The sequence below is a fragment of the Vagococcus fessus genome, from assembly GCF_003987565.1.
In the GTDB taxonomy this organism is placed as follows: Bacteria; Bacillota; Bacilli; order Lactobacillales; family Vagococcaceae; genus Vagococcus_D; species Vagococcus_D fessus.
Window position 1 is genome coordinate 54,962 of sequence record NZ_NGJY01000004.1, and the last position, 57,671, is coordinate 112,632.

Below are 57,671 nucleotides of genomic sequence, written 5' to 3' on the forward strand. Positions count from 1 at the left end.
AGGCAGAGTTTGATTGAAAATATATCACCGTGTTATAAATTTCTAACACCAAATAACCAGTATGATAATACAGCAGCTGTTTTAAATTATTATAAAAATTAAAAATAAGAGCCTACAGGCTCTTATTTTTTTTTTGAGAACGTCTATATTCTGAAGGTGTTAGGTGGAAAAAATTTTTAAATAGTTTATTAAAATATGAAGAATTTTCAATGCCAATGATTTTTGAGATAGTGGTAATTTTCATGGTCGAATTAACTAAAAATTCACTAGCTACAATGAGACGATGTTCTGTAATGTAGTTGGAAAGAGTTTTACCAACTTCTTTTTTAAAAAGACTACTCAAATAGTTAGGTGATAAATATACTTTCGCTGCTAGGCTATCTAAATTCAGGTCTTTATGAAAATCTGTTTGAATCAGATTGATTACTGTATTAATTACTTCAGAATAACCATTGTTTTGTTTGACTTGAGCAATTGGTAGGTGCTGAATACAACGAATTAATTCTTCATTTTTAAGTGGTTTAACTAAATAGTAACTAATATGGTATGGAATTAATGATTGTAACTGTTTAAAATTTTGCTCATGACTGACAATAACGATAGGCGTTTTTGAGTTTAGTTGTCTATAAGATTTGATAAATGTTTCACCAGATGACAAAGGAAATGTTAATTCTGTCATGATGATGTCGAAACAGTCTTGCTGAATTAAATTTAGAGCTTCAGTTATTGAAGCAGCCTCAACAAGCGAAATAGTACTATTGATTTTACTTAAGCGTTGGATGAGAGTTTGTCTCTCTGAATAATCATTATCAATTATTAGTAATTTAGTCATATTATCCTCCAGAGTAGAAAACTAGTTATTATTAGTATCATATCGGTTATCCCCATTTATGTAAACGTTTTTAAAGTTATTGAGAAATAAAATTTCGTACATATAGGGTCAATTCATAAAAAAATATAACGAATCGTAAGAAATTATTATATATATCCTTGTGTAAAACGCTTACAATGTATTTGAGCATAAAATAAAAGTCAATGATTTTTATTGTTTTTATGTAACAAAATTTCAAAGGGGTAGTGGAGATGAAAAGTAAGAACAAATTAGTTTTAGGTGCTTTGATTTGTACTGGATTTTTGTTAACGGCTTGTGGTGGAGGAAAAGATGTTTCAAAAGGAAATGAAAGTGAGTATAAACCTTATGGTAAATATGATGATACTGTGACATTTACTATGGGTAAAAATCAACGTGATGTTTCTACTTTACCGAAAGGTCAAACTCAAGAAGACAATTTTGCTTCACAATATCTACTTGAAGAAGGAAACATAAAAATGAAGATTGATTGGGAGGCAGCAAACTTTACGCAAAAAGTCTCACTAGCGACATCAACTGGCGAAATTCCAGATGTTATGATTGTTGGAGAAGATCAGTTTAAGGAATTAGCGGACAACGGGTTACTTCAAGATTTATCTAAGGCTTATGAAAAGGCAGCCTCGGATGATATCAAAGAGCGTATGGATTCTTATGATTTTGATGCTTTAGAATATGGTAAAGTAGATGATCAATTATTAGGGATACCTGCGCCTTATTATTACTATGAACAAACGTTAACTTGGATTAGAAAAGACTGGTTAGATAAAGTTGATGCTAAATTACCGACAAACTTAGATGAGTTATATGATTTAGCTAAGTTGTTTGTAGAAAAAGATTTAGCTGGAAATGGTAAGACAGTAGGAATATTACCTAATGATAAAGTAGCCGGTGTTTTTGGTGAAAGTTATGACTTAGCTCCGATTTTCAATCAATATAATTCTTACCCTCGTCAATGGATTGAAAAAGATGGAAAAGTTGAATATGGGAGTATCCAACCTGAAACTAAGGATGTTTTAGGTAAATTAAGTGAATTATATAAAGATGGTGTTATTGATAAACAATTTGCTGTTAGAACGTTGGAAGAACGTCAAGGATTAGTTGCAGATTCATTAGGTATTCAATTTGCACCATTCTGGACGACTTTAACAGATATGAAAGAAACGATTAAATCAAATCCAGAAGCAGATTGGATTCCTTGTGCGATTCCACTGAAAACTGGGGAGAAAACACAAAGTTTCTATGCGAAACCTATTATCAACTACTTAGTTGTAAGAAAAGATTATGAACATCCAGAAGCTATTATGAGGGCCATGAATCTTTCTTATGATTTTAGATGGTCAAATACTGAAGAAGCACGTAAATTTAGAGATGATAAATTAGGTAAAGGTGTGGACTGGCCTTGGGGCTTTGTACCTGTTGAATTAGATGTTCGTTTTGCAAAAAATAACCAAGATGATAGTAGAGCAGTAGCTAAAGCGTTGGAGACTGGTAAAACAAAAGATTTATCACCAAGAATGATCCCTACGTATGAAGCAGGTAAAAAATATTTAGAAAAAGGGACAGCAGATCCAGATTCATGGGGTACATATAAACAGTATGTTGAAGGATTAGGTATTTCTTCAAATGAAGAAATCAATGAGTATCATCACATGGCTTTTTATGGCAAAACTAAAGGAATGAAAACAAAATGGGCTAACCTTGAAAAAATTGAAGATGAAACATTCTTGAAGATTATTACAGGTGAAAAATCATTAGATGAGTTTGATAAGTTTGTGAAACAATGGAAATCAATCGGTGGAACTGATATCACAGAAGAAGTAAATAAAGAGGTTTCAAAATAATTAAACGCTAAACGTATTGCTAATGGGGAATTTTCTTCATTAGCAATAGTTTTAAAGAGAGGAGTTGTTAATGTGCTGGAGAAACTTGACATTAGTCAAAAAATAGGAGTATTAAGTAGCGTTATCCACGTTTTGTTCATAACAAATCTCTTAACAAGTGTGATGATTAGCCCTTTTTTATTTCATTTATGGTTTGTATCTGTAGAAAGTCAAACAGTTATAACTTATTTTATTAGTTTGCTAACAGTAACACCAGCTCTTACAGCTGCAGTCTACACCATTTGGAAACATATAGTTGGCTCTAATAATTCTGTCTTTAAAAATTATATAAAAGCTTATAAGAATAATTTTAAACAGTCTTTTGTAATTGGTGCTGCGCAGTTAGTTTTAGCTAGTATATTTCTTTATGATTTTTTATACATTCAGTCTAGACCAGAAATTAGCAAATTGTGGTTGATTCCAGTTGTAATATTCCTTTTTTTTATTACATCGAGTTATATCTACCAATTAATTCTGATTGCACGTTTCGATACCAAAAGTGGTCAATTGTTAAAAAATTCATTGGTAGTAAGTATAAAAAATTATAAACAAACATTTATAAATATGTTAATACTGTTAGTTATTTATATTATGCTAAATGCTATTCCAAACTCACTAAAAGTACTGCTTTTAATGAGTGTCACAATTTATATAGTGCTGCTTAATATGAAACCAACTATTCTTGATTTAGAAAAAATTAGTGAGAAAAATCAGATAGGAGAGTGTTAATAGATGAAAAAACTTTTATCGCAGAGTGAAAAATCAACGAAAAAATCTGTAAAAAAACGTAATCGAAAAACAGAAAGTTATTATCACTTAATGTTATTACCAGGGATGATTCTTTTGTTTATTTTTCATATCGTTCCAATGTTTGGAATAGTTATGGCTTTTCAAGATTATATTCCAGCGAAAGGAATATTCGGTTCTGATTGGGTGGGACTAGAACACTTTCGATATATGTTTCAATTGCCAGATAGTAAGCAAATCTTTTTAAATACGATAATAATCGCAGTTGGAAAATTATTATTAGGTATGATTGTTCCTATTTTCTTTGCTTTATTATTAAATGAAGCTAAATTGACTTGGTTTAAGAAAACAGTTCAAACCATTGTTTATTTGCCTAACTTTTTATCATGGGTAGTTCTGGGAACTGTTATTTCTATGATTTTTTCATATGATGGTATGTTTAATAATTTATTGAGTGCATTAGGTTTAGAACGAATTATGTTTTTAGCAAGTAATACCTGGTTCAGACCACTTCTTATTGTGACAGATGTATGGAAAGGGTATGGTTATGGCACAATAATCTACTTAGCTGCACTGACAGCTATTAATCCAGCTTTATACGAGTCGGCTGCTATGGATGGTGCAAACAGGTGGAAACAGATGTTAAATATTACACTACCCGCGATTCTCCCAACCATTGTTTTACTAGCAACACTTAACTTAGGGAATGTTTTAAATGCTGGATTTGACCAAGTTTTTAATTTATATAATCCAATTGTTTATCAAACAGGAGATATTATCGACACATTTGTGTATCGAATGGGATTAGTAGATATGCAATACTCATTTGCCGCTGCGGTAGGATTATTGAAATCAGTTATTAGTTTTGGTTTGATTGTTTTGTCATATAAGATGGCTGATAAATTTGCAGGATATAGAATTTTTTAGGAGGGATTGGCATGGTACAATCAAAAACACTAAGTTCAAGAATTATAACCGGAGTGATTTATGCGTTATTAATTATAGCAGCCTTTTTATCTTTGGCTCCGATTATCCATACAATAGCGATTTCATTTAGTTCAAGTGGAGCAGCAAGTAAAGGGGATGTAACCTTCTTACCTGTGAATTTTACGACGAATTCGTATAACAAAATTATTAATGATAAAAGTTTTTGGACAGCTTTTATGGTTTCTATCAAAAGAGTAATTTTAGGAGGAGGTTTAAATTTATTACTCGTTATTATGATGGCCTTTCCATTATCACGTACGACCAAACAATTTAAGTATCGAAATGTTTACATGTGGATTTTGATGTTTACTATGCTCTTTAGTGGTGGGATTATTCCTACTTATTTTATAGTGTCAAAATTAAAATTAATCAATACTTTATGGGCGCTTATCTTGCCAGGTGCTGTATCGGCTTACAATGTCATTTTGATGATGAACTTCTTTAGAGGAATACCAGATTCATTAGAAGAAGCCGCTATCATTGACGGAGCAAATCCGTTAACTGTCCTGATTAAGATTTTTTTACCAATTTCCTTGCCATCAATTGCAACAATCACTTTGTTTACGATAGTAGGACATTGGAATAATTTCTTTGATGGTTTAATTTACATTAATGATCAAGCTAAAATCCCATTACAAACATATTTACAACAGTTAATTATTAGTCGGACAGGGACAGAACAATTAACTGCAGAAGAAATGGTTGCGATGTCGTCGGTATCTTCATTAACGTTGGATGCAGCGAAAATACTAGTTTCCATGATTCCGATTTTATTAATTTATCCTTTAATGCAACGATTTTTAATTAGTGGTTTAGTTTTAGGTTCAGTTAAAGAATAGTGGTATTGAAAGGAGCGATCTATATGGCTGTGTTAAATGGAATTGACCGACTTGATTATTACGAGGAACTTTTTAAAGGGAAACGATTAGGTGTTATTGCTTCTAGTGCAAGTGTAGATAGTGATTTTAACTCAACAGTTGATTTATTAGCAGAGCGATTTGATGTTAGAGCATTATACGGACCGGAGCATGGGATTCGTGGAGACCAAGGGGCCGGTGAGATGGTAGAAGATTACATCGACATGAAAACTGGAATCCCAGTTTATAGTCTCTACCGTAAAGATTCTAAACGATTCACTCCAGAGTTGTTAGAAGGCGTAGATGCTGTAGTTTACGATATTCAGGATGTTGGTGTCAGATATTATACATTTATTTCGACAATGATTTATGCGTTAGAAGATTGTCAAAAATATGGGAAAGAACTAATAATTTTAGATAGAATTAATCCTTTAGGGGGTGCAATTGTTGAAGGTAACCTATTAGATGAGGAATTCAAAAGTTTTGTAGGAGCCTACTCCTTACCTAACCGCTATGGTTTAACCATAGGGGAACTAGCTAAAATGGTAAATGAAGAACAACAGATCAACTGCAATTTATCAATAGTACCTTGTAAAAATTGGGATAGAAATTCTATTTTTAATGAGACTAGTCGTTTATGGATGATGCCTAGTTTAGGTTTGCCAACTTTTGAAACAGCTTTTAGTTATGTAGGGACATGTTTATTTGAAGGGACAAATATATCTGAAGGACGTGGAACGACATGCCCCTTTATAATGATTGGGGCTCCGTTTATTAAGGCCTCTGAGCTTGTTACAAATTTAAAGGTATTAAAATTAAAAGGAATTTATTTTACGGAAGCATATTTCACGCCTACTTTTTCTAAACATCAAGGGAAATATTGCGAGGGTGTTCATTTACATTTTTCAGATTACCATCAAGTGTCCCCTTTAAAAATAGGACTTATTTTATTAGATATGATTAAAAAGATGTATCCGAATGAGTTTGAATTTGTACCACCGTATAGTCCAACAGGTAAACCTTTTATTGATTACTTATCTGGAAGTTCTCTTTTTACAGATCAAGAAAATACTTACGAAATGATAATTGAAAAGAATCATCAAGATTCTTTGACGTTTAAAAAAAGAAAAGAGGCTTTTCATTTATATTAGTGAGGAGGAATAATCATGACAGATATGCTTGTGAATTTACGTGAAGTGAAGTTGGATATGGTTTTAGAAGAAGAGCTTTTAAAAAGCAATATCAAAGTGATTCGAGCGATTGCTCCAGATAAAAAAAGAATTGTGGAGTGGGTAGAACGTAATTCTTCACAATATGCATCATCAGAATGTGAAGTTTCTTTCTCGAATCATCCAATTTCTTGCTTTATAGCTATTAAGGATAATGATTTGATAGGTTATGCTTGTTATAATGCAACAGCTCTTAATTTTTTTGGTCCAACACGAGTTTTAGACGAGGTGCAAGGCCTAGGTGTTGGAAAACTACTTTTGCAGAAAAGTTTATTGGCGCTGCATCATGAAGGTTATGAATATGGCATTATTGGTGGGATAGGTCCTCAAAAGTTTTATGAAAAAGTAGTTAATGCAAGAGTAATCGAAAATTCATCACAATCAATTTATGATGATTTTCTTAAAAATTAACTGAGGGAGGTGTCGAAATGAAATCTAAAGAGGCATTAAAGAAACGTGTAGGTCAGTTATTTAGCGTAGGGTTTGAAGGTCAAATAGTTACGGATGAGATTAAAACATTAATTCATGATTATCATGTTGGTAGCATCGTATTATTTTCTCAGAATATAACATCCAAATCTCAAGTTATGGGATTAACGGCAGCTTTACAAAATGAAGCAAAGTTAGCAGGTTACGAGAGACCTTTACTTATCAGTATTGATCAAGAAAATGGTGTTGTGAGTCGAATGCCAAATGATGTAAGAGAATTCCCAGGGGCCATGCTTTTAGGAGCAACGAAAGAACCAAATAATGCAGAAACGTCTTATTATTACAGTGCATTAGAGTTAAAAGAAATGGGAATAAATTGGAATTTAGCACCAACATTAGATATCAACAATAACCCTAAAAATCCAGTTATTGGAGTACGTTCATTTGGTGAAACGAAAGAACAAGTGGCATTGTTTGGTTCGGCTGCTATTAAAGGAATCCAAGCTGCTAAGGTTATCGCAACAGCCAAACATTTTCCTGGTCATGGTGATACTTCGGTTGATTCACACTTAGATTTACCTGTTATTAATACAACGCTTGAACAGCTAAGAGAAAGAGAACTATACCCATTTGAAAAGGCGATTGAAGCAGGTGTTGAGACAATTATGACGGCTCATGTTTATTTTCCATCTATTGAAGAGAATAACAGACCTGCTAGTTTGTCAAAGAGAGTGATGCAAGAGTTACTACGTGAAGAATTAGGTTTTAATGGCGTTATTATAACAGATAGCTTGGGTATGAAAGCTATTGCTGATAAATATGGTGTAGCTAAAGGTGCAGTAGAGGCTTTAAAATCGGGTGCTGATATGGCGATGGTTTCTCATGTTTATCAAGACCAGATAGAGGCACTAGATGCTGTGGTAGAAGCAGTAGAGTCAGGAGAACTAGATAATCAATCTATTGAAAAATCAATAAGGCGTCTATCAGAATTGAAAGAAAAATATGCTCTTAAAACTAGTTCAAAAGAAGCTAAAAAATTATCATGTGAAGAATTGGCCAATCTGTTTTCACGGGGAATTACGGTTGTAAAAAAGACAACTGATTTTCCTTTTGACGGTGAAGCTAATCAAAAAGCTTTGTTGGTTTTACCTGAAATATTGAACTTAACAGGAATTGAAGAGGAAAATGAAAAAGAACGATTTATTACTTCTAAATTAAGAGATACAAACTATTGTTGGTCGGAAGAGACTTTAACTGCTGAGAATTTTGAAGGCCTAATAAAAAAATCAAATCAATTCGATTTGGTCGTTATTGGTACGATTAATCTAAAAGATACATCAGAACATGCAGTTCGCTTATGTAAAGAACTAAAGAAGCACCCTAATTTGGTTGTGGTAGCATTAAGAAATCCTTATGATTTAAATTATTTGCCTAAAGAAATTGAAACATATGTGACAACTTATGAATTTTCGACAACGGCAATTCTTTTAGCTCTAGAAGGTATTGTAGGTTTAAGAAATTTGGAAGGAAGCCTCCCTGTAACGGTTGGATAAAAATGAATAGATAGTGGGGATATTATGTATGTGATTGGTTTGATGTCAGGTACAAGTATGGATGGTGTTGATGTTGCACTTGTTAATATCGAAGGTGTAAATGAGACAACAAAGGTTGAATTAATAGAGTTTGTGACATATCCTTTTGCAAGAGATTTAAAATCTAAAATAATGACTCAGTTAACAGATAAAAAAGCAACAGTATCAGGGATTTGTAGCTTAGATTTTGAATTAGGCGCTTATTTTGCTAAGGCTGTTATAAAACTTTGTCAGCTGAGCCATAAAGATGTAACTGAAATTGAATTTATCGCGTCCCACGGGCAGACGTTATATCATCTACCAACCCCTAAGGATTCAAAATATGTCGCTTCGACATTACAACTTGGGAATGCATCTGTTTTGGCAGAAAAAACGGGAATAACAGTTATTTCTGATTTTCGTTCAAGAGATATTGCTGTGGGAGGTCAAGGAGCCCCCATTGTACCTTTGACGGAAGCTTTATTGTATCGAGAGAAAACTAAAACCATGCTTTTTCAAAATATAGGTGGGATAGGTAACGTAAGTATTTTTCTTAAAGACAGCCCTAATGAAAAATGTGTGGCTTTTGATACCGGACCAGGGAATATGATGATTGATGAAGTCGTGCGACGATTTTATGGAAAAGAATATGATAAAGGTGGAGAGATTGCTGCTAAAGGAAAAGTAAATCATGGCATACTTTCAATGCTATTACTACATCCATATTTCAAGGAACTGATACCTAAGACGACAGGTAGAGAAGTATTTGGATCCCAATTTGTTGATGAGATATTATCTAGATATATATTGTGTCCTGAAGATTGGGTAGCCACTCTAACAGCATATACGGCTGAAAGTATTATTTTAGGTGTGGAGGAGTTTTTACAGGGGGATGAAGAAAAAGAGTTAGTGATAGCTGGTGGAGGTAGTCGTAATAAAACATTGTTAAGTTATTTGATAAGGGCTTTACCTAACGTAAACGTTGTCACTTTAGAAGAATTAGGAAATAATTCAGAGGCAAAAGAAGCTGTTGCTATGGCTGTATTAGGAAATCAAACCTATCATAAACAACCGGGTAATCTTCCGTCTGCAACAGGAGCAGGTAAAGCAGTTAGTTTGGGTTCTATTACCTATTATTAAAAGAGAGTGATTGAAGGGGCGAATAAAATGGGCTTAAATATTTTAGGCAGAATAGAAAGTGTTTTAGAGGATTTACCAAAATCTGAAAAAAAAATAGGATTATTTGTTAAAAGTAATCCACAACAAGTAATTGGCATGACGGCTAGTGAGCTTGCAAAAATGTCAGGATCAAGTCCGGCAACAGTCATTCGTTTTTGCAAAAGTATAGATGTCTCGAGTTATACTGAAATGAAAGTCCATTTATCCTCTGAGATTACCTCGCCCAGAATGATTGGATATTCAGATATTACTGAAAATGAATCTATCGAAGAAATTAAACAAAAATTACTTGGTAATGCCTATCAATCAATGATAGACACGGTTGAGCAATTGAATCATCAAAAAGTAGAAGAAGCTGTTGAAACATTAAGTGAGGCTCCAGTGATATACTTATATGGTGTAGGTGCTTCTCAATTGGTGGTCGCTAATATTTTGCAAAAATGGTCAAGGATAGGTAAAGTAGTTATATTTCATGATGATTTTCATACCTTACTCCCTTCTATTTTAACGGCACCTAAAGGATCGGTTTTATGGGTAGTGTCTAATTCTGGAGAAACAGTGGAAGTGTTGAATATGGTTAAAGTGGCTAAAGATAATAATTTAAAAACGATTGGGCTAACACAGTTCGGAACAAATAGTTTAACAGAATGTGTGGATATTCCTGTTCAAACAGTTAAAGTTAAAGAAGCGGTTATTCGTAGTGCCGCAACAAGTTCGTTACATGCTCAGTTTATGATAGTTGATATCATATTTTTTGCCTATGCCTCTCGCCGATTAGAAGAAAATAGTGACTATATAAAAAAATCACGAGATATTATTAATAAGATTAGTAAAAAATCGAAATAGGGAGCGAGCTACTAGTTTGATAGCCTTTAACTATTACTATTTTTACTAGTGACATCATGAAATTATTATTAAGGAGAGTATTGAATGGAATTAGAAAAGTTAATAACTGAAACTAGAAATTCTAATACAATGGATTTAGATCAGCTTAGTATAAAAGATGTTGTAAAAATAATGAATGAAGAAGATAAAAAAGTACCGTTAGCAATTGAATCGGAGATAGATAAAATTACAGAAGTTATTGAAAAAACAATACAGGCCTTTAATAAAGATGGTCGACTTATTTATATTGGAGCAGGAACAAGTGGACGTCTTGGGATTTTAGATGCTGCAGAGTGTGTGCCAACCTTTGGTGTTGAATCTACAATGGTTCAGGGCTTAATTGCAGGTGGTGAAGAAGCTATGACCGTTGCTATAGAAGGTGCAGAGGATTCTTTAATACTTGGAGAAGAGGATCTAAAGCATATTGATTTATCGTCAAATGATATGGTTATTGGTATTGCGGCAAGTGGTCGCACTCCGTATGTAATTGGTGGGTTAGACTATGCTAATGAAATTGGTGCAAGCACAGCTTCTATTTCTTGCAATAAAAACTCGGCTACTTCTGAACATGCTCAAATTGCAATAGAAATTGATGCGGGACCAGAAATTTTGACAGGTTCAACGCGTTTAAAAGCAGGTACAAGTCAAAAACTAGTTCTTAATATGATTTCAACAGGAGCGATGATAGGGATTGGAAAAGTTTATAAAAACTTAATGGTAGATGTTAAACCAACTAATTTAAAATTAATTGAACGCTCAAAGAAAATTATAATGGAAGCGACAGGGTGTAGTCATGATGCAGCAAGTGATTATTTTGAAAGATCAGAACAAGATGTCAAATTAGCTATAGTCATGTTACTAACCAATTCTCCTAAGAGAGAGTCAGAAGAAAAATTAATAAAAAATGCAGGCTTTGTTAGAAAATGTTTGATTTAGTATAAAATAAAGAAAGTGATTAATTAAGCGCTTGCACTAATTATTTTTGTGGAGTATAATGAATTTGTAATCGAGGTTTTTACAAAGTTATAGTAACAAAAACAACTGTTTTTTTCTAATGTAGCTGTAAGAATGTCTTGATACAAAGAAAAGTATAAATGGAGGTTCTATTCAATGGAACAAGGTAAAGTGAAATGGTTTAACAACGAAAAAGGGTTTGGATTTATCGAAATCGACGGACAAGATGATGTATTTGTACATTTCTCAGCTATCCAAGGCGACGGATTCAAATCATTAGAAGAAGGTCAAGAAGTTGAATTTTCAGTAGTTGATGGTGACAGAGGTCCTCAAGCAGCTGACGTTACTAAACTTTAAGATTTAATTCCAATCATAATTAATAAAAGTAACCTACTCTTTAGGGAGAAGGTTGCTTTTTTTTGTGTCTTTACTAGTTTTTTAAAGAAGTTTTTCAGAAAATTTGCTATAATAGAAGAGATTGAAAAAAGACGTTTCTTGGTCGTACTGACTACTGCAAAACGTAACAACTAGTGAAGAGGTGAAGTAGGCATGACAACACGAAATAGTTTGCTAAACGGTATGAATCCTATGCAAAGTCAAGCAGTACTAAAAACAGAAGGACCCTTACTTATTATGGCAGGGGCCGGTAGTGGAAAGACCCGAGTCCTAACTCACCGTATTGCTTATTTAATAACAGAAAAGAATATTAATCCTTGGAATATCCTTGCGATAACCTTTACCAATAAAGCTGCAAAAGAGATGAAAGAGCGTGTCAGTGGCTTACTAGAAGAAGGCGGAGAAGATGTTTGGGTATCAACATTTCACTCAATGTGTGTCCGTATGCTTCGTCGTGATATTGATTTAATTGGGTACAGTAAAAACTTTACGATAGTAGATAGCTCTGAACAGCAAACGTTAATGAAGCGTATCTTGAAAGAGAAAAATCTGGACCCTAAAAATTATAATCCACGTACAATTTTAGGTGCGATTAGTAATGCGAAAAATGAATTACAAACACCGGAGAAATATGCGGCCCTTCAAGGTGGTCACATTGAGAAAATAGTAGCTGACTGTTACGAAATGTATCAGAAAGAATTGCGTCGTAATCAATGTATGGATTTTGATGATTTGATCATGTTAACGATTCGTTTGTTTAATGAATCACCGGAAACATTAGAATATTACCAACGTAAATTTCAATACATTCATGTAGATGAGTATCAAGATACCAACCATGCACAGTATACTTTAGTTAATATGTTGGCTGCTCGTTTTAGAAATTTATGTGTTGTAGGGGATGCTGATCAAAGTATTTACGGTTGGCGTGGGGCTGATATGCAAAATATCTTAGACTTTGAAAAAGATTATGCAGATGCTGAAGTTGTTCTGTTAGAGCAAAATTACCGTTCAACTAAAAATATTCTAACAGCCGCTAACCATGTGATTAAAAATAATAGTCGCAGAAAAGCTAAAAAATTATGGACTGACAACAATGAAGGTCATAAAATCACGTATTATCGTGGTGAAACTGAACGCGACGAAACACAGTATATTGTTTCAATTATTCAAAAAGAAATGACTGAACATAAGCGTAAATTTGGTGATTTTGCTGTTCTTTATCGTACGAATGCCCAGTCTCGTGTTATGGAGGAAATGTTATTAAAAGCAAATATTCCATACAAAATGGTGGGAGGGCACAAATTCTACGACCGTAAAGAAATTAAAGATGTATTAGCTTACTTAAATTTAATTGCGAATCCAAGCGATTCACTGAGCATGGGGCGTATTGTAAATGAACCAAAACGTGGAATTGGGGCGACTTCTCTAGAAAAATTAAGAGGATTTGCAGACTTACACGATTGGTCATTGTTAGAAGCTGCTATCAATGTGGAACTGGCTAATATTGGTGGTAAAGCAGGCAAAGAATTAGCGGCTTTTGGAGCGATGATTCAAGATTTGCAAGATATGATACCATTCTTAACTGTGACGGAATTAGTTGAAGAAGTCCTGAAACGTAGTGGCTACGAACAAGCCTTGAAAGTTGAGAATACGCTTGAATCACAGACTCGTTTAGAAAATATTGAAGAGTTAAAATCTGTGACACAAGCTTTTGATAGAGAGTACGAAGCAACAGTGGAAGAAGATGATGATCCACGTGATAAGTTAACGTCATTTTTAAATGATTTAGCATTAGTTTCTGATTTAGATTCATTAGAAGAAGAAACATCACAAGTCACGTTGATGACACTTCACGCTGCCAAAGGATTAGAGTTTCCTGTCGTATTCTTACTAGGGTTGGAAGAGGGAGTATTCCCACTTTCTAGAGCCTTAATGGAAGAGAATGAATTAGAAGAAGAGCGCCGTTTGGCTTATGTTGGGATTACACGTGCTGAAGAGAAGTTGTTTATTTCGAATGCCCAATCTCGAACACTATATGGTCGCACGCAATATAACCGACCGTCACGATTTATTGAAGAAATTGATGGAGAGTTATTAGAATCAGTAGGTGCGGTTAATACGATGAACCGTCAACAATCAAGTTACTCAACAAGTAGTTCTCAAGCGCCTAGATTTGGTCAAACAGGGACAGCTAAACCAACATACCAACAGCCGGTTCAGAAAAAAGTAAGTGCTAAGGTAGCGTCAGGTGCAGAGTCTTCAGCTTGGAAATCAGGCGATAAAGTCTCTCATAAAAAATGGGGAACAGGAACTGTTGTTAAAGTTAGCGGTTCAGCTAAAGATATCGAGTTAGATATTGCCTTCCCTAGTCAAGGGATTAAACGATTATTAGCGGCGTTTGCTCCAATTGAAAAGATTTAGAAAACAGGAGGACTGGTTACGTGGAAAAAGAACAAGATAAACTCCGAATAAACGAGCTTCAATCTCGTTTATCACAATTGGCAAAAGCTTATTATGAAAAAGACCAACCCTTAGCAGAAGATCATGAGTATGACGCGTTGTATCATGAACTTGTACAATTAGAAGAAAAATATCCAGAATGGGTAACGCCTGACTCTATTACTCAGAGAGTAGGCGGCGAAGTCTCAACTGGGTTTACTAAAATTACACATGATTATCCAATGCTAAGTTTAGGGAATGCGTTTAATTTAGAAGACTTGAAAGCTTTTGAAGAACGTAATAAAAAAATAATTACTGGCCCAATTGAATATATGTGCGAACTTAAAATTGACGGTCTTGCGATATCGGTTAAGTATGATAACGGTAAGTTCGTTCAAGGCGCAACTCGTGGAGATGGTAAAATCGGAGAGGATATTACTGGTAACCTGAAAATGGTACAGTCGCTTCCGAAAGAACTTGCCTCTGATTTAACGATGGAAGTACGAGGCGAATGTTACATGCCTAAATCTTCTTTTATAAAACTCAATGAACAACGTGAACTAGATGGCAAGGAAGTTTTTGCTAATCCACGTAATGCTGCGGCAGGTAGCCTAAGACAATTAGATTCTAAAGTAGTTAAAGAGCGTGAACTAAGTGCTTTCTTATATGCTTCAGCAACACCTAAAGAATTAGGCGTGACGAGTCAATCAGCTGCTCTAGATGCACTGGATGAACTAGGTTTTTCGACAAATCAAGAACGAAAAATTTGTCACAGTATTGATGAGGTTTGGGACTATGTTCAAGAGTTTCAAGAAAAACGTCCATCTTTAGGCTATGAGATTGACGGGATTGTTATTAAAGTGAACAATTTCGAAGACCAAGAGAAAATAGGGTATACAGTCAAAGCGCCAAAATGGGCGATTGCTTACAAGTTCCCGGCAGAAGAAGCTGAGACAGTTGTAAAGGATATTGAATGGACACTTGGTCGAACAGGTGTGGTGACACCTACAGCTGTTATGAATCCGGTTCGTTTGGCGGGTACAACGGTTGCTAGAGCAAGTCTTCATAATATTGACTTGATAAAACAACGTGATATTCGACTAGGCGATCACGTTATGATTCATAAAGCGGGAGATATTATTCCTGAAGTATCTCGTGTGGTTCTATCCAAACGATTAGAAAATAGCGAGCCATATGAGGCGCCAACCCACTGTCCAGTATGTGCAAGTGAACTCGTTCATTTGGATGAAGAAGTAGCCTTACGTTGTATTAATCCAATGTGTCCGGCACAAATTAAAGAAGGCTTAAGTCACTTTGTCTCAAGGCAAGCCATGAATATCGATGGCTTAGGTCCTAGAGTACTGGAACAACTTTATGACAAAGGTTTAGTTAAAGACGTGGCTGATTTGTATAAGTTAACAGAAGAACAATTGTTAACATTGGATAAGGTAAAAGAAAAATCGGCTCAGAAATTACTTAAAGCGATTGAAGCAAGTAAAGAAAATTCATTAGAGAAGCTTCTTTTTGGCTTAGGCATCCGTCATGTTGGGGCAAAAGCTGCTCAAATTTTAGCTGAACATTTTAAAGGTATGATGTATTTGAAAGAAGCTAAAGTTGAAGATATCCAAAAAATCGATTCGCTAGGTACTATTATTGCAAATAGTGTCGTGACATATTTTGACAATGAAGAAGTTCACCTATTATTAGATGAATTAGCAGAACAAGGGTTGAATCTAAGTTATACAGGTATAACAAGTGAGGACTTAACGACTGTTGAATCGCCTTTCAAAGATAAAGTAATCGTATTAACAGGAACGTTGACACACTTTAAACGGACCGAAGCAAAACAAAAGATAGAAGCATTAGGCGGTAAAGTTACAGGAAGTGTTTCTAAAAAAACAGATATAGTAGTTGCTGGTGAAGAAGCTGGAAGTAAATTAGAAAAAGCGTTAGATTTAGGTGTAACAGTCTGGGATGAAAATCAGATGGTAGACGCGATTGAAGGGAGTATTAGTAGTGATGAATAAAAAAATAGTAGTGGGGGCATTGGCAACCGTTTTATTACTAACCGGTTGTGGTAATTTGAATACAACATCTAAAGCACCAGCTCAAAAAGCAGCTGAAAAAAATGCTGTTATGACAACAGGACGCTTAGATGGGGATTATTATCAAGCTATCTTAGAAGATGGGACCTATAAGACTAGTCCTGTAAGAGGTTTGTCACTAAATTTACTTAATAGTCATGAGAATTCTGCTAATCTAGATAAAGGATTATTAGATTTATCTAAAGAAGAATTTGATGTTGATCGGTATTTATTTCAAGAAGGCCAGTTTTTAACCCGTGAAGATATCTTGAATGCAGTTGAACGTAAATCTGAAGAAAATCCTAAAGGTTTAAATTCTAAGGATGATAAAAAACCTTATATTTTTCAACAAGTCATAGAACAAGATTATTTGGATAAGAAGACGAAGAAATTAAAAGGGATCAGCTTAGGGATAGCTTTAAATAAAGTAGATTATAGTGGTGAGGAACCTGTAGAGATTGATGATGAAGATATTGAAAAAGCAGGAAAAGAAGCAGCTGAAAAACTACTTGAAAAAATGCGAGATATTAAAGAAGTGGGCGATGTTCCAATTAAGATAGGTTTGTTTAAACAAGCAACTCAATATAATGTGGCTGGAGGCAGTTATTTTGCATCTGCTGTTAGTGAGAAAGGCGCAGAGCTCTCTGATTGGAAAGAAGTAGACGAAGAGCATGTTGTACTTGGCGTGAGCTCTAAAGATGGTAATGCTGCAACCAAGGATGGTTTTGATGCAAAATTCCAAGAGTTCAAATCAAATCTGGAAGACTTCTTCCCAAATAACAGTGGGGTATCGGGTGTTGCTCATTACCGTGATGGTGTATTGAGTAAAGCAGTAATTAAGATTGAAACAAAATACTTCAATGAAACTGAAATATTAAACTACACACAGTATGTCGCGCAGATGACAGGTTCAGTATTTAATGTACCAGGAACTGTCGAAGTTCAAATTAATTCGATTGAAGGACCACAAGGTTTTGTTAAAAAAGAAGTAGGTTCTAAAGAAGTATTTGCTCATGTGTTCAACTAAATAAGAATAACGAAAGAAAGAAGGGGTAGTATGGCAATTACAAGAGATGAAGTGAAGCACGTTGCTAAGCTTTCAAAATTAGCATTTTCAGATGAAGAATTAGACACATTAACAGATAAATTGGGAGACATTATTGAAATGGTAGAGCGTTTAGGTGACGTTGATACGGAAGGTGTTCCTGTTACAACTAATGTTATTCATGATATTAATGTAATGCGTGAGGATATAGCAGTAGAAGGAACAGATCGTGAGTTATTAATGCGTAATGTTCCAACATCAGGAGACGGTTATATCAAAGTCCCTGCTATGTTAGACAACGGGGAGGCTGGAGCATAATGACAGAGTTACATACAAAGAGTTTAAAAGAGTTGCAAGCGATGTTAGCTGCAAAAGAAATCACAGCAACAGATTTAACAAAAGCAACATTTGAGCGTATTAAAGCAGTTGAACCTAACATCGATGCCTTTATTACATTGAACGAAGAAAAAGCGTTAGCTCAAGCAGCTAAAATTGATGAAGAGGGTATCGAAGCAGGCAGCCTTGCTGGTATTCCAATTGGGATTAAAGATAATATCGTAACTAAAGATTTATTAACAACAGCTGCAAGTAAAATGTTATATAATTTTGACCCAATCTATGATGCAACAGTTATGGAAAAAATTTATGACGCGAACATGGTACCGGTAGGTAAACTTAACATGGATGAGTTCGCCATGGGCGGAAGTACGGAAACATCATACTTCAAGAAAACTAAAAATGCTTGGGACCAAACAAAAGTACCAGGTGGCTCTTCAGGTGGTTCAGCTGCTGCAGTAGCATCTGGTCAAGTTGTAGCTTCTCTAGGTTCAGATACAGGTGGTAGTATTCGTCAACCAGCAGCCTTTAATGGTATTGTTGGAATGAAACCGACTTACGGTCGTATTTCTCGTTATGGTTTAATTGCGTTTTCTTCAAGTTTAGACCAAATTGGGCCAATGACTCGTACAGTTGAAGATAATGCTATCTTACTTGAAGCTATTAGTGGATGGGACAAGAAAGACAGTACAAGTGCTCAATTAGAGGTTCCTAATTTTACTAAAGGAATTAATGATGGTGTTAAAGGGATGCGTATTGCTGTTCCTAAAGAATATATGGGAGAAGGTATTGCTCCTGGTGTACGTCAAGCGATTGATGACGCTATTGCGAAATATAAAGAATTAGGTGCAACAGTTGAAGAAGTAAGCTTACCGCATTCTAAATACGGGGTAGAAGTTTACTACATTATTGCGTCATCTGAAGCATCTTCTAACTTACAACGTTTCGATGGTATTCGTTACGGTTACCGTTCTGAAAATGTTAAAGACTTAGAAGATATTTATGTAAATTCTCGTTCTGAAGGATTTGGTTCAGAAGTGAAACGTCGTATTATGTTAGGAACATTCTCATTAAGCGCAGGATTCTATGATGCATATTTCCGTAAAGCAGGACAAGTTAGAACGTTAATTAAAAATGATTTTGATAAAGTATTTGAAGATTACGATTTAATCATTGCGCCAACAACACCGACAACCGCTTATGGTTTAGGTGAAAATATCACAGACCCAATCACAATGTATATGGGTGATATTTTAACAATACCAGTTAACTTAGCAGGGTTACCAGGTATGTCAATTCCTTGTGGATTCTCAGATGACATGCCAGTTGGGTTGCAAATTATTGGGAAAGCATTTGATGAAAGTACTATGTACCGTGCAGCTCAAGCATTTGAGCAAGCGACAGATCATCACAAAAAATTACCAACCATCTTAGGAGGGAGCAACTAATGAACTTTGAAACAGTCATCGGCTTGGAAGTCCATGTCGAATTAAAAACAGATTCTAAAATCTTTTCACCGACTCCCGCTCATTTTGGTGCGGAGCAAAATACGAATACTAACGTAATTGACTGGAGTTACCCTGGGGTACTACCAGTTGCGAATAAAACAGCGATTGAATACGGTATGAGAGCGGCAATGGCACTTAACTGTAACATTGCCAAAGATTCTCATTTTGACCGTAAAAATTATTTCTATCCAGATAATCCCAAAGCGTATCAAATTTCACAAGATGACCAACCGATTGGTTATGATGGCTGGATTGAAATCGAAGTAGAAGGTAAAAAGAAAAAAATTCGTATCGAACGTGTGCATTTGGAAGAAGATGCAGGTAAAAATATTCACGGTACAGATGGCTACTCTTACGTTGACTTAAACCGTCAAGGGACACCTTTAATTGAGATTGTGTCAGAAGCAGATATGCGCTCACCAGAAGAAGCCTATGCCTATCTAGATGCTATTCGTTCAATCATTCAATTCTCAGGCGTAAGTGATGTGAAATTAGAAGAAGGCTCAATGCGTTGTGATGCTAATATTTCACTACGTCCATACGGCCAAGAAGAGTTTGGCACAAAAGCTGAGCTTAAAAATCTAAACTCATTAAACAACGTTCGTAAAGGGTTAATCTTTGAAGAAAAACGCCAAGCAAAAGTTTTAATGTCAGGTGGCGAAATTCAACAAGAAACACGTCGCTATGATGATGCATCAGGTCAAACTATTTTAATGCGTGTTAAAGAAGGGGCAAGTGATTACCGTTACTTCCCAGAGCCTGATCTACCTGTTTTAGAAATTTCTGATGAGTGGATTGAAGAAGTTCGTGCCTCATTACCAGAGCTTCCAGAAGCTCGTCGTGCACGTTATACTAAAGAATTAGGATTACCTGATTACGATGCAATGGTTCTAACTTTATCTAAAGAGATGTCTGATTTCTTTGAAATTACTCTTGAAGAAGGTGCAGATGCCAAACAAGCCTCTAACTGGTTAATGGGTGAAGTATCAGCTTACTTAAACAGCAAGCATATTGAGCTTCACGATACAAAATTAACACCTAATAATTTAGCAGGCATGATTAACTTAATTGCTGATGGTACAATTAGTTCGAAAATGGCTAAGAAAGTCTTTAAAGAATTAATCGAAAACGGTGGCGATGCGAAAGAAGTAGTTGTCGCTAAAGGTTTAATTCAATTATCAGATCCGGCTCAATTATTACCAGTTATTAATGATATTTTATCAGCGAATGAACAATCTATTGAAGATTTTAAAAATGGTAAAGACCGTGCAGTTGGTTTCTTAGTTGGTCAAATTATGAAAGCAACAAAAGGCCAAGCTAACCCAGGTGTTGTTAATAAATTATTAATGGAAGAATTAGGCAAACGTTAAAGAATGTTGTCAAATGAAGGAGGCGTGAAAGATGAAAGCTAGAGTGATTTATAATCCAACATCAGGAAAAGAAGTCTTGAAAAAGAATTTACCAGATGTTTTAAACATTCTGGAATGTGCTGGTTATGAAGCTAGCGCCTTTGCCACAACTCCCGAACCAGATTCTGCAAAAAATGAAGCGGCTCGTGCTGCTTTGGCAGGGTTTGATTTGATTGTTGCCGCAGGGGGTGACGGTACGATTAATCAAGTGATTAATGGTATCGCCCCATTAGAAAATCGTCCACGTATGGCAATCTTGCCGGGTGGGACAACTAACGATTACGCAAGAGCGTTAAAAGTTCCGAGAGATAATATTTTAGAGGCAGCCCGTGTGATTGCCAAAGGTCAAACGGTTCGTATGGACATTGGTATGGCAAATGAAACTTACTTTATGAATATTGGGGCAGGGGGGTATTTAACAGAATTAACCTATGAAGTCCCATCACGTCTAAAAAGCGTTTTTGGTTACTTAGCTTACCTAGTTAAAGGAGCAGAAATGTTGCCTCGTGTTAAACCGATTAACATGCGATTAGTTTATGACGATGGAGAATACGTTGGACAAGCATCAATGTTTTTCCTTGGTTTAACTAATTCAGTCGGAGGATTTGAAAAAATCGCACCAAATGCTCAGTTGGATGATGGAAAATTCTCGTTGATTATTGTTAAGACAGCGAATCTTGTTGAAATTTTACATTTAGCGGCCTTAATGATTCACGGTGGAAAACATGTAGATGATCCGCGTATTCTATATATCAAGACATCTAAGTTATATGCAGAAACACTTGATGATGGTGTGGAAATGATGATTAACTTGGATGGTGAGTATGGTGGAGATGCACCAATGCAATTTACCAACCTACATCAACATATTGAAATGTTTGCTAATTTAGATGAGATATCAGATAATGCAGTAACAGGTCCAGTTGATGATGTTGTATCAGATGCTTTTGTCAAAGAAGTAGAGTTTTTAACAGATGAAGATATCAACGGAGATGGTCAAATTTCCTAATCTCTGTGCTTTGAGGAATCAGTACGATGTGTGACTGATTCCTTTTTATAAGAAATATAAGACAAAAAAATAACTAATAGAAGAGAGTATTATAATGAAAACATTACCCGTAGAAAAAAACCAGACACTTGTGGTTGAAATAATTGATTTATCACATGAAGGTTTAGGTGTAGCAAAAGTTGACAGATACCCATTATTTATCGAAAATACATTACCTGGTGAAGAAGCTGAAGTTTTAGTTCTTAAAGCTGGTAAAAAATTCGGTTACGCAAAAGTAACCAACTTATTAAAAGAAAGCAAAGATCGTGTTTCAGATATCAACGAAACATTAATTCGTACAGGTATTGCACCATTACACCATATGACGTATGACGCGCAATTAGCATTTAAAGAGCAACAAGTGTCAAATGTATTTAAACGTATTGCTAAAATGCCAGAAGTAAAAATTGAGTCAATCATTGGAATGGATAATCCAGTGGAATACCGTAACAAAGCGTCAATCCCTGTCCGTAAAGTAAACGGTGAATTAACAACTGGTTTCTTCCGTAAAAACAGCCATGACTTAGTAGCTTTAGAAGACTACTATATTCAAGATAAAAAAATTGATGAAGCCATTATTGTTGTTCGTGATGTTATGGAAAAATATGGTGTTAAAGCTTATATTGAGTCTGAAAATAATGGAAACTTACGTCATATCATCGTAAAACGTGGCCATTACTCACATGAAATGATGATTGTATTAGTGACACGTACACCAAAACTTTTCAATTATGAAAAAATGGTTCAAGAAATCCACCAACAATTACCAGAAGTGGTATCAATTGTTCAAAATATTAACCCAGATGCGACTAACGTTATCTTAGGTAAAACAAATAAAACATTATTTGGTCAAAACTACATTAAAGATGAGTTATTAGGTAAAACCTACCGTATCTCAGCTCAATCATTCTATCAAGTCAATACAGTTCAAGCTGAAAAATTATACCAAACAGCGATTGATTTTGCAGAATTAAAAGCAACAGATACTGTTATTGATGCCTACTGTGGTATTGGGACAATCGGTTTATCACTTGCTGATAAAGTAAAAGAAGTTTATGGTTTAGAAGTAAATCCAGATGCTATCTCAGATGCTAAAATCAATGCAAAATTAAATGATATTAATAATGTTAATTTTGAAGTAGGTAAAGCAGAATATGTTATGCCAGAATGGTTAGAAAAAGACATTCGCCCAGACGTTTTAATCGTTGATCCACCACGTAAAGGATTAGCAGCAAGTTTTATCGAAACAGCTGTAGAAATGGCACCTAAGAAAATTGTTTACGTATCATGTAATCCAGCAAGCCTGGCACGTGATTGTGAGTTATTAGGCGCGCAAGGTTATAAAGTTGAACGTGTGCAACCTGTTGATATGTTCCCACAAACTCCTCATGTAGAGTGTGTCGCTTTATTAACTAAATAATACTAAAACTATCCGCTGGTTAATCATTAGCGGATAGTTTTTATTTAAGAAGATAAAAAAGAAGCAAACTAAGTGTTAACTTAGTTTGCTTCTTTTTCGTGTTCTTTAGTATCAGCTTCAGTAGCTTCTGTTTGGAATTCTTCTGGGTGATACTCTTTGTATGATTTAGTCTCGTATAAATTAGTTGTTGATTTATTGCCATTTTGACTAAATACACTTGTAGATTTAGAACCTTTTTTCTTTTCTATTGCTTCAACTTGCTTTAGCTGTCCTTTGTAGTTGTAATCAGTTGGAACAACTTCTTTTAGACCACTATTATGGTAACGTAGTAAATCACCATTTGTTAGACTATCAGAAGTATCTAACTGTAGTCTTACTTTTGCTTTTAATTCATCAATCTTAGCTTGCTGTTCCTCAGTTGGTTCAGTAATTTGTTCGCCTGTATTGTTATCATAAATTTTATCTTTGACAACAGTATATAAAGGAGTCATGAAATTACCATTTCTAAAGGCTACCAATTGCTCGTTGTCTTTAGAGAATAAGTCTTGTCCAAGTAATAAGTATTTAGAATTGTCAATTCCGACTAGGTTTAATAATGTCGGTAACATATCGACTTGTCCGCCGAATGTTTTTTGGATACCCCCTTTTTCTTGTCCAGGAATATGGAACATAAGTGGGATACGTTGTAATTGTGCATTATCAAAAGAAGTCCAATCCTCAGCTGATTTCCCTAAAAGTTCAGCTAAATCAGGATTACGAGAATCAGATATACCATAATGATCACCATATAAGATAATCATAGAGTTGTCGTAAAGACCAGTTTTCTTCAAGTAGTTAAAGAATTCTTCAACAGATTTATCTAAATAGTTTGCTGTAGCAAAGTAGCCATTGATAGTCGCATCTTTTGTTTGTGCCAGTGGGAAACCAGCATCATCACCTTTTAATTGTGAATAAGGGTAATGATTTGATACAGCAATCATCTTAGTATAGAAAGGTTGTTGTAAGTGTTCTAAGTACTGCACGGATTGATTAAAGAATGGTTTATCATGTAAGCCATATTGGAATGAATTATTTTCATTTACATCATAGTAACTAGCATCAAAGAAGTAGTTATAACCTAAGTGTTTGTAAGTTTCGTTACGGTTCCAGAATGTACCAGTATTACCGTGGAATACGGCACTAGTATAGCCAGCTTCTTGACCTAAAATAGCTGGTGCGGCTTGGAATGTATTTTTACCACCTAATTGTGTGAATAGTGGTCCTTGGTTTAACCCAAAGAATGAATTTTCAATTAAGGTTTCAGCATCACTAGTTTTACCAGATTTAACTTGGTGGAACATGTTTTCAAAACTAAATGTTTCTTTGCTATGAAATAATTTATTTAAGAATGGTGTCACTTCATGTTCAACACCATTTTCATCTTTCAATTTATAGTCAATCATAAATTGTTGTAGACTTTCTAAATGGATATAGATAACATTTTTACCTTTAGCGATACCGAACATATCTTTATTAGGTTCAACACGGTGCTCTTTAACATAGTTTTCAATACTAACAACATCATTTTCGCTTGCTTGTGCACGTGTTTGATTAGCTTTGAAAGTTTGGACACCATCATAAGCTGTAAAAACGTTAATACCAAGGTACTTAACAATGTAATCTCTTGAGAATGTACGTTTTAAAAGTTCGGGACGACTAGCTTCAGCCATCGATAAGTTTCCTAAAAATAAGAAAACAGAACAAGTTGTGATTGCCATTGCGAAACGAGCACGAACAGGTCGGTCATCCACTTTAATTTTCTTAGTTGCAAGTAAAGCGATTAAGATAATTATATCTATGAAGTAAACTAGGTCATAGATACGGAATAGTTTAAAAGTAGCAGCACCAAGACCGGATGAAACTTTAGCAGCACCTAACATTGTATTAATCGTGATAAAGTCAGTAAATTCACGGTAGTAGGCAACATTTGAGAATAAAAGAATGGTTGCTAATGTGTAAAGTACTAACATGGTGATATAACTGGCTCGAGAGTTCTTTATATAAAGAGCCGCAGATAAGATAAAAATAGTTGTTGCAAATGGATTGATTAGTAAGATGAAGTATTGAAACGCATCTTCAACACCTAAATTAAAATCAAAGTTGTATGCAAAAATTGTTTTTACCCACATCAAGACAACAAGCAAGGCGAAGAAGCCAAAGCGTTTGTTTAACCAGTTAGGATAATAAGATTTTTTCAATTAAATAACTTCCTTTCGAAGAAAAATTTCATTTTAATTTTATTAAGTAAATAAAGCTTTTTATTACTTATGCTTTACCTTCTATTTTACCAATTATACTAGTCTAATGTCAATTTGCAAGAAACGGTGTAAAAATATAGAAAATATTCATAATCTTAAGAGTTACTTAGAGAATAGAAGGCTTTTTCTTTTAAATAGTAACAAATATGCTAAAATAGTAATCGTAAACAGAGTAGCATGTAAATGTGAAGAAATTTAAGTGAGAAATGAGAAAAAATATGAAAAAGATAATGTTAAAGAGTAAACATAGTAATAAAGTGAGAAATGGCTATCCCTTAATTCAAAAAGAAGACTTGCAAAAAGCTGAAGATGCTAAATTAGTAGGACAATGGGTAGAGTTTATTTCACCCAGTAATGACTATGTTGGAACAGGTTATATCGGTGAGCAAAATAAAGGGATTGGCTGGGTCGTTTCTCATGCTAAAGGAACGGTTATTGATCAAGCTTTTTTTGAGAAGTGTTTTCGAGTAGCTGGCGAAAAACGCCAACATTTTAAAGGAAATGACCAAACTACTGCTTACCGTTTATTTAATGGTGAAGGTGATTATTTTGGTGGGATTACGATTGATATCTATAATGAGTACGCTCTGTTCTCTTGGTATAATGCGAGTATTTATAGCCATAAGAAATTAATTGTCGATGCTTTTAAAGCATCGTTCCCTGAAATAAAAGGCGCCTATCAGAAAATTCGATTTACAGAGAAAGGATTAGCCGAATCGGAGCATGTCTATGGTTCAGAAGCACCAGAACCTTTATTAGTGAAGGAAAATGGTGTGACTTATGCGACTTATATGAATGAAGGGATGATGACTGGAATTTTCTTAGATCAAAAAGAAGTTCGTGGGTTATTGGTTGATGGTCTAGCAACAGGTAAAAGTGTGTTAAATACGTTTAGTTACACAGGGGCCTTTTCAGTCGCTGCTGCAATGGGTGGAGCGAGTTCGACTGTCAGTGTCGATTTAGCTAAGAGAAGCTCGCCTAAGACAAAAGAAATGTTTGAGGTAAACGGGTTAAGTTTAGAGAACAATAAGATTGTTGTTATGGATGTTTTTGATTATTTCAGTTATGCCAAGCGTAAAGAGTTAGCTTTTGATATGATTATTTTAGACCCACCAAGTTTTGCGCGTAATAAAAAGCGTACGTTTTCAGTCGCTAAAAACTATGGTGATTTGGTCGCTGAAGTGAGTGAGCTATTAACAAAAGATGGCTTATTAATAGCATCAACCAATGCTGCAAATATTAGTTATGATAAATACGTATCAATGATTGAAGAAACATTAAAAGCAAAAGGTAAACGATTCAAACGATTAGAAACGCACCGCTTGCCACAAGATTTTGCGATTAATCCTAATTTTAAAGAAGGTAATTATCTTAAAGTTATTATTTATCAACTAAATTAGACTATGAGAATGGAGAGGGGAAAAGGTGATGAGTAAGATTCAGTTAAAAGCATTTGCCCCTCCTAAGATTTGTGTTCCAGTAATGTCAGAAAGTCCAGAGAAAGTAGTTGAATTCTGTAGTATGTTAGCTCCCTTAGCTCCTGATTGTGTGGAGTGGCGTTTAGATTACACGGCTGATTTGTCTGAGGAGGCACTTCGTTATTCACTAGATGAAATGAATAGACTATTGCCAGACGAAACTGCCATTCTTGCAACATACCGAACGAAATATGAAGGTGGTGAAGGGGATTTATTACCAGTTGACTATCGAATATTAGTAGAATGGTTGATAGTACAGGATGGTATTGATCTTATTGATATTGAGTTGGCTCAAGGTGATGAATCTGTGGCGCAGTTAATTAGACGAGCTAAAGAAAATCAGGTAACAAGTGTGTTATCTTATCATAATTTTAGTGAAACGCCTGATAACGTACACTTAAATGAATTACTGTATACCATGACACTTAAGAAACCTGATGTTGTTAAGATTGCAACAATGGGAATTAATAAATCTGACTATCCACGCCTTGCTAAGTTGGTAAAAAAATGGTCGAGCCGTAACGACGGAAGTTTATTTATTGCACTTGTTATGGGAGAACTTGGACAGATGAGCCGACTAGAAGGTGAAAAATTCGGAAGTGTCATGACATTTGCTAGAGTGGATAAAGGATCAGCACCAGGACAATATACAATAGAAGAAGTTAGAAATTATTTAGAAAATGCTAGTAGAGATATAAATAAGGAAGTGTAGAGGATATGGCGAAAAAGAAGATTCAGAAAACAAATGCCATTCGGTTATTAGACCAAAAAAAAATAGCGTATGAAGAACAAGAATTTGCCTATTCAGAAGATCACGTTGATGCGGTAACAGTTGCACACACATTAGGTGAAGAAGAGGATGAAATATTTAAGACTTTGGTAACAGTTGGGAATAAAACTGGACCAGTTGTTGCAGTTATTCCAGGCAATCAAGAATTAGACTTGAAGAAGTTAGCAAAAGTTAGTGGGAATAAAAAGGTAGAGATGTTGCCACTTAAAGATTTAGAAGCCACAACGGGCTATATTCGTGGTGGTTGTTCGCCGGTTGGCATGAAGAAATTATACCCAACTTATTTTGATAGTTCAGCACTCACTCATGATAAGGTACATGTATCGGCAGGTAAAAGAGGGTTACAGATGAGTGTTAATCCCGAAGAACTAGCGAGTGTTGTTCGAGGAAAGTTTGAGTCTATTACAGCAGAGTAAAAAAATAAGCACCCTTTTTGGGTGCTTATTTTTTTATCTTTTTTGTGATTCGAATACAATTTTTTCTGGAATAGGGTAATTTGCAATATCTTCACCATCAGATGCTAATGAATCCTCATAGTCTTCGATAGATAGGTCTAAACGACGTGAAATATCAAACACACTATGTAAAACATCATGGAAGTACATACCATTTCCTTGTTCAAAGTAATCTTTAAATTCAGCAGTATGTTGACCAAAGCCAGTTTCTGCTTCATATTTTTTAGATTCTTCAATGAAATCATTAAAGTGAGCTTTTGTGTAAGTTGTAAAAGCATTGTAAATTGAGATAGCTGTTGCTAAATCTTCTTGCCATTTTGTATAAGGTTTTTTAGCTAAGCCATTTTTTACTTCAATTAATTGTAATTTTTCATCGCGGATGTGTTGTGTCATTAACATATCTAAATTCAGATTTAAACCGGTATATGAAACATCGTCAAAGTTGCCTTCTTTTAAGTCTTGTAACTCAGAAGCTAAGCTTTCTGCAGTAAAATTGCGATTTTCTAGTGTTTTATAAATCTTTTTTTGTTGAAACATCTAAACGCCTCCCGATATGATTTGATATAAAACTAATTATAAGTATATTATACCTTAATTATATAATACCCACAATGACAAGATTTAAGAGACTTAATAATTATAATAGCTTGCGATTTCAGCCGCATGTTTTCCAGCAACATGACCTGTGACAAAGGCAGCTGTAATATTGTAACCACCTGTGTAGCCATTAATATCTAGTACTTCTCCGGTAAAGAATAAACCTGCCACTTTTTTACTCTCCATTGATTTAGGTTGAACCTCTTTTAGAGAGATACCGCCACCTGTTACGAATGATTTTTCGATAGGCCATGTGCCGTTAATGCTGACACGGAAATCTTTTACAAGTGAGATAAAGTCTAGCATGCTTTTTTCGTCCCAAGATTTAATCGTCGCGCTACTGTCTATTGAAGCTTTTTCTAATAAGAAATCAAGGTAGCGTTCAGGCAAGAAGCCTTTAAGGGCATTTTTGATAGATTTTTGTTCATTGTCTAAACGACGTTTTTTGATATCGGCTAATAAATCTTCTTTTTCTTTACTAGGTAAAGCATCTAAGCTTACCGTAGCAGTTGGATGTTTTTCTAGTTCGCGGTTAACAAACATGCTACAACGTAAAGCTGCAGGACCTGATAACCCAAAGTGAGTAAAGAGTAAGTCCATTTCATGGGAAACAATCGGTTTATTTTTTTCATTCAAGACACTTAATTTAATATCTTGTAGTGACAGACCTTGTAAAGTTTTACTTGTAATGAATTTCTCTTTAGATAATAAAGGAGATTCCGTTGGAAAAAGAGGTGTTACGGTATGACCTGTTTTCTTAGCAAAACGATACCCATCTCCAGTTGAACCGGTGTGATCATAAGTACGGCCTCCCGTTGACACAATCACACAAGGGGCAACATGACGCTCGCCAGAGTCTAATTGAACACCGACAATTCGACCTTCATCTGTTAAAAGACGTTTAACAGTTTCTTGAGTTAAGACTTCAACACCTAATTCTAATGCGCGGTTAAGCAAACAATCCACAATTGATTTTGATTTATTTGTGACAGGGAACATTCTACCGTGGTCTTCTTCTTTTAATGAAACGCCATTCTCTTCAAAGAATGCCATCACATCATGATTAGTAAATTGCGAAAACGCACTGTATAAAAATTTCCCATTGCCAGGGATATGCGCAATAATATCTTCAGGTGAACGGTTATTCGTAACATTACAACGCCCGCCACCAGTTAAGAGTAGTTTTTTTCCAACACGTTTATTTTTTTCTATTAATAAAGTTCTAGCACCATTTTCAGCGGCAGAGATGGCAGCCATCAATCCACTAGTACCAGCACCAATTACAATTACATCTTTTGTCATTCTTCCTACCTCCATATCGAGTTAAGTTTACCATGAATAGTAAGAGGTAAGGAAGTATCAATGGAAAGAAACGCGTTTATTTTAGAAAATAGCCATCTAATTGGTCTAGTTCATTTAGTTTTTTTAGATGTTACTGGTAACAAAATAGAAAAAAACAGTTAGACTTGGTAACTTTACTTGAAAAATACTGAAAAAAAACGTAAAGTAGTATGTGTTAAAGCAATTACATTATCCTTGAAGGAGGAACACAAAATGTCACATATTAAATTTGATTATTCAAAAATGAGTTCTTTTATTGGTGAAAATGAATTAGGCTACATGCAAAGCCAAGTTTCTGCAGCTCATAAAGATTTACATGAAGGAACAGGTGCTGGAAGCGACTTTTTAGGTTGGATTGATTTACCAGTTAATTACGATAAAGATGAATTCGCTCGCATTAAAAAAGCAGCTGAAAAAATTCAATCTGATTCAGAAGTATTAGTTGTTATTGGTATAGGTGGATCGTATTTAGGTGCGAAAGCAGCTTTAGATTTCTTAAACCATTCATTCTACAATTTATTAGGTGATTCAGAACGTAAAGCACCACAAATTTTCTTTGCTGGAAACAGCATCAGCTCATCTTACTTAGCTGATTTAATTCATGTGATTGGTGACCGTGATTTCTCTGTAAACGTGATTTCAAAATCAGGTACAACAACAGAACCTGCGATTGCATTCCGTGTATTCAAAGAATTATTAGTTAAAAAATATGGTCAAGAAGAAGCTAACAAACGTATCTACGCAACAACAGATAAAGCCCGTGGTGCAGTTAAAGTAGAAGCTGATGCCCAAAACTGGGAAACATTTGTTATTCCTGACGATGTTGGTGGCCGTTTCTCTGTGTTAACAGCAGTAGGGTTATTACCAATTGCAGCTAGTGGCGCAGATATCGATGGTTTAATGCAAGGGGCAGCAGATGCTCGTACGGCATACAGCAGTGATAAATTAGAAGAAAATGAAGCTTACCAATACGCAGCATTAAGAAATGTTCTTTACCGTAAAGGAAAAGTGACAGAACTTTTAATCAATTATGAGCCAAGCTTACAATACTTCTCAGAGTGGTGGAAACAATTATTCGGCGAATCTGAAGGGAAAGACCAAAAAGGAATTTACCCATCAAGCGCTAACTTCTCAACTGACTTACATTCATTAGGTCAATACATTCAAGAAGGACGTCGCAATATCTTTGAAACAGTTATTAAAGTAGATAAAGCGCGTCATAGCTTAACTATTCCAGAGATGGAACAAGATTTAGATGGTTTAGGTTACTTACAAGGAAAAGAAATTGATTTCGTTAATACGAAAGCTTTTGAAGGAACATTATTAGCACATACAGATGGCGATGTTCCAAACTTTGTCTTAACTATTCCTCAAACAGATGCCTACACATTAGGTTACTTAATGTACTTCTTTGAAATTGCAGTAGGAATTTCAGGATACTTAAACAGTGTGAATCCATTTGACCAACCAGGTGTTGAAGCGTACAAGAAAAATATGTTCGCTTTACTAGGTAAACCAGGATTTGAAGACTTACAAAAAGAATTAGAAGCACGTTTATAAAATAGAAACTAACAAAAAAACTCGCAGACCGCGAGTTTTTTTGTATAGCAAAGCATGTAATCGGTCTCAAGACTGGGTATTTTTCGTTAATTATATGGTAATATAAAGAAGAAAGGCGGTGGAAAATATGGATCAAAAGACATTGGATTTAGTCAAACAAGGTAAATACTTAGGTGCTGTTAAGAATTATGTTGAAGTTGTCACAGAAGAGGCTAATAATATGCAACATTTAGCAGACCCGTTGTTCCAACAAGAGCAGACGGAGATACCTCATCATAGTAGCCCAAGAAATACAGGAGGACGTAATGTTAACCGTGTGCAACATCAAGCACCGAAAAGTTTGCAGATGCAAACAGGACAGTCTACTCATTCTTCGCCAAATCTCCAACAACGTCATCAATTTCACCATAAAAAAGTGAGCAATCATAAACAACATCCAATTAAGTCGCTTCGACCACATAACCGTCCGATAACGAAGGAGTCTATTATAAAAGTAGAACGAAATAGTTCAGTAGGCTCAGTTGCATTTTCATTAATGATGATGGTAGTGCTGCTTGTTGTGTTCGTTTTAACGTTATAAGTTGAGGTGATAGTATGGATTATCAAATGAAACGATTAGTTGGTTTCGGATTTAAATTGCCAGAAGACGGAATTCGTGGCAGCGTGAACTTAAAAGGGATGAACTTTGAGTATCATTGTCTAGAAGGCAGTAGTGCTAAAGGACAAATGGTAGAGGTAGTTGGATTTGAGAAAAATCAATTACTGCTTAGAGAGAGTCAAACTATAAAAGAAAGAGATGTGAATTATATTGAATATCGGTAGTGTTATTTTATTAATTGTGATTTTAGCGTTAGCAGTTTTTATTGTGTCAAAATCAATTATCATTGTGAAACAGGGGGAAGTAAAAGTAGTTGAAAGTTTTGGTAAGTATGTCAAAACACTTGAACCAGGCTTACACTTTTTAATTCCAATTTTATACAATGTTCATTGTCGTGTGTCATTGAAACAAACACCATATGAAATTTCACCGCAAAGTGTTATTACAAAGGATAATGTTATTGTTGAAGTAGATGAAGCTCTGAAATTTCACGTAACAGACGTTCGTGCCTTTGTTTATGATAACGAAGATTCAGTTATGTCTATGATTCAAGATTGCCAATCAAACTTACGTGGTATTATTGGTAAAATGGATTTAAATGAAGTGTTAAATGGAACTGAAGAAATCAATACGGCATTATATAACTCAGTAAAAGATATTACAGCAGGTTATGGTTTAGCGATTGACCGTATTAATATCGGTGAGATTTCTGTAAGTGAAGAAATCATTCAATCAATGAATAAATTGATTACAGCAAGTCGAGATAAAGAATCAGCGATTACGATTGCTGAAGGACAAAAACAATCTGTTATTTTAGAATCAGAAGCAAGAGCTTCTCAAATGGAAATTGATGCAGAAGCGCGTGCTAAACAAACAAAAATTGATGCGGCAGCCCGTGCTGAAAGAATGCGTATTGATTCAGAAGCCGAAGCAAAACGGGTTCAAATTTTAGCAGAAGCGGAAAAATTACGTGTCTTAACGGTTAACCAAGGGATTCAGGAGAGTCAAGTGGACGATAATTTATTAGCTTATTTAGGAATTGAAGCCTTCCAAAAAGTAGCTGAAAGTGATACAAATACTGTTATTATTCCAAGTAATATGACAGGTCTTGCAAACATCCCAGTAGCTAAAGAGTTATGGGATAAATCTAAATAATAAAAAAACTGTTCTAAATCTTCTGATTTAGAGCAGTTTTTATTTGTGAGTTTCAATAGAGTGGGTACCAACAAGCAGGGTAATAATGAAAAGAAAGAAGAATAGTAAACCTATGTCAGAAAAATAAGTGCTGCTAATTAAGGAATAGAAGAGCTGGTATTCTATTATAAGTATTAGGGCGAGTATAGGTATCTGTTTCTTTTGCTTTTTAGTCGTTTTTTAGCCATCAGTGTCCCTCCATTTTAATGACCTGTCATTTATTTGATATCATGTGATGAGTGGCAGTAGATTGACTAGACTACAATTAGGTTAAGCATACGCTCGGTTAGGTAAAAATACAAGGGATACAGATAGAAATTCATTGTAATAATTAAGCAAAAGGTTGGCGAGAGAATTTAACATCGTCTATACTTTAAGAGATGATAAATAGGTAGAGGAGTAGTTTATATGAAAACATTAATTATTGTCGCTCATCCAGATGTCAAAGGGTCAATGAGCCAGCAATTTTTCTTATCGGGATTAGAGCAAGAAAAAGAAGTAATGATTCATCAATTATATGACAGCTATCCTGAAGGTAAGATAGATATGGGAAAAGAAATAGAACGAGTTCTTTCACATGACCGTATTATTTTTCAGTTTCCATTATATTGGTACAGTGCCCCTAGTTTATTAAAAGAGTGGCAGGATGTTGTTTTATCGGGGATTGCGAGTAATGACAGTTACATGAAACGAGTGGCAGGAAAAGAATTTGGAATAGTGGTATCCATAGGGGTAAAAGAGACGTCGTATCAAGCAGGTGGCAGTGTGGGTCTGTCTTTAAGTGAACTTATGAAACCTTATCAGGCTATGGCGACTTATTTTGGCTTAGATTTTATGCCGATTTTTGCTAATTATCAATTCATGTATCAAACTGAACAGGCTAAAAAACAAGTATTGGTAGACTATCAGTATTATGTGACAGGTCCAAAATTAAAAACATTAGCCAGTCGTACGAAATGGTTGAGAGAGCGAGTGATGGGCAGTCAAACATTGGATACCGATTTAGTAGCACCACTTTTAACTCAATTAGAAGAAAACGACGACATAATAGAAGATTTAAATCAAACCTTAGCTGACATGTCATAAGGAGGAATAATTTTGGCACAAGATTGGATTGAAAAACAAGCAGTAGAATTAAAAGCAACTTGTCGTGATTACAAAGAGCTTGCTCTTGTGGATGAGTTAGTGAGACTACTTGATGAACAAGATGTACGAATTGAACAACTAGAAGGTCAATTAGATGGAACGCTTTGGAGTCCTAGTAATTGGCGTTAAAAAAAGCATCTCGTAATCTAACGAGATGCTTTTTTTTATATTTAATTGAATGTACGGAAACGTTCAGTGTCAGACATGTACTCTTTATCACCAGCAGGAGCTTTGATTGAACCAAAAGGCATTTGTCCTGTTAAGCGCCATGAAGCAGGGATATTCCATTTTTCGGCCACTTTTTCATCAATGAGTGGGTTGTAATGTTGGATAGTTGCTCCGATTTCTTTTTCAGCTAAAGCTGTCCATACAGAATGTTGAGCCATACCTGTAGATTGCTCAGACCATAGTGGGAAGTTAGCAGCGTAAAGTTTGAATTGATCTTGAAGAGAAGCAATAACGTCTGTATCTTCGAAGAATAAAATTGTTCCTTTACCAGCTGCAAAACTTGCTAATTTAGCTTGTGTTTGCGGGAAGTTTTCTTCAGGTGTCAGTGGTTTTAATTCATTTTCTACAATAGTCCATAAAGCGTGATGTGCATTATCAAATAAAATAACAGCACGTGATGATTGAGAGTTAAAGGCAGATGGTGTTTCTTTGATAGCGTCAAAAATAATAGATTCTAATTCAGCTTCAGATAATGAAACATCATTTCCTATTGAATAGATAGAACGTCTTTTTTGTAATGATTTAATATAGTTTGTCATGTTAGATGATCTCCTTTAAGTTGGTTTCTTTTTTGATTACATACTTAGTATAGTACCTTACTAAAAATAAGTAAATATATTTGCTTACCAAAAATAAGAAAAAACAAAAAAGAGCGACAAATGCGCTCTTTTTTGTTCCTGTTTAAATAAATTCTACCATTCAAAAGGAATGGCATAGCCTAAAGCTAGAATTTCTCTAGCGTAACTAATTTTTTTAGCTGATGGTGGTGTCGGTGCGGCTTGACCGTGTATATTTTCAATACCTAAGCGTTTTGCTAAGAGTTTGGCACGGTATATATGGAAATCATTGGAAACGATGACTGTTTTTCCGAGATTTGTTTTATGTGAGGCATTCATCAAGTTTTCCATGGTGTTGGTAGACTCATCTTCTGCGATAATTTTTTTTGAGGGGATACCATGATTGACTAAGTAACGAGCCATCACGCGTGCTTCTGATTCATTTTCATCATTTCCTTTACCACCAGATACGATAACGGTTGCTTTAGGATTGTTTTGTAAATAGTGTATGGCTGTATCTAAACGCTCTTGAAGAACAGAGCTAGGTTTTGCTGGTTTACCTTTTACTTTCGCACCTAAAATAATTACGGTGTCGGCATTATTTGGAGCAGTTTCATCTTTACAACTTAGAATTAGAGATAAGCTAAACAGACTGTAAAGCAATCCAATTAGGATAAAACTAAGTAAGCTCCATTTCCATTTTGATTTTTTTCGTGTTGGCATGTAGCGCATCACTCTCCTTTACAAGTGAAAGTATAAACAATAAAGGTAAAAAAAGAATGAATATTGTTGTAAGAATTTCTTAATAGGTCTTAACATTTAATAAAGAATTGATGTTTGTTCTTTATAAATACCTTATAATAGAGATATAAAATAAAAAGGAGTGGATAGTATGCCAATCGTAAACGTTCAATTATTAGAAGGCCGTACACCAGAACAAAAGAAAGCAATGGTTAAAGAAGTAACAGATGCCATCGTTAGAACTACCGGAGCAAAAAAAGAAGCCATTAGTATCGTTATCACAGATATGAAAAAAGAAGATTATGGTATCAATGGGGATACGTTAGCGTAAAGGAAAAGACTCTTGCCAAATTCTAAGATTCGTGGTTAAATGGAGTTATATTAATGAATAAAAGATCATTGCGAAAGACACCATTTGTTGAAAACTACCTAGCAGAGAGGGAAATATTAGCTGAGAATTTCCTAGATAAGTCCAATAAGTGACCACTTTCAAGAATTTAGTCGAAACTAAGTCGGTCGTCCCGTTATCACGAATGAAGTATAGCTTTTCCTGTCTTTTAAGGGATAAGTTTATTAAATTTTAGGTGGAACCACGATAATATCGTCCTAATGTCTTGTGAATACAAGATGTTAGGGCGTTTTTTGTTTTAGCAATGTGATTATTTAAATCTAAGGAGGAACACACATGTCAGAAATTAAAGTAACATTTCCAGATGGTGCAGTAAAAGAATTTGAGGCTGGCGTCTCTACAAAAGACGTTGCTGAAAGTATTAGTAAAAGCTTAGCTAAAAAAGCTTTAGCAGGTAAATTTAATGGGGAGTTAGTCGATTTAGTTCGTCCGTTAGATGTAGACGGTTCAATCGAAATTATCACACCAGACCATGAAGATGCTTTAGGTATCTTACGTCACTCAACAGCTCATTTAATGGCGAATGCCGTTCGTCGTTTATATCCAAACATTCATTTTGGTGTAGGACCAGCGATTGATAATGGGTTCTATTATGATACTGATAATGGGGAAGACCCAATTTCAGAAGAAGACTTACCAAAAATTGAAGAAGAAATGATGAAAATCGTTAAAGAAAATAACCCAATCGTTCGTAAAGAAGTAACAAAAGCGGAAGCATTAGAGTTATTTAAAGAAGATCCATATAAAGTAGAATTAATTACTGATCTTCCAGAAGACGAACAAATCACAGTCTATGACCAAGGTGACTTTGTTGATTTATGTCGTGGGGTACACGTTCCTTCAACAGGCCGTATCCAAGTCTTCAAATTATTATCAGTTGCTGGGGCATATTGGAGAGGAAACTCAGACAATAAAATGATGCAACGTGTTTACGGAACAGCTTTCTTTGATAAAAAAGAACTAAAAGCTTACTTACAATTCCGTGAAGAGATGAAAGAACGTGACCACCGTAAATTAGGTAAAGAATTAGGCTTATTTATGACAAATAGTGATGTGGGTGCTGGACTACCATTCTGGTTACCAAATGGTGCTACTATCCGTCGTACAATTGACCGTTATATTACAGATAAAGAAATCAGCTTAGGCTACCAACACGTTTACACACCAATCATGGCGAACGTAGAGTTTTACAAAACGTCTGGTCACTGGGACCATTACCATGAAGATATGTTCCCACCAATGGATATGGGTGATGGCGAAATGTTAGTATTACGTCCTATGAACTGCCCGCATCACATGATGGTTTATAAAAATGAAGTTCACAGCTACCGTGAATTACCTATTCGTATCGCTGAATTAGGTATGATGCACCGTTACGAGAAGAGTGGCGCATTATCAGGGTTACAACGTGTACGTGAGATGACTTTAAATGATGGCCATACATTTGTACGTCCAGACCAAATTAAAGACGAATTCAAACGTACATTAGAATTAATGGTTGCGGTATATGAAGATTTCAATATCACAGATTATAAATTCCGTTTAAGCTACCGTGACCCAGAGAATACTGAAAAATACTTTGATGACGATCAAATGTGGGAAACAGCTCAAAAAATGTTAAAAGAAGCTGTTGATGAAATGGGCTTAGAGTACGTTGAAGCTGAAGGAGAAGCTGCTTTCTACGGACCTAAACTTGACGTTCAAGTTAAGACTGCTATGGGAATCGAAGAAACACTTTCAACTATCCAATTAGATTTCTTATTACCACAACGTTTTGATTTAACATATGTAGGAGAAGATGGCGAAAATAATCACCGTCCAGTCGTTATTCACCGTGGTATTGTGTCAACAATGGAACGTTTTGTTGCTTACTTAACAGAAGTATACAAAGGCGCTTTCCCTACATGGTTAGCACCAGTCCAAGGTACAATTATTCCAGTAAGTAATGATCACCATATGGACTATGCATTTGAAGTCAAAGGTCAATTAGAAAAATTAGGGTTACGTTTTGAAGTAGATGAGCGTAATGAAAAAATGGGCTATAAAATCCGTGCCTCTCAAACTCAAAAAATCCCGTATCAATTAGTTGTAGGAGATAAAGAAGTTGAAGCTGGTGAAGTGAATGTTCGCCGTTACGGAAGTAAAGAAACAGCTTCTATGTCATTAGAAGATTATGTTGCTTTAGTAACAGATGAAGTTGCTAATTACAGCCGTCCAAGAGACTAATCATAAGTTAGAAAGAAAAGAGTTCCTTTTGAATAAAAAGGCTCTTTTTTTTTCACAAAAAAGACCTATTTTATTTGCTTATAGCTGTAATTAATGAGATACTTCAAGGTGGAGAAATAGCAATTATTAAAGAGTGTTAAAATTTACTTTAACTTTTTGCGTGAGCCTATATTTTTTAGTAAACTATTAAGAGTAAAAGGGTCAGTCTAATTTGGAAGGAACAGATAGAATGAAAGAAAAATTAACAGATAAATTTAAAACATTACAAAAAGAATATAGTTGGTTGAAATTGCCACAATTTTTAACACCCGAGACATTAAAAAATAAACATATGATGCCTAAAAAGTCACATATTCCGTTTAGGTTAAACTTTTTGTTCTTTATTGTGTTCGCTCTTTTTGTAACGTTACTAGCACAACTTGCTTACTTACAAATTGCGAACGGTGATTTTTTTAGAACAAAAATTGAATTAGATGAAAAAACAGTTGTAAAAGGAAATGCCCCTCGTGGTCAAATTTTTGATGAAAAAGGAGAGGTGTTAGTAGGCAATCAATCTAAGTCTGCAATTCTTTATACGAAACAAGAAGCTATGTCAACATCAAAAATGTTAGAAACCGCTCATAGAATAACAGACTTACTTGATATACCAGCTGAAGAATTAACAGATCGTGATAAAAAAGATTATTGGTTAGCTGATCAAGAAAATTTGAAATTAGCACAAAAACGACTGAAAAAAGAAGACTTATCAGATGCAAAGGGTGAACCGTTGCCAAATAGTGTGATTTATCAAAATACGGTCGCTAAGGTTAAAGACTCAGAAATTGATTTTAGTGAAGAAGAATTAAAGACAGCTACAATATACAAAAAAATTAGTGGTGTTCTGGCTATGATGCCGGTCTACATTAAAAATAAAGATGTTACAACAGAAGAATTAGCCATTGCAGCTGAGCATTCAGCCGACATTCCAGGTCTTTCAACAGGAATGGATTGGTCGAGAGAATATCCAGCTGAAGATTCTATGAAGACTATCTTAGGGACAGTTTCTACTGATAAATCAGGAGTTCCTGTCGAGCAAAGTGAAAAGTATTTAGGAAACGGCTATTCACGTAATGATCGTGTGGGGTTAAGTTATCTTGAAAAATATTATGAACCTGTACTTAGAGGAACAAAACCTAGTACAGAAATAACTTATGAAGATAAAAAAGAAAAAACAAATCCTCATCAAAAAGTGTATGAGGGTGAAAAAGGTAAGAATTTAGTATTAACAATTGATGTTGAATTCCAAAAGCAAATTGAAAAGATTTTAGAATCAGGTTTCTCTATTTTAGAAAGTAACGGAAGAACAAAATACTCAGAGGGTATTTATGCTGTTGTTATGGAAAATAAAACAGGGGCTGTTAAGGCAATGGCCGGGATCGAAAGAGACCTTGAAACTGGTAAGAAGAAAAAAGATGCACTTGGAACGATTAATAAAGCCTTTACGCCGGGTTCCATTGTGAAGCCTGCGATGATTATGGGCGGCTATCGCAATAATATTATTTCTGGAAATGCTGTGTATTTAGATGAACCCATTCAACTGGATGGAGATAATGTGAAACAATCAGTCTTTACAGGCTATGAAGGTCCTCAAAAATTAAATGTCGTCGATGCTCTTAGAAAATCCTCTAACGTTTACATGATGAAGATTGTCTTTGATATGATGGGTGAGACCTACGAACCTAATATGATTTTAGGAGACCATATGGATGTTTTTAATACTGTTAGACAAAACTTCCAAGATTTTGGTCTAGGTGCTCCAACAGGTATCGATATAGCGGGTGAAAGTTTTGGGTTATCTCCTAAAGACTTCTATCACCCAGATGGTAGTATGGTTCAAGGGCGTATGGGGAACTTACTTGATTTGTCATATGGTAACTTTGATACTTATACACCGATGCAATTGGCCCAATATGTTAGTACGATTGCTAATGATGGCGTAAAATTAGCACCACACATTGTGTCTGGAATATACGGTAATGGTCCAGATGGAACTATTTCAGGGTTAGAAGAAAAAATTCAACCTAAAGTAATGGCGACGATAGGTGATAAAAAAGATTACAAATACATCAAACAAGGGATGTATGAGGTAGTGAATACCTATGATGGTACAGGTAATGACATGGGACCAACAAAGTACGAAGTGTCAGGTAAAACGGGTACTGCAGAAGTTCCTCGTGATAATCCTAAAGACCCATATAATCCAATTGAGTTATATAACAGTACGATGATTGCTTACACACCATCAAAAGATCCAGAAGTTTCTGTTGCAGTAGTTATTCCGCATATTACAGATGAAAGTGACAAATTGAATACAGCTTTAACAACTCAAATTATCAATGCTTATACAGAATTTTACGATAAATAAATTTGTAAAGTACTTTTACTTAACAAATTTGCTCAAAAGGGTAGAAATTCATGATGAAAGATGATATTATAGTTCAAGTGAGGTTATATCACATATACTTATACTATTTGGAGGTCATATCATGCGTGTTCATATCACTTTAGAATGTACAGAATGTAAAGAACGTAACTATTTATCTAACAAAAATAAACGTAACAACCCGGATCGTTTAGAAGTTAAAAAATATTGTCCGCGTGAGCGTAAAGTAACGCTTCACCGTGAAACAAAATAACAACAGATAGCGCAAGCTACTGTTGTTTTTTTTGTTTAAATTTCATAGAGTATGATACTATATAAGTACTGGAGTGAGGTGAAGATAGTGAAGGATAAAATGCGTAAACGAGGATTAGAACTCCTTAAAAATTTAAGAAATGATCCGAAGAAAAAAGTTGAGTTGGAGAGTAAGATTTTAAGTCAACTTTTTGAGACGAGAATATGGCAAGGAACAGAAGTGATAGCCATAACAATGAGTTTGCCTTTTGAATTTAATACAAAACCGATTATTGAAGAAGCTTGGAAAACGGGAAAAAAATGTTATGTTCCCAAAGTTTTAGCTAATAATCAGATGACATTTATACAAATTACACCCGATACACGATATGAAAAAGGCGTATTTGGAATAAAAGAACCAATCGGTGATTCAATTTCGAGTTTTTCTAAAACAGCTTTAATGATTGTTCCAGGTCTAATATTTAATCGAGAAGGTTATAGAATAGGACAAGGTGGTGGTTATTATGATCGCTATCTATCAAATTATAAGGGAATAACAGCAAGTCTTGTTTTTCCACAGCAACTATCTGATGATTGGACACCGGAAAAGTTTGATCAGCCAGTAGACTATATTATCACAACAGAAAAAGTAATTGAGGTGTAGAATGGAACAAACAATAAAGAGAAAATTAAATCTACTTAAAGCACAACCTATAATAGTATGGTTATTTTTAGCTATTCAAGTACTTGTATTTCTAGCAATGACTTTTGAAGGATTTCGTAATGGGCTAGGGTTTAGCGGTTCTCAATCTTCTGAAATACTAGTTAAATACGGTGCATTAAATAAAAATTTAGTAATGTATTTTGGTGAGTATTGGCGTTTAGTAACACCGATGTTTGTTCATATAGGAGTTATGCATTTATTAGTGAACTCAGTGACTCTATATTTCTTAGGTAGTCAATTAGAAGGCTTAATTGGACATTGGCGCTTTGCAATTGTTTATTTATTGGCAGGATTTAGTGGAAATATTTTAAGTTTTGCGTTAAATACCCCTCAAGGTATCTCAGCTGGAGCTAGTACAGCTTTATTCGGATTATTTGGGTATTTTGTTGCTCTAGGAAGAGTATATCCTTATAATTCAGCGATTCGTTATATGGCTAAGCAGATGGGGACACTTATTTTTATTAACTTACTCTTTAATTTATTTAGCACAACAATTGATATGTGGGGACATATTGGTGGTGTTATCGGAGGGTTCTTATTAGGTTTCATTGTATCTGTTCCTAAAATTAGAGGAACTGCTAATGGAGAAACAACAAGTGATATTCATCGTAAAATACGAGCAGGGATGGTCTATATTTTTATGATAGTGTTCTGTTTGTACTATGTTTACCGCCAATATTTAGTATAGAAAACTTATAATCGTTAACTTTGATATTAGAATAAATATGTGTCATAATAGTATTATAAATTAAATAGACGGTTGGGCAGCTATGCTTTCAAGGTTTTTTCTTCAAAGGGCGGGAAGAAAATTTGAAAGTGGAGCTGTCTATTTTTTTGTCTAAATTGAAAGGAATGTTAGGATGTTAGAAGAATTATTGATTGCTTTGATTGTTATTTTATTAGGAACTAAATTGGCTGGACACTTATGCCAGTTGATTAATGTACCTGCTGTTATAGGGGAATTATTAGTGGGGATTTTAGTAGGTCCTGCGGTATTACAATTAGTTCACCCATCAGATATGATTCATGTGTTTTCTCAGATTGGTGTTATATTATTGATGTTCTTAGCAGGTCTTGAAAGTGATCTAGATTTACTTAAAAAGTATTTAAAACCTTCAGTGTCTGTTGCGATAATGGGAATTCTTTTACCCCTAGTGTTGTGTGGTGTAGTAGGTTCGCTCTTTAACCTATCACTAATGAGTTCATTATTCTTAGGGATTGTATTTAGTGCAACCTCTGTTAGTATCTCTGTTCAAGTCTTACGTGATTACCGTCGACTTGATTCACAGGAAGGTTCTGTTATTTTAGGAGCGGCTGTAGTAGATGATATTGTTGTTGTTTTACTAGTAAGTATTTTCTCAACAGTATTAAATATGGAAGGTAACTTTAGTTTAAGTCCTGCTTTCTTTTGGGATTTATTAGGTAAAAAATTACTATTTTTCGTAGTGGTGTACTTGGTTGCTAAATTTGCTATTCAACCGATTTTAAAATTTAGTAAACGTATTATTGCAACAGAAGCAGAAACTGCTATTGCTCTTGTTCTATGTTTCGCATTTGCGGTAATGTCTGAAATGCTTGGTATGAGTGATGTTATTGGTGCTTTCTTTATGGGACTGATGTTATCTCGTCAACCAGCTAAAGAGCAGATTGAAAAACGCGTGGTTACAATAGGATATGCATTATTCATCCCAGTATTCTTTGTATCTATTGGATTAGATATACAGTTCTCAGCATTTAAAGAGCATGGTCTCTTCATTTTAGTTTTATCAGTAGCAGCAATTGTTTCAAAACTTGTTGGAGGATACATTAGTGCTCGTACCTCTAAAATTGACCGCCATAAAGCTTGGATTGTTGGTGCGGGAATGGTATCACGTGGAGAGATGGCACTGATTATTGTACAAATGGGTAAAACGTTAGGTTTAGTAACGGGAAGTATTTATTCTGCAATCGTAGTAGCGATTATTATTGCGACATTAGTGTCACCACTACTAATAAAATTCTTTGTAGAACGTGAACAAAAATTATCAGTTTAAAGAAAGGGCCTCTATTTTAGAGGTCTTTTTAGTTAGGATAAATAAGTGAAAAGTATTTATAATTAAGGTTGGAAAAGTAGCTGTTATTTAGGTATAATCACAAGGGATAGAAAAAGAAAAAATCACAGTAAAAATGTGTGTTTTTTTATATTTAATGGTATTATAAAGGATGTGTACGATGAGAACACTTTATGATGTTCAGCAATTATTAAAAGGGTTTGGATCAGTTATCTATGTCGGAAAACGTCTATGGGATATCGAAGTAATGGGGATAGAATTAGACAGTTTATATAAAGCAGAGGTTATTGATTTAAAAACGTATCACGCTGCAAAAGTTGTCTTAATAAGAGAACATGAATTAGAACTTAAGAAGCAATAACATTAAAGGAGGACGAGTTTGTGAGTCGTAAATTAATTGGTATTGATTTAGGAGGGACAACTGCAAAGTTTGCCATCTTAACTGAGTTAGGAGAAATTCAACAAAAATGGAGCATCCCAACAAATATAGCAGAAGAAGGTAGTTTAATCGTTCCAGATATTATTGAATCAATTAAACACCGTTTAGCTATGTATGATATGACAAAAGAAGATTTTATTGGAATTGGTATGGGAACACCTGGTACTGTAGACCGTGAAAATGGAACAGTTATTGGAGCATATAACCTTAATTGGAAAACACTCCAACCTGTGAAAGAGCAAATTGAAAGTGCTTTAGGGATTCCGTTTGCAATAGATAATGATGCTAATGTAGCAGCATTAGGTGAAAGATGGCAAGGTGCTGGTGAAAACAGTTCTGATGTTACTTTTATTACGCTAGGTACAGGTGTTGGTGGCGGTATAATCGCTGAAGGTCATCTTTTACATGGTGCAGTTGGAGCAGCAGGTGAGATTGGGCATATTACAGTTGATCCAGAAGGCTTTGAGTGTACTTGTGGTAAAAAAGGCTGCCTAGAAACTGTTGCCAGTGCAACAGGTGTTGTAAAATTAGCACGTACGCTTTCTGAAGAATACTCTGGCGATTCTAAATTGAAATTTATGATTGATGATGGTCAAGATGTTTCGAGTAAAGACGTCTTCGAATTAGCAGAATCAGGTGATGAATTTGCTTTAATCGTAGTCGATAAAGTATCATTCTACTTAGGATTAGCATGTGGTAATATTGGAAATATGTTAAACCCTACAGATATTGTTATCGGTGGTGGCGTATCAGCAGCAGGGGAATTTTTACGTAGTCGAGTACAAGAGTATTTCAATCAATTTACATTCCCACAAGTTCATGAGAGTACGAGAGTTAAGTTAGCACAATTAGGTAATGAAGCAGGCGTTATTGGTGCCAGTTCATTAGCTTTAAAATTTAAATAGGGTAAGATAAGGAAGGAAGAATTAGAGTGAGATTTATCGTAGGATTAAATATTATATTAGCGGCTATTCTTTTAGGCGTAGCAATCAATTGGTTATACATGAAAATGATGGCAAAACGTTCAGCAACAGAGATTGATCAAGAAGAATTTAAAGAAAAAATGCGTAAAGCACAAATTATTGATGTTCGTGAGAAAGATGCATTTGATGCCGGACATATTATGGGTGCACGTAATATTTCATATTCAACATTTAAACAATTACATGGTTCTTTAAGACATGATTTACCAATCTTTTTATACGACCAAAGAAAATCATTAAGCGTACGAGCAGCAAATATCTTACGTAAAAATGGTTATACAAATGTTTACATCTTAAAAGGCGGCTACAACGATTGGACAGGTAAAGTCAAACGTAGAAAATAAATAAACTAAAAAGCTAACTCTAGTGATAGGGTTAGCTTTTTTTATATAAAAAAGAGCAAACACATAAGTGATTGCTCTTTCCAAATTAATTATCTTGAGTTAAGACCATTGGCATAATCATAGGGTGACGCTCTGTTTTTTCGATTAAGAATGGTTCTAGTGTTTTAGTAATCACGTCTCTAAGCATCGCTTCATTACAATTTGGATCTTGTAAGGCTTTATTAATAGCACGCGATAGGATACGTTGTGCTTGGTTAATAAGGCTACCAGATTCACGCATGTAGATAAAGCCACGTGACAAGATGTCTGGACCTGCTAAGATTTGTTTTTTCTTATAATCAACTGTCGTTACAGCAAGGACAAGTCCTTCTTCTGAAAGAATACGACGATCTTTCAAGACGATGTTTCCGATATCACCAATACCATTACCGTCGACGTATACATCGCCAGCATTGAAGTGACCAGCAACACGAGCACTATCAGATGTTAGTGCTAAGACATCTCCATTTTCAAGAATGAAACAATTATCTTTTTCAACGCCAGTATCTTGAGCAAGTTGTGTATGCATTTTAAGCATACGATACTCACCATGGACAGGCATGAAATATTTAGGTTTCATTAAGCTTAACATTAATTTTTGCTCTTCTTGACCACCATGACCAGAAGTATGGATGTTATTAACTTTACCATGAATAACTTCTGCGCCAGCTTCAGATAAACGGTTGATAACACGATTAACACTAGTTGTATTTCCTGGAATAGGAGAACTAGAGAAGACAACAGTATCACCCGGTTGAATTGCAATTTGACGATGAGTTCCGTTGGCGATACGGCTTAGTGCAGCCATAGGTTCACCTTGAGAACCTGTACATAAAATTAACATTTCATTAGCAGGGATATTATTAATTTGTCTTGCATCAACAAATGTATCATCTGGTACGTTGATATAGCCTAATTTTTGACCATTAACGATGGCATTTTCCATACTACGACCAAAGACAGCGACTTTACGTCCTGTTTTAACAGCAGCCATAGCTGTTTGTTGCAGTCTAAAGATATTTGAGGCAAATGTAGCGAATATAATCCGTCCATCAATTTTTTCAAAAATCTGTTCGATCGATTTACCAATCGTTTTCTCTGATTTAGTAAAACCAGGGACTTCAGCATTGGTACTATCAGATAGCATACATAAAACGCCTTCGCTACCAATTTTAGCCATTTTTTGTAAGTTTGGTGGCTCGCCAACTGGTGTAAAGTCGAATTTGAAATCTCCAGTACATACGATGTTACCAGATGGAGTTTTCACAACAATACCTAATGCATCAGGAATACTATGTGTTGTACGGAAGAAACTAATGGTTGTTTTACGGAACTTAATAACAGTATCTTCATTGATTTCGTGAAGTTCAGCATCACGTAGTAAACCGTGTTCTTCTAATTTGTTTTTGATTAAAGCAAGAGCAAGTGGACCAGCGTAGATTGGTAGGTTTGCTTGTTTTAACAAGAAAGGGATCCCACCGATGTGATCTTCGTGGCCGTGAGTAATGACTAGTGCTTTTACTTTATTAAGATTTTGAACAATGTAACTGTAGTCTGGAATAACATAGTCAATCCCAAGTAAATCGTCTTCTGGAAACTTAATCCCAGCATCTACGATAATAATTTCATCTTGGAACTGAACCCCATATGTATTTTTACCAATTTCACCCAAACCACCAATGCCAAAGACACCAGTTTCATTGTTTTTTATATTGGGTTTCATGTTACTTGAACTCCGTTAAAGTAAACTCAGCGTTTTCTTTTTCGTATTCTAAGTGATTTCCCTCAAGTAGTTGAACTAATTCAATGTTATATGGGGTATTGTCTTCAACTAACATGCGCGCGCTAACTTCGCAATCAGCTTCAACGTAAAGTGATTGTGTTTGTTCTCTTTTTGGGTTTCTTACTTTTGTTTCTTGATAATAAACTTTAAAAATCATATATTTTTCTCCTTTATGTACCCTCAAGGTACTCTTTTATTTTTTTAAACGACTTAAAAAATGTCGTAATAATCGCATCCGATATTATAACAAAAATGACCACACTAAAGCGAGGTGACAAGCACCTCTTGAATTATTAAACTAACTAAATCTGATGAAATGATTTGGTTAGTTTAGAAACATCAGATGTTTCTATTGTCTAAGTCTTGTGATGTCTTAATTGAATTAACAAACTGTTCGTTATAATTAAGATAATTTTATCATATTTCTGTTCATAAGTATAGGAAGTTAAATTCTGTGATAGGATATAAACTCAGATGAGGTTTGTTATACGTTAAATAAATATGATATATTGATACTATAAGAAAAAACAGATGTTTTTTCAAAAAGATAGTTCATTAAAGTGTTATAAAATCGTATCTAAAATAAGAACAGATAAAGGATGGGTTGAACGTATGAAATTGATGTGGGAGTATGCGATACGGCAGAAAAAATTACTCGTATTAAATTTTTTCTGTGTATTTGGATTTATCATTATTGAATTAGGGTTACCAACACTTTTGGCTAAAATGATAGATGTTGGTGTGAGAAATAAAGATTGGGACTATGTTAAAACGATGGGAATATGGATGATTGTGATTACGATTATCGGTGTGCTGATGAATATCATGTTGACGTTCATAGGAGCTAAGATGAACAATCGAATTATTGTGTCGATGCGTGATGACATGTTTGAATCAATGCAACATTTTTCACATCACGAATATGATCAACTGGGGGTATCATCTTTGATAACTCGCACAACGAATGATGCGTACCAAGTGATGATGTTTTTAGGAATGCTTCTACGTTTAGGATTTATGACGCCAATGATGTTTATGGCAAGTTTATATATGATTATGCGAGAGAGTGTGTCATTATCGATGTTTGTCTTTTTAGGGATTCCATTTTTATTAGCAGGTGTTATTTTGCTTGCTAAGTTGTCAGAACCTCTTTCTAAAAAACAACAGCACAATTTAGATAAACTAAATATGATTTTACGTGAGAATTTATCTGGTTTACGCGTTATAAGAGCCTTTGTTAATGAGAAGTTTGAAGAGGGACGCTTTAAAAAGGTAAATGAGAATTATGAAAAGAGTTCGACTAAGTTATTTAAATTAGTAGCAACAGCTCAACCTGCTTTTTACTTCTTATTTAATATCATTATGGTTCTTATTATCTGGTTTGGTGCCAAACAAATAGAGTTAGGTTCATTAGAATTAGGGAAACTTTTATCATTTATTGAGTACGTGTTCCATGCGTTATTTTCATTTATGTTATTTGCTTCTGTTTTCATGATGTATCCAAGAGCAGCCGTATCTGCTGGTCGTATTCAAGAAGTATTAGACACAAAGAGTAGTATTCAAGAAAACCCAGAAGGTGTTACCACGACGAAAACTAATGGTGTGATTGAGTTTAAGAATGTAACCTTCGCTTATCCAGGAGCTGCAGAGAGTCCTGTTATTCGTAATGTGAGTTTTGAAGCACGACCTGGTGAGACTGTTGCTTTTATCGGTAGTACAGGGAGTGGAAAGTCGACGTTAATTCAATTAATTCCTAGATTCTATGATGTATCTGAAGGGGAAGTGTTGATTGATGGTGTTAATGTTAAAGATTATAAACTATCAGTATTACGAGAAAAAATAGGGTATATTCCACAAAAAGCATTATTATTTACAGGAACAATTCGTGATAATTTACGTTTTGGTAAATCAGATGCAACGGAAGAAGATTTCGCCTATGCGATTGATGTCGCCCAAGGGACTGAATTTATTAGCCAAAAGAAATTAGGATTAGATGAACCTTTATCAGAAGGGGGGAGCAATTTTTCAGGTGGACAAAAACAACGTCTGGCAATTGCGAGAGCAATCATTCGACGACCTGCTATTTATGTTTTCGATGATAGTTTTTCAGCTTTAGATTACAAGACCGATGCGACACTTCGCAAACGTTTGAAGAAAGAAACAACAGAGTCAACCGTACTAATTGTCGCGCAGCGTGTTAGTACGATTATGCAAGCAGATAAGATTATTGTCTTAAATGAAGGTGACGTTGTAGGAATGGGGACTCATAGAGAGTTACTTAAAACGTGTGATATCTATTATGATATTGCCTCATCTCAGTTATCGAAGGAGGAATTAGCATGAGAGAGTCGTTAAAATCATTGAAACGTTTATGGAGCTACTTAAAACCGTATCGTTTAATGTTTAGTTTTGCAGTGTTATTAACATTGACTGCCGTGGCTCTTAATGCCATTTATCCAGTCGTAACGGGCTTACCGACAACTGAAATTGCTGCTAATTTAAGTGCAGGAACAGCCTTAAATTTTCCGTATATAGTCAAAACATTAATTGCCATAATGGCCATTTCTATTTTATATAGTTTATCTCAATACTTTGCAACATACTTAATGACTCAAGTGGTTCAACGGGGTATGAGAGATTTAAGAAAAGATATTTCTGAGAAAATTAATCGTTTACCGGTATCGTATTTTGATACTCATCAACAAGGTGAAGTATTATCACGCGTTACTAATGATGTAGATGCGGTAAGTAATGCGATGCAACAAAGTTTTATCGCCATTATTACAGCGATTTTAGGGATTACAATGGCGGTTGTTATGATGTTTGTGATTAATGTGAAGTTGGCATTAGTTGCCATACTAATGATTCCGTTATCAATGGTGATTTCTAAAATTGTAGTGTCAAAATCACAAAATTATTTCCAAGGGCAACAAAATGCTTTAGGGGATTTAAATGGGTATGTGACAGAGCATTTGACAGGCTTCAATGTGATTAAACTCTACGGTAGAGAAGACGAGACTTTAGATGGGTTTAAAAAAGTGAGCCATACGTTATCGGATTATGGTTTTAAATCATCATTTATTTCAGGTTTAATGATGCCCTTAGTTCAAATGACTGCCTATTTAGTTTATATTGTACTTGCGATTAGTGGGTGTTTCTTAGTTATCGCAGGGAGCTTAACTTTAGGAAATTTACAAGCGTTAATTCAATATGTGTGGCAAATCAATCAACCTATGGGACAAATCACCCAATTAGCAACAGTTCTTCAAAGTGCGTCAGCTTCAACAGTAAGGATTTTTGAAATACTTGATGAAGTCGAAGCGATAGAAAATGAAGTAGATGTAACGTTACCTGAAACGATCGATGGAAAAGTATCCTTCAAGAATGTAGCGTTCAGCTATGATCCATCACGCCCGTTGATTAAGGATTTAAGTTTTGAAGTAAAACCTGGGCAGACAGTTGCGATTGTTGGGCCAACAGGTGCAGGTAAGACAACTTTGATAAATCTGTTAATGCGTTTCTATGACGTAGATTCAGGTGCAATCGAAATAGATGGTATTAACACAAAAAATATGAATCGTAGTGATGTAAGATCTTTATTTGGAATGGTACTTCAAGATGCGTGGCTTTATCATGATTCGATAAGTGAAAATATTCGTTTCGGTAAATTAGATGCTACTGATTATGAAGTGGTGGATGCGGCGAAGACGGCTAATGTTCATCACTTTATTAAAACGATGCCGGAAGGGTATGACATGGTTATTGATGAAGAAGCATCAAATGTTTCCCTTGGTCAGAAGCAATTACTTACGATTGCTCGTGCAGTAATCTCAGATCCTAAGATTTTAATTTTAGATGAAGCGACCAGTTCTGTAGATACTCGTTTAGAGGCTCTAATTCAAAAAGCTATGGCTAAAGTAATGGAAGGTCGTACAAGTTTTGTTATTGCTCATCGTCTCTCTACAATTCGTGAGGCTGATTTAATATTAGTTATGAATCAGGGAGAGATTATTGAACAAGGGACACATGATAGCTTACTTGCTCAAGGTGGTTTTTATGAGCAACTATATAATAGCCAATTTGATGAAGAAGGCGATTATGAATTAGCTTAATTCAGTCTACAAAGAGCGAAAACTCACTGTTTTCGCTCTTTTATGTTTTATTAAAAAAAGATTAAAGAAATTGCGGTTATTTTTTAATAAAATATTTGCAAAAACAGAAGAGTTCTAGTATCTTGAAGAGAGGGGCGAACTAGGCGCTTATTTTTTTGAATTTTTTTATAGGAGGGAAGTCAAATGTCGAAAAAGAACAAAACGTTTATTATCAATATTTGTAAGATTACATTAGGGGCTTTAATTTTTGCGTTAGCAGTTAACGTGTTTGCTTTACCGAATAACTTGGGTGAAGGAGGCGTAACTGGGTTAACGATGATTTTATACTATACGAATGGTATTTCACCGGCACTTACCAATGTTCTGTTCAATGCAGTCTTGATGGCGATTGGATATAAATTCTTAGATAAAAAAACGATATGGTACACGGGTTATGCTATTATCATGCTATCTGTTTTCCTTAAATTAACAGACCATATTCATTTTGTATCAGATGAGGTCATGATTGTGGCAGTAGCAGCAGGTGTTTTAATGGGTATTGGTATGGGAATGATTATGCGTGGGAATGGTACAACAGCAGGTAGTGCCATTTTAGCAAAACTAATGAATAAATATTTAGGTTGGAATACAAGTTACGCGTTATTATTCTTTGATTTAATTGTGGTTATTCCATCAGTGTTTGTTATTGGATTTCCAAGTTTAATGTTTACGTTAGTATCATTAACTGTTTCTACTAAAGTGTTAGACTTTATTTTAGAAGGGTTTAATCCGAAGAAAACCGTCACTATTATTTCAGAGAAACATGAAGAGATTGCTCATGAAATCAGTACTAAATTAGAGCGTGGTATTACTGTTTTAAATGGAACAGGGTATTATAAAAAGAATGAAAAAAAATTATTATATATTGTAATTAGTCGTCAACAATTACTGCCTATTCAAAAAATTATTAATGAGATTGATCCACTAGCTTTTGTCATTATTAATGATGCGCAAAGTGTTATCGGTGAAGGGTTTACTCGTGATTTCTTTGAAGAAGAAGAAAATCAAAATCCAAATGAAATGTAAAAAAAAGAAGCCGTTAGGCTTCTTTTTTTTAGGCATTATTATATTTTTTATCTAAGATGAGGTCAACTAAACGATGAGCTAGATGCTCGTTACGTGCTAGAACTGGACCGTGAAGATAACTACAAAATGTATTTTTATAAATAGCCCCTTCGCCTTTATCTTTCCCGTTATTTCCATCGCCTTCAATAACTGTCCCTAGAGGTTTTTCACCTTCGCCTAAGTAAGTCACACCGTTATGATTTTCAAATCCAACATAAGTTTCATTGAATTCATCGTTATGAATTTTAACTTCACCGATAAAACGATTATTATCTTGGCTTAGAGTGTAATGGTCAAGAGCGCTAATCCCTTGAATTTTAGTGCCGTTAGCACCGATGTAGTAGTGACCAAGCATTTGGTAACCACCACAGATAGCAAGTAGCACTCCGTTATCTTCGATATAAGAAGTAATGCCTTCTTTTTTAGTTTGGATATCTTTAGATACGATAGTTTGCTCGTAATCTTGTCCACCACCGAAAAAGACAAAGTCATATTTTTCAGGGTCAAACTCTTCATAAATACTAATAATCTCAGAAGTGAAAGAGACGCCTTTTTGTTTAGCGACATATTCCATCATTAACATATTTCCGTTATCACCATAAGTATTTAAAAGGTTACCGTATAAGTGACACGCGCGAATTGTTTTTTCTGACATCTTACATTCCTCCTTTTAGGTAACCTTGATTTGTTAATTCTTTACGTAATTCTAGGACAGCAGTATACGTTGCTAGAATAAATACTTTTTCTGTCGGAGCAGATTTGATTTCATCAATTACTTTAGTTAAATCTGTTGATTCAGTGATGATAGAGTCATCGATACCCGCAACTTTCATACGTAGAGTCATGTCTTTACGACGTTCCCCACCAGTGATGACTTTTTGAAGGCCCATCTCTGAGAATTTTTCGTAGTTGCCATCCCAAATCCAGCTGATATCAAGACCGTCAGCGTAGTTAGAGTTTAGTAAGCTAACAAGTGAGAATGGACGTGGTGCTAAGTCAATCATATCGATAACTTGGTTGATCCCAACAGGGTTTTTAACTAAAATTAACGTACATTCTTTATCGCCAACGTTAATAATTTCTTGACGCCCAAAGACACGTTCGTCATAAGAAAGACCGGCACGGATTTTTTCTGGAGATAAACCATAGTGACGGGCAACAGCAGTCGCTGAAAGTGCGTTATAGACATTGTATAAACCACCGACTTCGATACTGTATTCTTCGCCGTCGACAACAAATTCAGCTGATGTGTTTGTCATATTTTTTAATTCAGTTAATTGGTAGTCTAATTCTGGACGTTTGAAGTCACAGTGTGGACAGTAATATTTTCCTAAACTGCTATACGTAATCATTTTATAGTGTAAAATGTGTTGGCAATTTGGACAAAGGACACCATCTGTATTATGATGTGCCATTTGTTCTCTATCTTCTTCATGATTGAACCCGTAGTATTCACGAGGATTTTTAGTTTCTACTGAATTGAAAATAGGTAAGTCACCATTAGCTAAAATAGTAGCATCTGGTGCATTATTAGCACCATCTACAATTAGTTGATAGGTCGTATAGATTTCGCCGTAGCGGTCCATTTGATCACGGAAAATATTAGTAAAAAGGAAAAGCTCAGGTTTGATGTACTGTGTTACTTTGCTCAAACTTGCCTCGTCAATTTCTAAGACTGCAAATTTCTTTTGACCTTTTACTTTTTTAGCCCCTAAGAATGTTGAAACAATCCCTTGTGCCATATTAGCACCTGTTGGGTTAGTTAAGACTTCATCATACTCTTGACGTAAGACGTTAACAGTTAAAGCTGTTGTTAGGGTCTTACCGTTTGTTCCAGTGACCACGATAACCTCGTAGTCTTTAGCAAGTGTATCTAAAACTTTAGGGTCTAGTTTTAATGCTAATTTTCCAGGATAGCTGCTGCCACCTTTTGTAAATGTTTTTAAAAACCATTGGCTAGATTTACCAACAAATATGGCAAATTGACTTCTAATAGTCATAATATTAATTCCTCCTGTAATCAGTCATCTTACAATGTCTGATACTAAATTTAATCCAACTTATCATACCACAATTTATCTTTTTTTTTAATTCTTTTTGCGTTACTTAATAAAAACCTATCCTCTTTAAAGAGAATAGGTTTGATGTTATCCAATAATAATCTTTTCAGTCGGGTAAACGTAGCCTTTATCTTGCATTTCTTTTGGAACAAATAGCATCAAGGTATAAAGCATCCCGATACGTCCAATAAACATAAGACCAGCAATAATTAGCTTCCCAACAGTAGTTAAATCATCTGTAATCCCCATGGAAAGGCCAGTTGTTCCAAAAGCAGAGGTTACTTCAACAATAATTGAAATAAGAGAATGATTTTCCGTGGCTGAGAGTACCAATACAGAAATGAAACACATCAAAAGCGAGAGGTTGAAAACGACCACTGATTTTTTGATGTCTTCTTCTGAGATACGACGGCCAAAAATACTAATTTTTTCCTCACTCTTAATAAATGAGAACATGTAAAGAACTAAAATCGCTACAGTAGTTGTCCGAATACCACCACCAACAGAACTAGGGCTACAGCCGATAAACATAAGGGTAGCAAACAGTAAAAGTGTTGGGGTTTGGAACGCGTTTAAGTCATGAATTTGAAGCCCCGCATTACGAGTGGTCATCGAGTAAAACATAGAGTTGATTAATTGCTGAGTGGGTCCCATATCAGCAAATAAGTGTTTTCGTTCAAGTAAGTAAATAAACAAGCTCCCGAAAATAAATAGAATTAAAAAGGAACCTATCGCTAATTTACTAAATAGAGAAAAACGGAAAGGATAGCCATGTTTTTTCTTTTTAAAGAAAAGCCACTCTTTAATTTCCATAATAACAGGAAAACCAATTCCACCAATAATGATTAATATAATGATGCTAATTAAGAAGAAATAATCATCTGCATAAGGTGTGATAGACGCACCTGTGACATCGAAACCTGAGTTTGTGACGGCGGAGATAGACTGATAAAAGCCGTAGAAGATTGCTTCTTTTAACTCGGTATGATGGTTAGAAGTATAAAAATGAATAGAAAAAATAATACCAAAAATAAATTGAAGCCATAATAAAATACCAAGTGTTGTCCGAATAAGACGAACGATACCACTTAATTTAGGCTGATTCATGTCAGCCATAATAAGTTGTCTTTGTTTTAAAGAAATCTTACGCCTCGACACTATTAAAAAGAAGGTCGAGACCATCATAATTCCTAGACCACCAACTTGGAAAAGTAGCTCTAGTAAAAGGACACCTCTGTGGTTAAAGACTTCATTAATATTGAAGGTACTTAAACCAGTTACACTAACTGTACTAACGGCCATAAAAATATCGTCAAGTAGTGTGGTGCTCACCCCAGGATTTCTAAAAAAAGGAAGTGAGAGTAAGACGAAAGAAACTAGGGTCAATATAAGATAGTAGATAACTATCATTTGAATACTTGAAACATGAGCGGAAATAAATCGAGCAAAATCTCGTTTATACCCATAAAAAAAACGCCGTTTGGCCATAACACCCGAGGCTCCTTTCATCGATAAGTTCATTGCTTAGTATAGCATGGTTTTAAATAAGTTCAATTTGAATTTAAAAATGATGATAGTTCCCTAAGATTAGAAAAAATGATACTCTAAGGATAGCCGATTATGTTGAGGTCTCTCAGTCTTTAGTCTGAGGTGTTTTCACCGACCTATCGTGTAAAATAAGAGGTATAAACGTTTCATAAGGAGGAGTTAGATGTTAGGTCAATTAGCAATTAGTAGTGTATTACTTTTTATAATAATAGGAAGCTTCATCGCTCGAAAAAAAGGGCGATTGAATAAAAGACAATGGCAAGCTTTAATTAGCCTGATTGTTGCCAGTGAGTTAGTTTACAGTTTATTTATTTGGGTGGCATTACCAAGTAAGTCACTGTTAAATTATCTAGTGATGAATTTAGTTTTAGGGTTACTAGGGTTAGGAATTACCACAGTAGTCAATCAATTGGATACGTTGGTTATTGATCATAGAAAACAAACCGCCAAGTGGATTTCAGGTATTATCTTGACGGGTATCCTTTTGATGGCAGTGTCGTCTGGGTATGAAATCTATAGCAAAAAACAAGTCTACAACACGCTTAATTTAGTAGAAGGAACAGATACACCTGAATTAGATAAAGAAGATACACCGGTGACGATACCACCTAAGACAGTTCGTAATAAAATGAAGAAATCAATGAACCAATTTGATAATCAACAATTCTATAATTTAGGGAATTTACAAGTTCAAAAAGTCAAAGGTGACGTTGTTTATATCGCCCCACTAGAATTTAAAGGATTTTGGCGTTGGTTAAAAGCAGGGGCTTCAGAAGGGTACTTACAAATGTCAGCAACAGATGTTTATGAGCAACCGGTTCCTGTTAAAAAGCCAATGACTTATATTCCAAGTGCCTTTTTCTTTAAAGATGTCGAACGTAAGATTTACTTTGCAACAGCAACCTATAAATCTATTGGGAAGCCTCAGTTAGAAGTA

Annotated in this window: 54 protein-coding genes and 1 other annotated feature (2 of these 55 running past the window's edge); of the genes, 43 read left to right on the forward strand and 11 right to left on the reverse strand. The window is 35.0% G+C overall.

Features of this window, described 5'->3' with window-relative positions:
* Positions 1–102, forward strand: partial view of an N-acetylglucosamine kinase gene (locus tag CBF31_RS09445; protein WP_170167937.1) — the 3' portion only. 777 nt of this gene lie to the left of the window's left edge; 102 of the gene's 879 nt are visible here — the last part of the coding sequence; its start codon lies beyond the left edge, outside the window; it ends in the stop codon at positions 100–102.
* A gap of 10 nt (positions 103–112) precedes the next feature.
* On the opposite strand, the gene CBF31_RS09450 is transcribed toward CBF31_RS09445, so the two are convergent.
* On the reverse strand, positions 113–832 hold the full coding sequence (locus CBF31_RS09450; protein ID WP_126832415.1) for a helix-turn-helix domain-containing protein: 720 nt from the start codon (positions 830–832) through the stop codon (positions 113–115).
* 251 nt (positions 833–1,083) lie between these two features.
* Here CBF31_RS09450 and CBF31_RS09455 point away from each other — a divergent pair, with 251 nt between their 5' ends.
* From CBF31_RS09455 to rlmD, 19 genes are all read left to right on the forward strand, one after another.
* Entirely contained in the window at positions 1,084–2,712 is a 1,629-nt protein-coding gene (locus CBF31_RS09455) for an extracellular solute-binding protein (RefSeq protein WP_126832417.1), read from the forward strand.
* A 72-nt stretch (positions 2,713–2,784) separates the two neighbouring features.
* Positions 2,785–3,480 (forward strand): YesL family protein, encoded by a 696-nt coding sequence (locus CBF31_RS09460; RefSeq protein WP_126832419.1) that lies wholly within the window; start codon positions 2,785–2,787, stop codon positions 3,478–3,480.
* Between the two features lie 3 nt (positions 3,481–3,483).
* Positions 3,484–4,425, forward strand: a complete 942-nt coding sequence (locus tag CBF31_RS09465; RefSeq protein WP_126832421.1) for an ABC transporter permease — start codon at positions 3,484–3,486, stop codon at positions 4,423–4,425.
* 11 nt (positions 4,426–4,436) lie between these two features.
* The gene (locus tag CBF31_RS09470) at positions 4,437–5,324 is read left to right on the forward strand and encodes a carbohydrate ABC transporter permease (RefSeq protein ID WP_126832423.1); all 888 of its coding nucleotides are present in this window, start codon (positions 4,437–4,439) and stop codon (positions 5,322–5,324) included.
* 23 nt (positions 5,325–5,347) lie between these two features.
* Entirely contained in the window at positions 5,348–6,493 is a 1,146-nt protein-coding gene (locus tag CBF31_RS09475; protein ID WP_126832425.1) for an exo-beta-N-acetylmuramidase NamZ family protein, read from the forward strand.
* A 15-nt stretch (positions 6,494–6,508) separates the two neighbouring features.
* Complete coding sequence (locus tag CBF31_RS09480; protein ID WP_126832427.1) at positions 6,509–6,982, forward strand: GNAT family N-acetyltransferase; 474 nt, start codon at positions 6,509–6,511, stop codon at positions 6,980–6,982.
* A 17-nt stretch (positions 6,983–6,999) separates the two neighbouring features.
* Positions 7,000–8,553 carry a beta-N-acetylhexosaminidase gene (gene nagZ / locus CBF31_RS09485; protein ID WP_126832429.1) on the forward strand — a complete coding sequence of 518 codons (1,554 nt, stop codon included), beginning with the start codon at positions 7,000–7,002 and terminating at the stop codon, positions 8,551–8,553.
* A 24-nt stretch (positions 8,554–8,577) separates the two neighbouring features.
* Entirely contained in the window at positions 8,578–9,711 is a 1,134-nt protein-coding gene (anmK, locus tag CBF31_RS09490; protein ID WP_245977954.1) for an anhydro-N-acetylmuramic acid kinase AnmK, read from the forward strand.
* 27 nt (positions 9,712–9,738) lie between these two features.
* Entirely contained in the window at positions 9,739–10,596 is an 858-nt protein-coding gene (locus tag CBF31_RS09495) for a MurR/RpiR family transcriptional regulator (protein ID WP_126832433.1), read from the forward strand.
* A gap of 84 nt (positions 10,597–10,680) precedes the next feature.
* Positions 10,681–11,571, forward strand: coding sequence for an N-acetylmuramic acid 6-phosphate etherase (murQ, locus tag CBF31_RS09500; RefSeq protein WP_126832435.1), 891 nt, complete (start codon positions 10,681–10,683; stop codon positions 11,569–11,571).
* A gap of 174 nt (positions 11,572–11,745) precedes the next feature.
* Positions 11,746–11,946: a cold-shock protein gene (locus tag CBF31_RS09505; protein ID WP_126832437.1), complete on the forward strand. Its 201-nt coding sequence runs from the start codon at positions 11,746–11,748 to the stop codon at positions 11,944–11,946.
* A gap of 192 nt (positions 11,947–12,138) precedes the next feature.
* Positions 12,139–14,409, forward strand: coding sequence for a DNA helicase PcrA (pcrA, locus tag CBF31_RS09510; protein WP_126832439.1), 2,271 nt, complete (start codon positions 12,139–12,141; stop codon positions 14,407–14,409).
* A gap of 20 nt (positions 14,410–14,429) precedes the next feature.
* Positions 14,430–16,454 (forward strand): NAD-dependent DNA ligase LigA, encoded by a 2,025-nt coding sequence (gene ligA, locus CBF31_RS09515; RefSeq protein ID WP_126832441.1) that lies wholly within the window; start codon positions 14,430–14,432, stop codon positions 16,452–16,454.
* Positions 16,447–17,538, forward strand: a complete 1,092-nt coding sequence (locus CBF31_RS09520; RefSeq protein ID WP_245977956.1) for a CamS family sex pheromone protein — start codon at positions 16,447–16,449, stop codon at positions 17,536–17,538. The genes ligA and CBF31_RS09520 overlap by 8 nt, the downstream gene beginning before the upstream one ends.
* 30 nt (positions 17,539–17,568) lie before the next feature.
* Positions 17,569–17,874, forward strand: coding sequence for an Asp-tRNA(Asn)/Glu-tRNA(Gln) amidotransferase subunit GatC (gene gatC / locus CBF31_RS09525; RefSeq protein ID WP_126832445.1), 306 nt, complete (start codon positions 17,569–17,571; stop codon positions 17,872–17,874).
* Positions 17,874–19,340 carry an Asp-tRNA(Asn)/Glu-tRNA(Gln) amidotransferase subunit GatA gene (gatA, locus tag CBF31_RS09530; protein ID WP_126832447.1) on the forward strand — a complete coding sequence of 489 codons (1,467 nt, stop codon included), beginning with the start codon at positions 17,874–17,876 and terminating at the stop codon, positions 19,338–19,340. The genes gatC and gatA overlap by 1 nt, the downstream gene beginning before the upstream one ends.
* Positions 19,340–20,770 (forward strand): Asp-tRNA(Asn)/Glu-tRNA(Gln) amidotransferase subunit GatB, encoded by a 1,431-nt coding sequence (gene gatB / locus CBF31_RS09535; RefSeq protein ID WP_126832449.1) that lies wholly within the window; start codon positions 19,340–19,342, stop codon positions 20,768–20,770. Before gatA ends, gatB begins: the two co-directional genes overlap by 1 nt.
* Positions 20,771–20,801: 31 nt before the next feature.
* Positions 20,802–21,818 carry a diacylglycerol kinase gene (locus tag CBF31_RS09540; protein ID WP_126832452.1) on the forward strand — a complete coding sequence of 339 codons (1,017 nt, stop codon included), beginning with the start codon at positions 20,802–20,804 and terminating at the stop codon, positions 21,816–21,818.
* 94 nt (positions 21,819–21,912) lie between these two features.
* Positions 21,913–23,277: a 23S rRNA (uracil(1939)-C(5))-methyltransferase RlmD gene (gene rlmD, locus CBF31_RS09545; protein ID WP_126832454.1), complete on the forward strand. Its 1,365-nt coding sequence runs from the start codon at positions 21,913–21,915 to the stop codon at positions 23,275–23,277.
* A gap of 80 nt (positions 23,278–23,357) precedes the next feature.
* On the opposite strand, the gene CBF31_RS09550 is transcribed toward rlmD, so the two are convergent.
* Entirely contained in the window at positions 23,358–25,514 is a 2,157-nt protein-coding gene (locus tag CBF31_RS09550; RefSeq protein WP_126832456.1) for an LTA synthase family protein, read from the reverse strand.
* Positions 25,515–25,792: 278 nt separating this feature from the next.
* On the opposite strand from CBF31_RS09550, the gene CBF31_RS09555 reads away from it, so the two are divergent.
* From CBF31_RS09555 to ybaK, 3 genes are read left to right on the forward strand one after another with little or no spacing between them, the layout of a single operon-like run.
* Positions 25,793–26,974, forward strand: a complete 1,182-nt coding sequence (locus CBF31_RS09555) for a class I SAM-dependent rRNA methyltransferase (protein WP_281272818.1) — start codon at positions 25,793–25,795, stop codon at positions 26,972–26,974.
* Between the two features lie 28 nt (positions 26,975–27,002).
* On the forward strand, positions 27,003–27,764 hold the full coding sequence (gene aroD / locus CBF31_RS09560) for a type I 3-dehydroquinate dehydratase (RefSeq protein ID WP_126832460.1): 762 nt from the start codon (positions 27,003–27,005) through the stop codon (positions 27,762–27,764).
* A 5-nt stretch (positions 27,765–27,769) separates the two neighbouring features.
* A complete protein-coding gene (ybaK, locus tag CBF31_RS09565) occupies positions 27,770–28,258 on the forward strand; it encodes a Cys-tRNA(Pro) deacylase (protein ID WP_126832462.1) in 489 nt (162 codons plus the stop codon).
* A gap of 33 nt (positions 28,259–28,291) precedes the next feature.
* Here the strand turns inward: ybaK and CBF31_RS09570 are convergent, their stop codons facing one another.
* Together CBF31_RS09570 and CBF31_RS09575 are read right to left on the reverse strand one after the other, a co-directional pair.
* Positions 28,292–28,834 (reverse strand): hypothetical protein, encoded by a 543-nt coding sequence (locus CBF31_RS09570; protein ID WP_126832464.1) that lies wholly within the window; start codon positions 28,832–28,834, stop codon positions 28,292–28,294.
* A 93-nt stretch (positions 28,835–28,927) separates the two neighbouring features.
* A complete protein-coding gene (locus CBF31_RS09575) occupies positions 28,928–30,196 on the reverse strand; it encodes a BaiN/RdsA family NAD(P)/FAD-dependent oxidoreductase (protein WP_126832466.1) in 1,269 nt (422 codons plus the stop codon).
* A 252-nt stretch (positions 30,197–30,448) separates the two neighbouring features.
* Between CBF31_RS09575 and CBF31_RS09580 the strand changes: the two genes are divergently transcribed.
* The 6 genes from CBF31_RS09580 to CBF31_RS09605 all read left to right on the forward strand — a co-directional run bounded on the left by CBF31_RS09580 (position 30,449) and on the right by CBF31_RS09605 (position 34,862).
* The gene (locus CBF31_RS09580; protein ID WP_126832468.1) at positions 30,449–31,795 is read left to right on the forward strand and encodes a glucose-6-phosphate isomerase; all 1,347 of its coding nucleotides are present in this window, start codon (positions 30,449–30,451) and stop codon (positions 31,793–31,795) included.
* Positions 31,796–31,922: 127 nt separating this feature from the next.
* Positions 31,923–32,375: a hypothetical protein gene (locus tag CBF31_RS09585; protein WP_126832470.1), complete on the forward strand. Its 453-nt coding sequence runs from the start codon at positions 31,923–31,925 to the stop codon at positions 32,373–32,375.
* Between the two features lie 14 nt (positions 32,376–32,389).
* A complete protein-coding gene (locus CBF31_RS09590) occupies positions 32,390–32,617 on the forward strand; it encodes a hypothetical protein (protein WP_126832472.1) in 228 nt (75 codons plus the stop codon).
* The gene (locus tag CBF31_RS09595) at positions 32,604–33,548 is read left to right on the forward strand and encodes an SPFH domain-containing protein (protein WP_126832474.1); all 945 of its coding nucleotides are present in this window, start codon (positions 32,604–32,606) and stop codon (positions 33,546–33,548) included. The genes CBF31_RS09590 and CBF31_RS09595 overlap by 14 nt, the downstream gene beginning before the upstream one ends.
* Before the next feature lie 447 nt (positions 33,549–33,995).
* Positions 33,996–34,673 carry an NAD(P)H-dependent oxidoreductase gene (locus CBF31_RS09600; RefSeq protein WP_126832476.1) on the forward strand — a complete coding sequence of 226 codons (678 nt, stop codon included), beginning with the start codon at positions 33,996–33,998 and terminating at the stop codon, positions 34,671–34,673.
* A 12-nt stretch (positions 34,674–34,685) separates the two neighbouring features.
* Positions 34,686–34,862: a hypothetical protein gene (locus CBF31_RS09605; protein ID WP_245977955.1), complete on the forward strand. Its 177-nt coding sequence runs from the start codon at positions 34,686–34,688 to the stop codon at positions 34,860–34,862.
* A 41-nt stretch (positions 34,863–34,903) separates the two neighbouring features.
* On the opposite strand, the gene CBF31_RS09610 is transcribed toward CBF31_RS09605, so the two are convergent.
* Both CBF31_RS09610 and CBF31_RS09615 read right to left on the reverse strand, forming a co-directional pair.
* Positions 34,904–35,500, reverse strand: coding sequence for a nitroreductase family protein (locus CBF31_RS09610; RefSeq protein ID WP_126832480.1), 597 nt, complete (start codon positions 35,498–35,500; stop codon positions 34,904–34,906).
* Between the two features lie 153 nt (positions 35,501–35,653).
* The gene (locus tag CBF31_RS09615) at positions 35,654–36,241 is read right to left on the reverse strand and encodes a YdcF family protein (protein WP_126832482.1); all 588 of its coding nucleotides are present in this window, start codon (positions 36,239–36,241) and stop codon (positions 35,654–35,656) included.
* A 169-nt stretch (positions 36,242–36,410) separates the two neighbouring features.
* Here CBF31_RS09615 and CBF31_RS09620 point away from each other — a divergent pair, with 169 nt between their 5' ends.
* From CBF31_RS09620 to CBF31_RS09665, 10 genes are all read left to right on the forward strand, one after another.
* Positions 36,411–36,590 carry a 2-hydroxymuconate tautomerase gene (locus CBF31_RS09620; protein ID WP_126832484.1) on the forward strand — a complete coding sequence of 60 codons (180 nt, stop codon included), beginning with the start codon at positions 36,411–36,413 and terminating at the stop codon, positions 36,588–36,590.
* 354 nt (positions 36,591–36,944) lie between these two features.
* Positions 36,945–38,894 carry a threonine--tRNA ligase gene (thrS, locus tag CBF31_RS09625; protein ID WP_126832486.1) on the forward strand — a complete coding sequence of 650 codons (1,950 nt, stop codon included), beginning with the start codon at positions 36,945–36,947 and terminating at the stop codon, positions 38,892–38,894.
* Between the two features lie 229 nt (positions 38,895–39,123).
* The gene (locus CBF31_RS09630; RefSeq protein WP_126832488.1) at positions 39,124–41,298 is read left to right on the forward strand and encodes a penicillin-binding transpeptidase domain-containing protein; all 2,175 of its coding nucleotides are present in this window, start codon (positions 39,124–39,126) and stop codon (positions 41,296–41,298) included.
* Positions 41,299–41,419: 121 nt separating this feature from the next.
* Positions 41,420–41,569 carry a 50S ribosomal protein L33 gene (rpmG, locus tag CBF31_RS09635; protein WP_023606847.1) on the forward strand — a complete coding sequence of 50 codons (150 nt, stop codon included), beginning with the start codon at positions 41,420–41,422 and terminating at the stop codon, positions 41,567–41,569.
* Between the two features lie 87 nt (positions 41,570–41,656).
* Positions 41,657–42,211, forward strand: coding sequence for a 5-formyltetrahydrofolate cyclo-ligase (locus CBF31_RS09640; protein WP_170167938.1), 555 nt, complete (start codon positions 41,657–41,659; stop codon positions 42,209–42,211).
* Position 42,212: 1 nt separating this feature from the next.
* Positions 42,213–42,959, forward strand: a complete 747-nt coding sequence (locus tag CBF31_RS09645) for a rhomboid family intramembrane serine protease (RefSeq protein ID WP_126832492.1) — start codon at positions 42,213–42,215, stop codon at positions 42,957–42,959.
* 70 nt (positions 42,960–43,029) lie between these two features.
* Positions 43,030–43,078, forward strand: a sequence feature (sodium ion sensor (DUF1646 type); this cis-regulatory element may regulate processes involved in with the transportation of sodium ions).
* Positions 43,079–43,131: 53 nt separating this feature from the next.
* Positions 43,132–44,304, forward strand: a complete 1,173-nt coding sequence (locus CBF31_RS09650; protein ID WP_126832494.1) for a cation:proton antiporter — start codon at positions 43,132–43,134, stop codon at positions 44,302–44,304.
* Positions 44,305–44,482: 178 nt separating this feature from the next.
* Positions 44,483–44,683: a YqgQ family protein gene (locus CBF31_RS09655; RefSeq protein ID WP_126832496.1), complete on the forward strand. Its 201-nt coding sequence runs from the start codon at positions 44,483–44,485 to the stop codon at positions 44,681–44,683.
* 20 nt (positions 44,684–44,703) lie between these two features.
* Positions 44,704–45,666 (forward strand): ROK family glucokinase, encoded by a 963-nt coding sequence (locus tag CBF31_RS09660; protein WP_126832499.1) that lies wholly within the window; start codon positions 44,704–44,706, stop codon positions 45,664–45,666.
* Between the two features lie 26 nt (positions 45,667–45,692).
* Entirely contained in the window at positions 45,693–46,088 is a 396-nt protein-coding gene (locus tag CBF31_RS09665; RefSeq protein WP_170167939.1) for a rhodanese-like domain-containing protein, read from the forward strand.
* A gap of 85 nt (positions 46,089–46,173) precedes the next feature.
* Here CBF31_RS09665 and rnjA read toward each other — a convergent pair whose 3' ends face one another.
* Positions 46,174–47,850, reverse strand: coding sequence for a ribonuclease J1 (gene rnjA / locus CBF31_RS09670; protein ID WP_126832501.1), 1,677 nt, complete (start codon positions 47,848–47,850; stop codon positions 46,174–46,176).
* A 1-nt stretch (position 47,851) separates the two neighbouring features.
* The gene (locus CBF31_RS09675) at positions 47,852–48,067 is read right to left on the reverse strand and encodes a DNA-directed RNA polymerase subunit epsilon (protein WP_126832503.1); all 216 of its coding nucleotides are present in this window, start codon (positions 48,065–48,067) and stop codon (positions 47,852–47,854) included.
* A 455-nt stretch (positions 48,068–48,522) separates the two neighbouring features.
* On the opposite strand from CBF31_RS09675, the gene CBF31_RS09680 reads away from it, so the two are divergent.
* The 3 genes from CBF31_RS09680 (at position 48,523) to CBF31_RS09690 (ending at position 53,087) form a co-directional block, all read left to right on the forward strand.
* On the forward strand, positions 48,523–50,253 hold the full coding sequence (locus CBF31_RS09680; RefSeq protein ID WP_126832505.1) for an ABC transporter ATP-binding protein: 1,731 nt from the start codon (positions 48,523–48,525) through the stop codon (positions 50,251–50,253).
* Positions 50,250–52,022, forward strand: a complete 1,773-nt coding sequence (locus CBF31_RS09685) for an ABC transporter ATP-binding protein (protein ID WP_126832507.1) — start codon at positions 50,250–50,252, stop codon at positions 52,020–52,022. Before CBF31_RS09680 ends, CBF31_RS09685 begins: the two co-directional genes overlap by 4 nt.
* A 183-nt stretch (positions 52,023–52,205) precedes the next feature.
* The gene (locus CBF31_RS09690) at positions 52,206–53,087 is read left to right on the forward strand and encodes a YitT family protein (protein WP_126832509.1); all 882 of its coding nucleotides are present in this window, start codon (positions 52,206–52,208) and stop codon (positions 53,085–53,087) included.
* 28 nt (positions 53,088–53,115) lie between these two features.
* Here the strand turns inward: CBF31_RS09690 and CBF31_RS09695 are convergent, their stop codons facing one another.
* The 3 genes from CBF31_RS09695 to CBF31_RS09705 form a co-directional block, all read right to left on the reverse strand.
* Positions 53,116–53,781: a type 1 glutamine amidotransferase gene (locus CBF31_RS09695; RefSeq protein ID WP_126832511.1), complete on the reverse strand. Its 666-nt coding sequence runs from the start codon at positions 53,779–53,781 to the stop codon at positions 53,116–53,118.
* A gap of 1 nt (position 53,782) precedes the next feature.
* Positions 53,783–55,126: a Mur ligase family protein gene (locus CBF31_RS09700; protein WP_126832513.1), complete on the reverse strand. Its 1,344-nt coding sequence runs from the start codon at positions 55,124–55,126 to the stop codon at positions 53,783–53,785.
* A 147-nt stretch (positions 55,127–55,273) separates the two neighbouring features.
* A complete protein-coding gene (locus tag CBF31_RS09705) occupies positions 55,274–56,674 on the reverse strand; it encodes a TrkH family potassium uptake protein (protein ID WP_126832515.1) in 1,401 nt (466 codons plus the stop codon).
* 223 nt (positions 56,675–56,897) lie between these two features.
* On the opposite strand from CBF31_RS09705, the gene CBF31_RS09710 reads away from it, so the two are divergent.
* Positions 56,898–57,671, forward strand: partial view of a DNA-binding protein gene (locus tag CBF31_RS09710; RefSeq protein ID WP_126832517.1) — the start only. 939 nt of this gene lie beyond the right edge of the window; 774 of the gene's 1,713 nt are visible here — the first part of the coding sequence; the start codon lies at positions 56,898–56,900; its stop codon lies off the right edge, out of view.

Coding starts and splice junctions, on each gene's coding strand:
- CBF31_RS09505 (WP_126832437.1), top strand. CDS start 11,746: ATGGAACAAGGTAAAGTGAAATGGTTTAACAACGAAAAAGGGTTTGGA.
- CBF31_RS09600 (WP_126832476.1), top strand. CDS start 33,996: ATGAAAACATTAATTATTGTCGCTCATCCAGATGTCAAAGGGTCAATG.
- CBF31_RS09675 (WP_126832503.1), bottom strand. CDS start 48,067: ATGATTTTTAAAGTTTATTATCAAGAAACAAAAGTAAGAAACCCAAAA.
- CBF31_RS09575 (WP_126832466.1), bottom strand. CDS start 30,196: ATGACAAAAGATGTAATTGTAATTGGTGCTGGTACTAGTGGATTGATG.
- CBF31_RS09540 (WP_126832452.1), top strand. CDS start 20,802: ATGAAAGCTAGAGTGATTTATAATCCAACATCAGGAAAAGAAGTCTTG.
- CBF31_RS09495 (WP_126832433.1), top strand. CDS start 9,739: ATGGGCTTAAATATTTTAGGCAGAATAGAAAGTGTTTTAGAGGATTTA.
- murQ (WP_126832435.1), top strand. CDS start 10,681: ATGGAATTAGAAAAGTTAATAACTGAAACTAGAAATTCTAATACAATG.
- CBF31_RS09470 (WP_126832423.1), top strand. CDS start 4,437: ATGGTACAATCAAAAACACTAAGTTCAAGAATTATAACCGGAGTGATT.
- gatC (WP_126832445.1), top strand. CDS start 17,569: ATGGCAATTACAAGAGATGAAGTGAAGCACGTTGCTAAGCTTTCAAAA.
- pcrA (WP_126832439.1), top strand. CDS start 12,139: ATGACAACACGAAATAGTTTGCTAAACGGTATGAATCCTATGCAAAGT.
- CBF31_RS09650 (WP_126832494.1), top strand. CDS start 43,132: ATGTTAGAAGAATTATTGATTGCTTTGATTGTTATTTTATTAGGAACT.
- CBF31_RS09590 (WP_126832472.1), top strand. CDS start 32,390: ATGGATTATCAAATGAAACGATTAGTTGGTTTCGGATTTAAATTGCCA.
- CBF31_RS09520 (WP_245977956.1), top strand. CDS start 16,447: ATGAATAAAAAAATAGTAGTGGGGGCATTGGCAACCGTTTTATTACTA.
- CBF31_RS09465 (WP_126832421.1), top strand. CDS start 3,484: ATGAAAAAACTTTTATCGCAGAGTGAAAAATCAACGAAAAAATCTGTA.
- CBF31_RS09610 (WP_126832480.1), bottom strand. CDS start 35,500: ATGACAAACTATATTAAATCATTACAAAAAAGACGTTCTATCTATTCA.
- CBF31_RS09680 (WP_126832505.1), top strand. CDS start 48,523: ATGAAATTGATGTGGGAGTATGCGATACGGCAGAAAAAATTACTCGTA.
- CBF31_RS09615 (WP_126832482.1), bottom strand. CDS start 36,241: ATGCCAACACGAAAAAAATCAAAATGGAAATGGAGCTTACTTAGTTTT.
- anmK (WP_245977954.1), top strand. CDS start 8,578: ATGTATGTGATTGGTTTGATGTCAGGTACAAGTATGGATGGTGTTGAT.
- CBF31_RS09475 (WP_126832425.1), top strand. CDS start 5,348: ATGGCTGTGTTAAATGGAATTGACCGACTTGATTATTACGAGGAACTT.
- CBF31_RS09700 (WP_126832513.1), bottom strand. CDS start 55,126: ATGACTATTAGAAGTCAATTTGCCATATTTGTTGGTAAATCTAGCCAA.
- CBF31_RS09645 (WP_126832492.1), top strand. CDS start 42,213: ATGGAACAAACAATAAAGAGAAAATTAAATCTACTTAAAGCACAACCT.
- CBF31_RS09480 (WP_126832427.1), top strand. CDS start 6,509: ATGACAGATATGCTTGTGAATTTACGTGAAGTGAAGTTGGATATGGTT.
- CBF31_RS09555 (WP_281272818.1), top strand. CDS start 25,793: ATGAAAAAGATAATGTTAAAGAGTAAACATAGTAATAAAGTGAGAAAT.
- gatA (WP_126832447.1), top strand. CDS start 17,874: ATGACAGAGTTACATACAAAGAGTTTAAAAGAGTTGCAAGCGATGTTA.
- CBF31_RS09585 (WP_126832470.1), top strand. CDS start 31,923: ATGGATCAAAAGACATTGGATTTAGTCAAACAAGGTAAATACTTAGGT.
- CBF31_RS09630 (WP_126832488.1), top strand. CDS start 39,124: ATGAAAGAAAAATTAACAGATAAATTTAAAACATTACAAAAAGAATAT.
- CBF31_RS09620 (WP_126832484.1), top strand. CDS start 36,411: ATGCCAATCGTAAACGTTCAATTATTAGAAGGCCGTACACCAGAACAA.
- nagZ (WP_126832429.1), top strand. CDS start 7,000: ATGAAATCTAAAGAGGCATTAAAGAAACGTGTAGGTCAGTTATTTAGC.
- gatB (WP_126832449.1), top strand. CDS start 19,340: ATGAACTTTGAAACAGTCATCGGCTTGGAAGTCCATGTCGAATTAAAA.
- CBF31_RS09450 (WP_126832415.1), bottom strand. CDS start 832: ATGACTAAATTACTAATAATTGATAATGATTATTCAGAGAGACAAACT.
- rlmD (WP_126832454.1), top strand. CDS start 21,913: ATGAAAACATTACCCGTAGAAAAAAACCAGACACTTGTGGTTGAAATA.
- CBF31_RS09690 (WP_126832509.1), top strand. CDS start 52,206: ATGTCGAAAAAGAACAAAACGTTTATTATCAATATTTGTAAGATTACA.
- CBF31_RS09695 (WP_126832511.1), bottom strand. CDS start 53,781: ATGTCAGAAAAAACAATTCGCGCGTGTCACTTATACGGTAACCTTTTA.
- ybaK (WP_126832462.1), top strand. CDS start 27,770: ATGGCGAAAAAGAAGATTCAGAAAACAAATGCCATTCGGTTATTAGAC.
- rpmG (WP_023606847.1), top strand. CDS start 41,420: ATGCGTGTTCATATCACTTTAGAATGTACAGAATGTAAAGAACGTAAC.
- aroD (WP_126832460.1), top strand. CDS start 27,003: ATGAGTAAGATTCAGTTAAAAGCATTTGCCCCTCCTAAGATTTGTGTT.
- CBF31_RS09580 (WP_126832468.1), top strand. CDS start 30,449: ATGTCACATATTAAATTTGATTATTCAAAAATGAGTTCTTTTATTGGT.
- rnjA (WP_126832501.1), bottom strand. CDS start 47,850: ATGAAACCCAATATAAAAAACAATGAAACTGGTGTCTTTGGCATTGGT.
- CBF31_RS09685 (WP_126832507.1), top strand. CDS start 50,250: ATGAGAGAGTCGTTAAAATCATTGAAACGTTTATGGAGCTACTTAAAA.
- thrS (WP_126832486.1), top strand. CDS start 36,945: ATGTCAGAAATTAAAGTAACATTTCCAGATGGTGCAGTAAAAGAATTT.
- CBF31_RS09455 (WP_126832417.1), top strand. CDS start 1,084: ATGAAAAGTAAGAACAAATTAGTTTTAGGTGCTTTGATTTGTACTGGA.
- CBF31_RS09570 (WP_126832464.1), bottom strand. CDS start 28,834: ATGTTTCAACAAAAAAAGATTTATAAAACACTAGAAAATCGCAATTTT.
- CBF31_RS09705 (WP_126832515.1), bottom strand. CDS start 56,674: ATGGCCAAACGGCGTTTTTTTTATGGGTATAAACGAGATTTTGCTCGA.
- CBF31_RS09655 (WP_126832496.1), top strand. CDS start 44,483: ATGAGAACACTTTATGATGTTCAGCAATTATTAAAAGGGTTTGGATCA.